We start from the raw sequence: 57,671 nt of genomic DNA, 5'->3' as shown, positions 1-57,671 counted from the left end.
CCATCAGCTGCCGGGGCTCCTCCTCCGCGCACTCACGGATGTTGGAGGGGACGAGGTGCGGCCAGATCACCTCGAACTCGGGCCACTTGGCGGGGTCGTCCACCGCGTCCTCGGAGGGCCGTATGGCGGCGAGGATGCGGTGCACCTCGTGGACGGTGTCGTCGGCCACCTGCGGGTCCATGCTGTCGCGCACCGCTGCCTGCACCAGCCGGTGCACCTGGATGGAGTTGTCGGTGGCGTCCACCTTGGCCAGCGCGAACCTGTTCAGCGCCTGGGTGACCTTGCCGAGCATGTACCTCGCGCGCAGGTCCTTGTCGTAGGGCAGCAGCGCCCTGATCATCGCGTCGCTGCCGACGAGGGCCATCGAGATCGGCTCGGCGGACAGAAAGCTGCACAGTTCGAGCAGCCGGGCCGCCGCGGGTGACTCGTGACGCAGCCGGGTGACGGAGATGTTCCAGGTGGCGCCCACGGAGGAGGGGTACTCCACGGCGTTGACGGCGGCCTGGACCGACAGCACCTGGGTGCTCTGCTCACGCAACTGCTCGATGTACTCCCCCACGGGCGTGGCCGTCGTGGCCAGCCAGGCCGCCGCGACCTCGATCGCCAGGGGCAGGTCGCCGACCGCGTCGGCCACCAGGGCCGCGTCCTCCTCGCGCAGTCCCGGCACCCGTCCGGTGAGGTGCTCGACGCTCTCCTCCCGGGTGAAGACCTCGACCTCCACCGTCCGGACCTGGGTCGTGGCCGGCTTGGTGCGGGTGGTGACCAGGAGATGGCCGTAGACGTCGTCGGGGATCGGGCCGGTCTGGTCGCTGAAGCGGTTCAGCACGTCGTCCAGGTCCTCGACGTTGTCGAAGACCAGCAGCCAGCGCTTGTACGGGTGGCCGGCCCGCAGCGCCTGGAGCGCGGCCACGGCGGCCTCGGACACGTCGTCGCCGATGCCCGGGGCGAGCCGTCGGCCGAGGTCGGCGAGTTTGGGCGCGACCAGGTCGGGCTGTTCGGCGTCCACCCACCACACCAGGTCGTAGTCGGGCTTGAAGCGGTTGGCGTACTCGCGTGCCAGCTGGGTCTTGCCGACCCCGCCGAGCCCGTGCAGCACCTGGGGCAGCCGCCCCCCGGACGCGCCGGTGACGAACTGGAGGCGCACCTGTTCCAGGATCGAGGAGCGGCCGGTGAAGAACGGATAGCGGGGCTGGACGTTGGACACGCTCGTGCTGCTGTTGGGAAAGCGCGCGCCGTGCGGGCGGGTGGCCGGCTGCGGCGAGCTGGGCCGGCCCAGACCGGTGAGCAGGGTGGTCGCCGCCGTCTCCTCGTCCAGCCGGGCCAGATCGATGGTGCTGCCCCGGTTCGCGTACGGAATCTGCTGCACGTCCCCGACCCGCAGGGCGACCGGCTGGTGCTGGTGCGGACCGCCCGAGTGCACCGTGGCCTCCCAGGCGGCCTGGGCCGTCCGGGAACCGAGGAAGGCGGGGGAGACCACGGCGAGCACCCGCTGCGAGCCGCCGGCCAGCGCCTCCGCGCCGACCTCCAGGGTGGTCATCGACCGCATGTCCTGGGAGGCCACCTCGAAGCGGGCCTCGCGCAGCACCGCCTCCAGCCAGTCCACCCACATCCGGTCCTCGGAGACGTACTGGAGCAGCAGTTTCGACGGCGGCAGGGGGCGGCGGCGGGTGTAGGCCGCGACGTACTGGTTGCGCTTGACCTCGTTGAGGGGCGGCAGGGAGGTCACCCGGCCCGCGGTGACGACGGAGGTCAGCCGCTCGCAGGCGGTCAGCATGGAACTGGCGACCTTGGGCGGGTCACCGAAGGGGGCGAGGATCTCCTCGTAGGCGTAGTAGGGGCGGTAGGGAATCTCCACCGACCCCCAGTAGGCGGTGAGTTCCTCGGGGTCCATGCCGCTGGGCAGGCCGTCGAAGCGCTCACGGGCCAGTGCGCGTCCGGCGTCGACCTTGTCCTTCTCGCCGTCGTCGATGCGCATGGCGACCGGCAGGATGCGGATCCCTTTGTCGCCGTAGCGCTCCTCGATGTCCTGGGCGACCGCGGCGGCGCCCTCGATGCTCTGGTCGCTGAGTGTGTAGCAGACCACCAGGGTGCTGGGCATCTGCACGGTGCAGATGTCGGCGAGGTCGCTGTGGCCGGTACGGCTGTCGATCAGGGTGAAGTCGTAGTACCGCTCCATGTCCGAGCGCATCGCGTCGAAGAACTGACCGCCGCCGTAGCTGCTGTAGAAGCTGTCCCAGTCCATGTTGCCGACGATCGGGTAGTCGCGGTGGCGCATGCCCGCCGACAGGAAGTCCAGGCTGCCGGGCTCCGGGAAGTTCCACTCCAGGGAGATGGCGTGGGGGCGCACCCGGGCGTAGCGGCGGTGCCAGTCCGGTTCGCGGTCGGGCAGGTCACGCAGTGCCTCGCGGCGGTAGTCGTCTATCAGGTTGACCAGGCCCGGAGTGGCCCGCAGTAAGGAGGGCTTCAGGAACGGGTGGAAGAACCTGTGCAGGCCCGGGGCTTCGAGGTCCCAGTCGACGGCGAGCACGCGATAGCCGTTGGCGGCCAGGATCCAGGCCACGTTGGCGAGGGCCATCGTCCGGCCGGTACCGCCCTTGTACGAGTAGAAGGTGATCACTGAACCCTTGCGGTCCTCGGTCATGGCGCCCTCCGCTGTGTCGGCCTTGCTCTTCCCTCGTGCCGTACGTGCCGGGTCCCGCGGATGGGTCCGCGCGGGTGCCCCGGCCTCGCGCTCAGACGTGGTGTCCCAGCCTGGGCAGCCGCGGGGGATCGATGGGTGGCCCCTTCGGCGGATAGGTCCTCGCATGGGACTCGTAGTAGTTGACCGCCTGCCGTACGGCCTTCTGGAGTTCGAGCTGGAAGGCTTCGAGGGTGCGTATGGCGCCGCCGGACGAGCGGTGGCCCGAACCGACCGACTGGCGTGCGGCCAGCACCCGGTCGGTGAGTTCCTGCAGTTGCCGGTCCCGCTCCGGGGAGATCGCGTCGTCCCTGTGCTGGGGGATCATCACGCTGATCCAGGGCCGCTGCTGCTCGGCCAGTTGCGCCATGAGTTCCCTCACCCGCGGGGAGTTGAGGGCCCACCGGTCGAGCAGCAGCAGGGCGGGCGCGGTGGGCGGGCCCATGGTGAGGAGGCGGTCGGCCTCGTTCTCGAAGTCGCTGACGGTGACCCGGTAGTTCATGGCCCTGACAAGGTCGGCGGCGTGTTCGGCGAGCGAGCGCGTCGACACCGGGTGGTAGGGGTTCCACTCGAGCGGGGTGTCCCCGTAGTAGTCGGGCACCCGGCCCGGCGGCAGGTCCGACCGGGAGTGGGCGATCACCGTGACGTCGAACTCGGGCGGGTGAGCGCCGTCGCCGAAGGCGCTGGGCAACGACTCGTACTGCCGGTAGACCTGCCCTTCCTCCAGGTCTATGGCCCTGCTGGCGCGGACGATCCGCTGTGCCAGCCGGTAGACGGCGAGTTCGTACTGGTCTCTGAGATAGCTGAGCTTGGTCAGGCCGTAGAACCCCTCCGAGGCGTAGTCGTCCCCGAAGTCCCCGTGCTGGAACTGCAGGTCCTTGGCCACCTGGGGAAGCTGGGCGAGTTCGACGGGAACCCATAACGCCGGGACGATGGCGCTCTCGCGCGAGTCCCCGCGAAGAGTACGGCGGTAGATCTCCCGCTGCGAGAAGGCCCACCACTCACGACCGCACTGTTCGCTGATGAAGTACCGGGGCGAGTACAGCGGCACGAACACCTGGCAGCGGGCGAGATTCTCCGACAACTCGTCCGTCCACCGCGTTCCCAGCGCGATCCCCTGGTCCAGAAAGCCGGCTCTGGCGCCCACCGGTAACGACGTCATCTCCAGGATGTGCGCGCACAGGCCGTCGTACAGCTTTTTCACCCATGCGTTGGGCCCGGCGATCTCGGAGTCGTTGCGCGGTGTGTGCGCGTAACTGAGGAAAAAGTACGGCCGCCCGTTCCTGGGGTCTTCTGAATCCCCTCGCACGAACACCCCCGATACGCCGCCGATGGAGCTTCAGTGTAGGAACCACCCCCTCATCAGCGGAACGGTACGGCGAAGTCGACTGTTCCGGCCTGGATATGAGGGGTCCTCAGCCGGCCTCCGGCGCGGTGCGTCCCTTGTGGTCCGCCGCTGTCCTGCGGGCATTGATCAGCGCGTCGGGCAGCACCGGGTCCGTCAGCCGGGACGACACCGTTTCCCCCATGGCAGCGACGAAGCGCCCGCCCAGTTCTGTCAGAGCTCCCGAGCCGACCAGGGTGTCCACCGCCTCCGCGGTCTGCTCGCGCCATCGGGCGAACCGGACCTCGGCCTCGTGCGCCTCGGCGCCGTCCGCGGTCCGGCGGCGGGCGCGCCAGTAGTCGACGACGGCGATGTGCGCGTACGTCCCCTGCAACAGCCCTTCCAGCGGGCGCGGATCCGGACGCCAGGGGGCGTAGAAGAGCTGCTCGCAGGTGGGGTCGTAGAGGTCCATGAGATCGAGTACGGCGCCGAGCTTGACGTGCTGGAACTCGTGGACCAGCAGACACGCCAGGGTCTGGGGCGTGTCCGGCCGGGCGATGCCGACCGCGCCGAAGGCGTCCCGGGCCGCCGAGCTGATGTCCGCGCCCGTGGGGGACTCCCGTAACGGGGTGACGACACTCAGGCCCGCGGCGAGTCCGGGTGCGTACGCGGGCAGTTCATGTTGGATCCACTCCCACGCGGCGGCGAGTTGGCCGCGCCAGTCCTCGGCCGCCGCGGGGGACAACCGCGCCCGCACGGGGTAGCCGTGGGCGTCCCGCCAGGGGTCCGTGTCCTCCAGGGCGACGGCCCAGCCCGGCAGTTCGAACCGGTGCCGGGCCCGCCATGCCGGATCCGCACCGGACTTGCGGCCCACGGTGTGCGTCCGCTCTCCGACCCGGACCGTGAAGCCCTCGTCCGCGCCCCCGGTGACCTGCGCCAAAGTCGCGTCCCCCACGACGAACGCGCCCAGGGTCGGCAGCCGCAGCACCCCGGCGCCGGTCGGCACGGTCACGGTGCCTTCGCGCCCGGCCCGCACCAGTGCCGCCGCGGCGAGTTCCGCGACCCCGCGCATCGCGATCCGGCCGGCTTCCCCGTCACCGCGCAGCGCGCGCTGTGCCCAGGGGCGCAGGTAGGGGTGGGCCAGTACGGCGTCCACCGATTCGGGAGCCTCGGCGTCGAGGACCGCGAGGGCTTCCCAGGCCGCCGTACCGGTCGCGCTGTGCGCGCTCTCGTGCCAGACGGCGGCGAGGAGTTCGCGGTTGACGGTGAGCTCATGACGGGCCAGCAGTTCCACGGCTTCGGCGCCGCCGAAGCCGGTGGCGAGCTCGTCGAGGTGCGTGTCGTCCAGGGGGAGTTGTGGCATCGGCGTCTTCTGGGCCTCCCTGTCGCGGATCCCGGTGATGAGCTGTTTCAGGTCGGCGCAGTACACGGACGGGTTCATGAACCCGCCCGCGTCGCTTCCGGAGCGGTAGCGGTGCGCGTACAGCCCTCCGCCGCAGGAGCGGACGACCGGACAGTCACGGCATGTCTCGCACAGTCCGTCCAGCCCTTGTTGCCGGGCCACGATGCCGGGATGTACGGCCATCTCGTCCAGGGAGTGGGTGGTCACGTGCATGCCGGTGCCGGGCGCCCCGTCGTACGCGGTCTTCAGCGAGTCCGCCTGTTCGAGCGCGCCGTCGGTCTCGATGACCGCCAGTTCCACCGGGGCCAGTCCGAGGGACTCGGTGAGGCTGCTCGCTCCGCGCAGGGTGCGCAGAACGGAGTCGAGAACCCGTACGCCCATGGGTCTGCCCGCTGCGGTCCAGCGGTCGTGGACGCGCAGGAGCCAGTCGCCGTACGGGGCGGTGGAGGTGCTGTCGGCGGGGCGGGCCGGGGGCTCGTCCCAGGTGGCGTGGGGGAGCAGGAAGTCGATGCGGGGCGGGGCGAGCCGGGCCAGGGCGTCGTAGACGGTGACCGGGTCGTTGCGCAGATCGACCGTGCAGAGCAGTCCGGCGAAGAGGTGCCGGTAGCGGGGGCTGTTGAGCAGGTCGATCGCGCGCAGGACCTGGGCGTGGCTGCTGCGGCCGTTGCGATAGCGGCGGTGCAGGTCGTTGGCGGCGCGGTCGCCGTCGAGCGAGACGCCGACCTTGATGTCGAACTCCGCGAACAGGTCGCAGAACTTCTCGTCGAGGGTGACGCCGTTGGTGTGGATGCGCAGGTCGAGGGCGCAGACGCCGGACAGGGCGGTATGTAAGCCCTGCGCCGCCAGCCGGAGCCTTTCCCGGCCGGCGAGGAGGGGCTCCCCGCCGTGCAGGACGACGTGCACGGTGTCGAGGCGGTGGGTGCGGGCGTGGTCGGCGATGCGCCGGGCGGCGATGTCCAGCACCGCACCGGAGATCACCGTGGGGCGGCCTCGCCAGCTCTGGTCCGCGTGTTCGAACACATAGCAGTGATCGCATGCGAGATCACAGCGGCTGTGCATCTTCAGCACGAACTGGCTCAATGGGTGCGGCGACGGGTCCATCAGCGCACTGCGCGTTCCCTGGCCGAGGGGGCGGAGGTCAGACGGCCGACTGGAACGCGGCGAACGAGAGCCGCGCGGGCCCGCGGTCGGGGGTGCCGTGCGACACGACACGGTGGAGGGCACCGGACCTGAGACCGTCCGGACGAGCGGCGAGCCGCACCAACGGGACCCGCTCCCCGGAGGTCGACTGCGTTCCCGGCTCGTCGACGGTGGTGGTGGGCATGTTCATGGACGAACCTCGATCTTCCGTGTGCCCGCTGGTCTGCGAATGGACAAGGAACGGTCCAAGCAAAGCGGATATTACGGACATCCGGAGCGTCCCGCGCGCGAACACGCTCATGGGGGTGAACGACCCCGGAGCAGGGGTCGCAGGGCAGATATGAAACCACAACACAGCCCAACTGCGTTCCCCCCCAATGTGAGTTGCGCATGTCAGTGCCTGCCTTCGGTCCTCCGCCTCGAATGGTCTGAGCGGTGACGATGAACCCAGGGTTGTTCCGGTAGGAGGACAAGGGAAACCCAGCCGGTTCCGCCCTCAAGATCTCTTTATGAAGATTTTACTCTATTCGAGGGTTTGGGGGACGGCGGAGCCCCGCGCGGAATTCGCCCGTCCGGGGCACGACTTCGCGCCCGCTTCAGCTCTGCCGGAAGTCAACAGCCCCCGCACAGCGTCCCCTCATGCTTCTGACGGCAAGAGTTCCTACGGTCCTGCCCATGACGGGAAACCACAGCAACTCCAGCGCCATCCGGCGCCGCGCCCTCGCGGTGACCGGCGGGACGGTCGCGGCGAGCGGCCTCGCCGTCACCGGGTACCAGTCGGCGTTCGCCGACACCACCACCGAGGCCACGGCCACCGCCTCGGCGACGAGCACCGGCGCGGACAGCGGCGGGTGCGGCACGCCTCCGAGCGGGGCCCCGGCGGGCGCACCACCGAGCGACGCTCCGTCCGAAAGTGCCAGTCCCTCGGCCTCCGCGTCCTCGTAAGGTACGGCCGTGAGCAGCCCCGAGGACGAGGCGCTGGCTCTGGCCGCCGTGGACGCGCTGACCGGTCAGCTGGCCCTGGCTCCCAAGCCGGGCCTGCCCGACCCGCGTGACCTCGGCGCCGGCGCCACGAGCCCGGACCACTGTTCCCTGCGCTGGTCGGCCAAGGCGCTCGCGCCCGGCCTCGCGGCGATGGCCGCCGCCGCCCGTCGCACCGGTGAGCCCAGTCCCCAGCTGCGTGCGGAGCTGGGCGCGATCGGCCGGTGCACCGAGCACTCGGTGGGCCTGGCCGGCGGCGGTCACCGCGGTGCCCTGTGGACCCTCGGTCTGCTGGTCGCCGCGGCCGCCCTCGACCCGGGGGCGCGGTCCACGGACGTGGCCGCGGCCGCCAAGAAGATCGCCGCGCACAGCGACAGACGGGCCCCGCGCCGGCCCTCCCGGGGCTCCTCGGTGTCCGCGAAGTACGGCGCGGCGGGTGCCCGGGGCGAGGCGCGGGCCGGATTCCCGCACGTACGGCGGGCGTTGGACGCGCTGGCCAGGTCCCGCACGGCGGGCGCCGACGAGTCCGAGGCCCGCCTGGACGCCCTGCTCACCGTGATGTCCACCCTCCAGGACACCGAACTCCTCTACGCGGCGGGCCCTTTGGGCCTGCGCCACGTCCAGGCGGGTGCCCGCGGGGTCCTGGAGGCGGGCGGTACGACGACGGACGCGGGCCGAGAGGCCCTGCTCGCCCTTGACACCGACCTCCACACACGCGCGTGGAGCCCCCGCGGCAGCGCGGGGCTGCTCGCGGGGGCGCTGTTCGTGGACGCGCTTGCCGTGACGGCCGGTCCGAGGAGGGCCTGAAACGGCGTCGCGCAGGCCCGTTCGAGCCCGACGCGACGCCCTTCGACAGAGACCGCTTCCGGATGGAGGTCACAGAACCCACCCGGGGGCGCGACCGGCCACGATCCACCCGCAGCCGAGACTCAACCCTTGAGCCGGGCCATCCACGCCTCGACCTCGTCGGACTGCCGCGGCAGCCCCGACGACAGATTCCGGTTCTCCTCCTCGGTCACCAGGATGTCGTCCTCGATCCGCACCCCGATTCCCCGGTACTCCTCGGGCACGGTCAGGTCGTCGGCCTGGAAGTACAGCCCGGGCTCGACGGTCAGCACCATGCCCGCCTCGAGAACCCCGTCCACATACGACTCCACCCGCGCGGCGGCGCAGTCGTGGACGTCCATGCCCAGCATGTGCCCGGTCCCGTGCAGCGTCCACCGCCGCTGGAGCCCCAGCTCCAGCACCCGCTCCACCGGCCCCTCGACCAGCCCCCACTCCACGAGCCGCGCGGCCAGCACCCGCTGGGCCGCGTCATGGAAGTCCCGGTACTTCGCACCGGGCTTCACGGCCGCGATCCCGGCCTCCTGGGCGTCGTACACCGCGTCGTAGATCTTCTTCTGGATCTCGCTGAACCGCCCGTTGATCGGCAGGGTCCGGGTCACGTCGGCGGTGTAGTACGTGTGCGTCTCGACACCGGCGTCGAGCAGCAGCAGCTCACCCGACCGCACGGCGCCGTCGTTGCGCACCCAGTGCAGCGTGCACGCGTGCGGCCCGGCCGCGGCGATCGTGCCGTAGCCGACGTCGTTGCCCTCGACACGCGCGCGGAGGAAGAACGTGCCCTCGATGTACCGCTCGGAGGTGGCCTCGGCCTTGTCGAGGACCTTCACCACGTCCTCGAAGCCGCGGACCGTCGAGTCGACCGCCTTCTGCAGCTCGCCGATCTCGAACGCGTCCTTGACGAGGCGCGCCTCGGACAGGAAGACCCGCAGCTCCTCGTCCCGCTCGGCGGTGACCTTGTCGGTCAGCGCGGCCTCGATGCCGGCGTCGTACCCGCGGACGACCCGCACCGGGCCGGTCGCCTCGCGCAGCGCCTCCGCGAGCTCGCGGACGTCGGACACGGGGATGCCGTACAGCTTCTCGGACTCGGTGAGGGAGTGCCGCCGTCCGACCCACAGCTCGCCCTGACCGGAGAGCCAGAACTCTCCGTTCTCGCGGTCGGAGCGCGGCAGGAGGTAGAGCGTGGCGGTGTGGCCGCCGGAAGCGGCCGGCTCCAGGACGAGCACGCCGTCCTCGGTCTGGTTGCCGGTGAGGTAGGCGTACTCGACGGACGCCCGGAACGGATACTCCGTGTCGTTCGAACGGGTCTTCAGGTTGCCGGACGGGATCACCAGCCGCTCGCCAGGGAACCGCGCGGAGAGCGCCGCACGGCGGGCCGCGGTCTCGGCGGCCTGCGCGATCGGCTCCAGGTCGTGCAGCTCCGTGTCCGCCCAGCCGGACTTCATGCTCTCGGCCAGCTCGTCGGAGACGCCCGGGTACAGGCCGTTCTTCCGCTTCTTGATCGGCTCTTCCGACTCTTCCGGGCTCTCCGTCGTGGGCTCGTCGGCCACGGTCATCCTCCTAGATACGGCACTGGACCCCCTCCATCGTACGGTCGTACGGAAGGGGGCCCAGGGCCGAAAGACCTGTTACCACCCGCTACTCGAAGTGAGCCGCGAGGAGTACGACGTCCTCCGCCGAGTCCGCCTCGTCCAGCCCGTCCGGCAGCACGGTCCGCAGCACGTGGTCGGCGACGGCGCCGGGGTCGCCGCGCAGCGCCCTCGGCACCCCGGCCGCCGCCGCGTGCAGGCGTGCGAAGGCCCGGTCGGTGGCATCGCCGGTGCGGTGCAGCAGTCCGTCGGTGTACAGCAGAACCGTCTCTCCCGGCTCGGCGCACAGCTCCACGCTCGGCGCCTCCCAGCAGGCGAGCATGCCGAGCGGCGCGGACACGGTGGTCTCCACGAAGTCGGTGCGCCGCTCGCCGATCAGCAGCGGCGGGCAGTGCCCGGCACCGGCCAGCGTGATCTTGCGCAGCGCGGGCTCGCAGTAGGCGAACAGGGCGGTGGCGGAGCGGGCCGGCTCGGTCAGCCTGAGCAGCAGCTCCAGGTCGGACAGGACCGCGACCGGGTCCTCGCCCTCCATGACGGCGTACGCCCGCAGGGAGGCTCTGAGGCGTCCCATCGCGGCGATCGCGCTCGCTCCGCTGCCGGTCACCGAACCGACCGCGAGGCCCAGCGCCGCGTCCGGCAGTGGCAGCGCGTCGTACCAGTCGCCGCCGCCGCGCGGACCGGTTCGGTGGCGGGCGGCGAGCCGCACACCGGCGACGCGGGGGAGCCGGGACGGCAGCAGTTCCTCCGCCATCGTCGCCATGCACGCGCGCGTGCGCTCGACCTCGAGGAGCCGGGCCAGGTGCTCGGTGGCGTGGCGGGTGTACAGACCGACGAGGTGGCGCCGGCGCTCGGACGGTTCGGCGGGCTCGTCGTAGAGCCACACGGCGGCGCCGAGGCGGCCGGCGCCGGTGGTGGACAGGGGAAGCGCGTAGCTGGCCGCGTAACCGAGGCGTGCGGCCACCTCGCGGTGGCGCGGGTCGAGGCCGTCCTCGGCGAGCAGGTCGGGCTCGGCGATCTCGCCGTCACCGCCCGGCAGCCCGTCGAGGATCCTGCCGTACGACATGGAGCTGCGCGGGACGGTCTCGATGTGCCCGAGGTCGGCGCGGGCGAGTCCGAGGCCGATGGTGGTCTCGGGGCCGAGGCCGTCGGCCGGTTCGAGGACGACCAGTCCGCGCCGGGCTCCCACGAGGGCGGCTCCGGCGCGCAGGAGTTCCTGGAGAGCGTCGGACAGGGCGTCCGTGCGGACGAGGCGTTCGGTGAGTTCGTGGAGGGTCGTGAGGTCGGAGACCCAGCCGGCGAGCCGGTCCTGGAGCAGGGCGCCGGGTGCGTTCGGCGGGGAGACCGCAGGGGTGGCCGGGGCGGCTGACGCGGGCGCGACAGTGTGTGCGGGTGCGGGAACCGTTGAATCGATTCCAGCCACTTTCGGAGGGTGAGGGGCGTTCATGGCGTCCGGCTTTCCGACCGGTGCGTATTGCTCAAAAGCATCGCAAACCCCCATGTCATTCTGCGCCGCTAGCAGTGTCTCCACATCTACACGCACTCGTAAGGGGATGTCCAGCATTGTCCTGCCGGGATTCCTGGTGTCCGTGGGTAACTGGTGGGGAGTGGGGAGAAGGCAAAGTTGGCTAAAAACTGCCTCGGGTTACGGTGTATTGAGGTCGACTGGCCTTGCTCCACAGAGCGTCACAGCGGTCGTGTTGGGTACGTACTCGGTAAGGACCAGGGGTGGTGTACAGCCGCCCGGAACCTGGTGACCGACCCGGGCGTCTTAGCCACCGACGATCGAGCCCCATCCTCCCGTGGCGGAGGCGGAGAGAAATACGCGGGACGGCAAAACGCCAGACTTCGCCACCCCCCGCCACGCCCAGGCTTTTGATAGACGCAGTATGGGGTTCCCCTTGTCTCGGACAAGGGTGTGATGCGCCAACAGGTACGCACAGTGAAGTGATCGACACATGGTGTGATGTGGTCCTCGGTGTTGCCAGCGGTGCAACGGAAAGGAACGAGCGCTCATGCGCGAGATCCTCGGAAGGCGACGCAGGCTCCTGTCCCAGCGCAGCGACGGAAGGCCTGAATTGCTCGGCGCGGCCCTGACCTTCGCGAAGGAATGGCAGTGGCCCGTACTCCCGGGCGTGGCACCGGACCCGGAGGGCCGGGCCCGCTGCGGATGCCCCGACCCGGAGTGCACGGTCCCCGGCGCCCACCCCTTCGACCCGGGCCTGCTCGCGGCCACCACCGACGACCGCATGGTGCGCTGGTGGTGGACCAACCGGCCGGCCGCGCCGATCATCCTGGCCACCGGCGGCAAGGCCCCCTGCGCCGTCAGCCTCCCGGCCCTCCCGGCCGCCCGCGCCCTGGCCGCGCTCGACGCCCAGGGCATGCGCCTCGGCCCGGTGGTCGCCTCGCCGACCCGCTGGGCGATCCTCGTCAAGCCGTACTCCCTGGAGCAGCTGGGTGAACTGCTGTACGCCCAGGACCACGTCCCCGGCTCCCTCCGCTTCCACGGCGAGGGCGGCTACCTCGCCCTGCCCCCGTCCGAGACCGGCCACGGCGACATCACCTGGGAGCGGGCTCCGCTCCCCGGCTCGGCCTCTCCGTGGGTCCCCGACGTCGAGGCCGTGGTGGACGCCGTGGTCGAGGCCCTCACCCGTACGGGTGTGAGCGCGCCCGAGTTGTAGGGGTGTCGGGCGCGGGCGGAACCGGATGCCCGCGCCAGGTCGTTATCGTCCGCTTCATGCTGCGTCATTCCGGGGCACGACCCCCAGACTCCCGATGGGTTCGCCTGCTCGCCCTGTCGGGCGTCGTGGCGTGCGCGGTGGCGCTGCCGCTGGCCGTGGCCTCCGCGGGACAGGTGGGCGACGGAGGCCGCAGGGTCGTACGCGATCTCGTGCGTCCTTCCGCGGAGCCTTCCTCCGTACGGCGTTCCGCTGCACGGGCTACCGCGGTGCCTTCCGCTGTACGGCCTTCCGCCGCCGACGACCACAAGGCGCCGCTCGTCGACGCCGGCCGCTCCCCGCTGCTGCTCGGCCTGGGTCTGGCCACCGCCGCGCGCTGCGGTCCCGAACTGATCTCCCCCGACGGCATCGAGGCGCAGACCTGTGTGCTCACGCAGGGCGAGGAGATCTGGGCGCGTACCTACTACCGCAACGCCACCGGCATGGTGCTGGACGCCGTGCTCAGCTTCATGGGACCCGGCGGACGCACCGTGCAGATGCACTGCCCGGTCGGCGCCGGGGACGAGCCGGACAGCTGTGAGACGCCCCGGGAGCGCACCCGGGGAACACCGGCCGACTACACGGCGGTCGCGGAGTTCGCCGCCCGGCGGGGCCGCGGACCACTGCTGCTGCGGGCCGGGAGCAACTCCGGGGAAACTACGGGCAGTTGACGCGCGGCGGCGTTCCGTAAAGCTGCCCGGACACAGAAAGACCCGGTTGCTGGCGACGGGGGATGCACCAGCAACCGGGCTATGGGAACCGTAACAAGAGATCGGCCGTTCGCAAATTCGACCGTGACGCTTCGTGGCTTATTCGGACACCGATTCGCCTTCTCCTGGGGGGAGTTGTGAGCGGAGCGGGTGGTTCCGTGAAGATGCGGTGCGGCTGACCGACCGGTCAGCCGCACCGGCTCTGTCAACTCAGTGTGACCTGGCGGTTGGTGAGGCCGCCACGGGCGCGGCGCTCGTCGGCGGTCAGCGGTGCGTCCGTGGCCAGAGCGCCTGCGAGCCGCTCGGCGAACTCGGCGGCCGGCTTCTCGACATCCTCCGCGGTGACCCCGCTCGGCAGGTCCCAGACCGGCACGGTGAGGCCGTGGGCGCGGAAGGAACCGACGAGCCGGGTGCCCTCGCCGAGGCTCGACTTCCCGGCCGCGTGCAGTCGCGCGAGCGCGTCCAGAAGTTGCTCCTCGGGATGCGGCATGACCCACCGCAGGTGGTTCTTGTCCGGCGTCTCGCACCAGTAGGCGGCGTCGACACCGGTCAGCCGGACGGTCAGGATGGCCGCGGCGTTGGCCCGCTCCAGCGAGGCGGTCACCTCGGGCGTGGCGTTCTCCGCGTCCGGCACCCAGAACTCGAAGCCCTCGTGCACAACTGGCTCGAACGCGCCTTCGGGATCGAGCAGGTCCTGCAGCCGCGGGCCGTCGGCGGGGGCGCGCCGGCCTTCCACCGGGGTGCCCGGAGCAGCGGTGAGCGCGCGCTGGAGGGTGTCGGCGAGATCGCGGCTGATGTCGCCGGACGCGGTGTCGTTCTGCAGGCCGAGCAGCACCGAGCCGTCGTCGCGTCGCAGGGCGGGCCAGGCCATCGGCAGGACCGTGGCCAGCGTGACCGACGGGACGCCTTCGGGGAGGCCGCTCTTGAGGGTCAGCTCGACCGTGGCGGCGGGGACCAGCTCGCGCAGGGCCACCCAGTCGCCCTCGCCCGCGAGGCCCTCGAACGGGCGGTGCACCAGCTCGGTCGCGGCCTGTGCGGCGGCCCGGCCGTGGCAGGCCTTGTAGCGGCGGCCGCTTCCGCACGGGCAGGGTTCGCGGGCGCCGACGACCGGGACCTCCCCATCCGTGAGCTGCGGGCGCTTGGCCTTCGTCTGGGGTCGCTTCTTGGCCATCGTGGCTGTCTCCCGGTTACGGCTCGTCTCGTACGGGCGCGAGCCTAGCCGCTTGCGACTTGGCCGACGGGAGCCTGTGGACAACCACCCGGGTGTCCTTCACGGACGCTCGGTGCGGGGCGCCTCAGCCGAGATCGTCGAACGCGTCCGAGAAGTCCAGGTCGGGTATCGCGACCGACGGGGCCACGACGCGCGTCGCGAAGTCGTCACGGCGGCAGCCGGCGTCCGGATCGCGAACGTCCGAGTGGACGATCACCCAGACCGTGACCTCGCCCCGGGCGTCGTCCCTGACGCCCCAGTCGTCGGCCAGCGCGGTGATGATGTTCAGCCCGCGGCCGCCGTGCGCGGTGACCGAGGGCGTGGCCGGAGCCGGGCGGGTGGGCCCGCCGCCGTCCGTCACCTCGACCGTGAGCCTGCCGCCCGTGTCCACCCGCCAGGCGGCGCGGACGTCACCGTCCCCGGCCAGGGCGTCGCCCAGCGGCCGGCCGTGTTTGCACGCGTTGCTCAAGAGTTCGGAAAGAATCAGAACGGCGTCGTCGATGACCGATTCCGCCACGCCACCCCTGCGCAGCTGCACGCGCATACGGTGTCTCGCTTTCCCCACGCCCGCAGGGCCATGGGGTACGGCCATGCTCGACGACGTGGGCACCTCCTGTGCCACCACAAACGCCACCCCCGAGACCTCCTTCGCCCCACGCCACGGTGTGGATGCCCCATTGGCCTGTACCGGAAACCGGCCAATCACGTTCCGCCGACGCATTCGCAACGATCGAACACGCACCGAACGCGCCGGGGCACACCCTGTGACGGAGGGGACGTCAGCGGCCCAGCCGGTCGAGCACCGCGCGCGGGCGGTTGGTGATGATGGCGTCGACGCCCAGCTCGACGCAGAGGTCCACGTCCTCGGGCTCGTTCACGGTCCACACATGCACCTGGTGGCCCGCCCGTTTCAGGCGCTCGATGTAGCCGGGGTGGTTGCGCACGATGCGGATCGAGGGACCCGCGATCCCCACCCCCGCGGGCAGCCGGCCGTCTCGCAGCCGAGGTGAGACGAACTGCAGCAGATAGACCGTCGGAAGGGTCGGCGAGGCGGCACGCACGCGATGCAGCGACCGGGCCGAGAAGCTCATGACCCTGATCGGCGACTCGGCGGCCGAGGCGGGGGCGTCCAGGCCGAACCGCTTCAGGAGCACCAGCAGCCGCTCCTCGACCTGGCCGGCCCAGCGCGTCGGGTGCTTGGTCTCGATGGCCATCTCCACCCGCCGCCCCGCGTCGGCGACGAGTTCGAGCAGCCGCTCCAGGGTGAGGACGGAGGTGTCCTCCCGGTCCTCGGGCCGGTACACCCAGTCCGGCTCCTCGTCGCGGGTGCGCCAGAACTCCCGGGTCTTGCGGGAACCGAAGTCCAGGGCGGCGAGGTCGGAGAGCTCGAGGGCCGAGACCGCTCCGCGGCCGTTGGACGTACGGTTGACCCGTCGGTCGTGGACGCACACGAGATGACCGTCGGCCGTGAGGCGTACATCGCATTCGAGGGCGTCCGCGCCGTCCTCGATCGCCTTCCGGTACGCGGCGAGAGTGTGCTCGGGAGCGTCTTCCGACGCTCCGCGGTGGGCGACGACTTGAGTCAGCTGCTGCCGTGCGTGGGTCACTGCGTCATGGTGCCACCGCTAAGGGGTACGCGTGCGAACGGAGGCATATGGATTGCGCCTCATTTGTCTTACATGGCCTATATAAAGAGCAGCCACGAACCCACAGGCACCGCTTATGGTGCCCTGACGGCCCGTGGGAAAAGCTGACGGCATACAAAAGGACATGCACAGCTGACGCACGCCGGACACCGAACGGCACTGGCCGAGCGTGACCGAGTGCGACCGACAACCGACAGCCGTGACCGAGGAGAGAAGCTGTGAGCACCGAGAACGAGGGCACCGCGGTACCCCCGGCCCCGTCCGCACCCCCCGTGCCGGTGGACGCTCCCGCGGCTTCGACGCCCCAGGCCTCCGAGGCGGGCGCCCCCACCACCCCGATCCCGCCGGTGCCGCCGCACGCCTCCGGCGGCGCACAGGGGCCGGAACTCGTCCATGCGGGACCGGCGCGGGCGTACGCCTCGGCGGAGAGTGGTGCTCAGCAGGGTGCGAGCGGCGCTCCGCAGCACCCAGGTCCCGGCCCCGAGGGAGCCTGGCCGCCGCCGCAGGCCCCGGGCACCCCGTTGTATGCCGACGGCGGCGCGGGCGGGGCGGGCGGAGCCTGGGGTTCGGGTTACCAGCAGCCCGCGCCGAAGCCGAAGAACGGCCGTGGTGGTCTCGTCGCCGCGGTCCTGGTGGCGGCGCTCGTCGCCGGCGGCGTGGGCGGCGGTCTCGGCTACACCCTCGCCAAGAACAACGACAACGGCTCCTCGACGACCCTCTCCGCCTCCGACAGCGGCGGCAGCGTCAAGCGGGACGCCGGCACCGTCGCGGGCGTGGCGCAGAGGGCCCTGCCCAGCACGGTCACCATCGAGGCCGAGTCCACCAGCGGCGAGGGCGGCACCGGCACCGGATTCGTCTTCGACACCGAGGGCCACATCGTCACCAACAACCACGTGGTGGCCGACGCGGTCGACGGCGGCAAACTGACCGCCACCTTCCCCAACGGCAAGAAGTACGACGCCGAGGTGGTCGGCCACGCGCAGGGCTACGACGTGGCCGTCATCAAGCTCAAGAACGCGCCGAGTGACCTCAAGCCGCTCACCCTGGGCAACTCCGACCAGGTGGCGGTCGGCGACTCCACGATCGCGATCGGCGCCCCCTTCGGCCTGTCGAACACCGTGACGACGGGCATCATCAGCGCGAAGGACCGCCCGGTGGCGTCGAGCGACGGCAGCGGCAGCAACGCCTCCTACATGAGCGCGTTGCAGACGGACGCGTCCATCAACCCGGGCAACTCGGGAGGCCCCCTCCTCGACGCGCAGGGCAACGTGATCGGCATCAACTCCGCGATCCAGTCCACCAGCGGCGGCGGTCTCGGCGGCACCAGCCAGTCCGGCTCGATCGGCCTCGGCTTCGCGATCCCGATCAACCAGGCCAAGTACGTCGCCCAGCAGCTGATCCAGACCGGCAAGCCGGTCTACGCCAAGATCGGCGCGTCCGTCTCCCTGGAGGACTCCACGGGCGGCGCGAAGATCACCACCGAGGGCGCCGGCGGCTCCGACCCGGTCGAGGCGGGCGGCCCCGCCGCCAAGGCCGGCCTCAAGCCCGGCGACGTCATCACCAAGCTGGACGACCACGTGATCGACTCCGGCCCCACCCTGATCGGCGAGATCTGGACCCACAAGCCCGGCGACAAGGTCAAGATCACCTACGAGCGCGGCGGCAAGACCCACACGGTGGATCTCACCCTGGGCGCCCGCACAGGGGACAGCTGACCGGCACGCGCCCGTCCTGACCCGTTACTCTGTTCCCCGCGCCACGGTCACCGGCGGCGCGGGGTGGGTTGCCCGAGCGGCCTAAGGGAACGGTCTTGAAAACCGTCGTGGCAGCGATGTCACCGTGGGTTCAAATCCCACACCCACCGCAGCAGGTCAGAGCGTTGCAGGTCAGAAGGGGTGCCACTCTCCGGAGCGGCACCCCTTCTGCGTACACCCTGTCTCACCCTGGCTCGCCCGTATCTCACCTTTGACCAGTGCGTATGGGCCATCTGTGGGCCAGGATCAGGCTCATGCCTGGCATGAAGAACTGTTTCCTGTGTTCAACGACGTGACGGGCTGACGGGCGGCCTCGTGCGGGGCCGTCGAACCCTCCGGTTTCCCGCTCCTCAGCCACTCGGCCTTTGGCGTCGGTGATCCGATCCCATGGCGCGCCCATCAGAAGTGGAACTGCGAGAGCCACGTCGTGACGCTGACGTTGCCCGTGTTGCCCTTGACCTGACCGTTGACGCAGGTCTGACCATGGGCCGGGTTACCGCTGCTGCCGATGTTCACGGAGTTGCCGCAGACGTTCGTGGCGGCTTCCGCAGTCCCGCCGGTCGCGGCGAGCCCGCCGAACGCCAGCAGACCGCTCACGCCCGCGACTGCGGCTATGCGCTTGAGCTTCATGTCAAGCTCCTTTTCTCCCCTTTGATTCGCCCTCCCATCTCAGGGAGAGACGAACCGCTCGCTTCGTGCGACCGAAGCGAACTCACCGCCACTTGGTTGGCGATGCCGCCCTTGGGGATGCAGGGCGGGAGGGTGGTTCAACCCCTACTTCGACGATACGACCCGATGAATCAGGATAAAAGGGGTCTACTCGACGATCGGCTCAGGGTTGTCAATCCGCCCGGCCGCGACGGGCTGGTCACCCCTCGTCCAGCGCGCGGGCAATCAGGCGATTGGACTGCTGCTGGCCGCCCTTGAGGATCTTCGCGTAGAACCGGTACAGCACGGCAATGCTGTGGCCGGCGCGTGCGGCGACCTCCGCGGGATCCACCCCCGATTTGATCCAGAGCGACACCCCGGCGTGCCGCAGGGAGTACGGCACCCCCGCGAGGTCGGACTTCACGAGGTGCTGACCGCGGGGGCCAGAGTCGCGGACTGCCCCGAGCAGGGCTCGCGCCAGCCGTGGGTCCGGCACATACCGGAAGTCGATTTCGTCGTCGCTCTCGGTCGGGGTCCAGTCCACTCGCGGGAGAGGGTTGGAGGCGAGAGAACACCGCCCGACGTAAGCGCATGGTCCTGAGCAACGTTCTTCGCTGCACAGTCGAGGAGAAGGGCCTACTACGAGGCTACGACGTGACGCTGGCAGACCCGGTGCCCCGCCATGTCGAGAGCGCGTCAAAGGTGTGCTCAGCGGTCGTGGGGGACGCCCGCGATCTGAGCGAGCCGGTCCCACACCCACCGCAGCGGATGAGAGCCCCTGACCGGCCAGATCGGTCAGGGGTTCTCATCGCTCGTGGTCCACGTCGAACACACTGGCAGGCTGTGTGGCTTCGGTGTCGGGACGGGGTAGGGAAGCAGGGCGTCCTGACCGGTTCTCACGGGGTGGCGGCGAGCGTGGAGCGTACGACTCGGATCGGGGTCACCGGTCACCGAGACATCCCCGAGCCGGTGCGGGAGTGCGTCAGCGCGGGAATTCTCGACGAGTTCAGGAACCAGGCCGCGCGTGGTCCCGTCGAGGCGTTCAGCGCCCTGGCCGCCGGCGCCGACCAGTTGTTCGCCGACCTCGCGATGCGCAGCGGGATTCCCGTCACTGCCGTGATCCCCGGCACGGACTACGAACGCCACCTGGGCGGACAGACGGTCCGTGTCGCGTTCCGCCGGCTGCTGCTGGCCTGCGCGGACCGGGTCGACCTGCCGGTCGAACGCACCCGGGAGGAGGCGTACGCGGCGGCCGGTCGCTGGATCGTGGACCACACGGACCGGCTGGTGGCCGTGTGGGACGGCGAGCCGGCACGCGGTCCGGGCGGCACCGGGGACATCGTTGCCTACGCCGGTCGTGTGGGCGTACCGGTGAACGTCCTGTGGCGTCCCGGCGCGCGGCGTCACTGAGTCTCACCCAGGGCCTGTTGCGAAAGTGGCCTCTGCCGCAAGACGAAAGCCCGAGCTCAGTACGGGAACCTCCGTGCGGCATGCCGAGAGCACGCACCGGACGCCGCGCGGCCGCCCTCCGGGCGACGAGGCCACTTTCGCAACAGGCCCTCGCCCCGGCCCGCCGCGCCTCACCCCCCGAACCGTGCGAGCCAGTCCGTGTGCTGGGGCAGCATCAGGTGTTCCGTGTCGGAGACGGCCCGGGGCCACTGGTGCTCGGCCACGCCCTGGGCGAGGACGGCCCGCTGGGTTTCCAGTCCCTCCCGGACCAGCGCGTGCGCGTACGAGAGCGGGTGGTGACGGCGGGTCTGCAGCCAGGCGACGCCGGTCGCGGCCGAGGCGGCGAGCAGGCCGCTGAGGTCCCAGCCGGAGGCGATGCCGGCGCTCCTGGCCACCGCGGCGGCCAGGGCCAGCAGGGTCAGCAGCGCGGTCAGCGCGGACCAGACGGCGGCGGACCGGCGCGCCTGGACGGCCCGACTGCCGTACCAGCTGAGTTGTTCGACGACCCGGTCGCGCAGGTAGATGTCCTTCCGGACGGCGAAGGACTTCTCGCGTACCGCCCGCATGCTGCGGGTGATCTGGGGATGGCGCGGATCGTCCGCCTCCTGACGGCTGGCCGGGTCCCACAAAGTGTTCCTGGCCCGGCCCGAGCCCGGTAACGCGCCCGCGACCGGCTCCTCGCCGGGGCCGTGGGCAGGTTCCTGCCAGCCTATGCGCCGTAACGCCCGCAGGTGTTCCTCGAGTTGCTGGTTGAACAGGCCGTCGGGATCGGGCACCTCGGAGTGGAACGGCCCGCCGTGCACCATGTACTGCCACGCCAGCGACTTGACGGTCTCGGCGGCGTCCCGGTGCGCCTGCCAGTGGGCGCGTGCCCGGCGGCGCTGGACGACGACACCGGTGACCACGGTGAGCCCGTACAGCACGGCGGACAGGGCCGTGAGGACATGGCTGTCGAAGTGGTCGGCGAGGGTGGCGCAGACGGTCGCCACCAACAGGAGCGACAGCTGGGTCGTGGTGGCCCGGAACGCCTCGGTCTGACGATTCAGCGCCCACTGGTCGTTGGAACGGAACAACGGCGGCAGATCGTCGTTTCCTATCGTCGCGCGCGGCCCAGGAACGTTTCGCCCAGGTGTGGTTGCCGCCATGGGGGTCACCTCGCCATGAAGAGGGGAAGACTCATGGTGACTTGGAGTCGTGCGGGTGCCAACACCGCGTTGTCGAGGGGGCCTTGGTGGGCATCATGGCGAGATCCGGCCGCTGGCCGAGGAGCGCGGCCACGGGTTCCTGGCCGCCGGGCGATCAGTGTGCTTCCCTGAAGTCAGAACCGCATGAATCCGCCCGCAACTCGGCATGCTCCGAACCGAGTTGCGGGTCGACGCACGCCCACAACGACCACATCCACACCGCCCTGCCCGGAGCAACCGCCGGGTGTGACGGTACGAGTGAGCACGGGGGGTTCGTGGAGAAGCCAGCGACCGATGTGGATCTGGGGATGCCGGACCTGGCCGGACAGTCGGAGCGGGATCTCGCTGCCCTGCCCGCCGGCCCACTCGGTCAGACCGTCAGGCGGATCGTGTACGAGCACGGGGATCCGAACGGCAGTGCATCCTCGTTCGATTCAGCGCTGCCGCCGGACACCGCATCGCGCCCGACACGGAGGGGCTCCGGGGCCCGGGAGGTGGCACATGCGGAAGGTACGGCCTTTTCGTGAATGGGTGGTCAAGGTCGCCCAGCAGTGCAACCTCGCCTGTGATCACTGCTATGTCTACGAACTCCAGGACACCAGTTGGCGGCGCAAACCCAGTGTGATCCCGGAGGAGTCGGTCCACAGGCTCGCCGAGAAGGTGGCGGAGCATGCCAGGGCCCATGCCCTGCCCGAGGTCCGCATCGTGTTGCACGGCGGGGAGCCGCTCCTTGCCGGAAAACAGCGGATCGAACACATCGTGTCGGTCTTGACATCCGCACTACGAGGCGTGTCCGACTGTGATATTTCACTACAGAGCAACGGGACACTCCTCGATTCCGACTGGTTGGATCTGTTCCACCGGTACGGGATGTCGGTGGGGATCAGCCTCGACGGCGACCGCACGGCGAACGACCGTCATCGGCGTTCCAGGAACGGCCGGAGCAGCCACACCGCCGTTCTGAAAGGGCTGGAACTGTTGAGGCGACCGGAGAACAGAGCGCGATACAGCGGTTTGCTCTGCACGGTGGACCTCGCCAACGATCCGGTCGCGGTGTACGAGGAACTGCTCTCGCACGAACCCCCGATGATCAACTTCCTTCTGCCGCACAGCACGTGGGAGCACCCGCCGCCCGGGCACGACTCCCTGGCGACGCCCTACGCCGACTGGCTGCTGGCCGTCTTCGAGCGCTGGTACACCGCACCGGTCCAGGAGACGCGGATCCCCCGCTTCGAGGACATCATGGACCGCGCGCTCAGCGGCCGGGCCCTGTCGGGGGCCGTGGGGGCGGTCTCCGATTTCATCGTGGTGGAGAGCGACCTGTCGGTGGAGCTCCCCGACAACCTGAAGGCCGCCTACGACGGCGCCGCGGCGACCGGACTGAACCTGCTCGACCACGACTTCGACACCGTGGCCCGTCATCCGGCGGTGGTGGCGGCCCGCGGCGCGGGACCGGCCCCGCTCGCCGCCGACTGCCTCGCCTGTCCCGTGGTCCGGTTGTGCGGTGGAGGACTGCGGGCGCACCGCTTCCACCCCCGTAACGGATTCGACAATCCCAGCGTGTACTGCGCCGATCTCCGCCTGCTCACCACGCGTATCCGGGACCGGGTGGTGGCCGATGTCAGGGAGTGGTTCGGGAGGGCCTCGTGACCGAACCCATGGCGTTACGCATGTCGGCCGAGGGCTTCGCGGCTCTGGCCCGTTGCCGTCCTGCCGCCCCGGCGCTGGCGGTGCTCCGCAAAGGACAGACGAGCCAACGCCTGCTGCTTCTGAAGGGCCTTGCCGATTCCGCCCGGGGCGCCGTTCCCCACCTGTGGGGGGAGGGCGCGTCCCTCGGCTGGGACCTGTGTGTCCAGGCCTACGCGGCGGATCCGCGGGCCTTTGACACGGTGTTGCTGCACCCGCACGCCGGCGTCTGGCTCAGGCGGTGCCTACGCGCCCTCCACGGCACCGGCGCGGACGACGACCTCGCTGTCGACCTCGCCCGGCTGGGGACCTTCGGGTATGCCGCCGCGTTACGCGTCGGCATGCGGCCGCGACTGGACCTCCAGGCCCGTGACGGGCTGCTCTGGCTTCCCACACTGGGCGGCGTCCGGCTGCCGGAGGGCGTGAGCACCGTCCGGCTGGACGGCTGGATCCTGGAGCTCCCGGACCGGGAGGTGAACCTTCGCGGCCGCGAGCGGAAGAACGGGCATCGGCCCGGCGCGGCGCGCCGGTTCGCGCCCCGCCGCCTGGTGGTTCCGTCACGCGCCGGCACCCACCGGTTGTCGCTGGTCGTGGAGGACACCGATCCCTACCGGAACGTCCACGGTTTTCCGGTCCAGCCCCGGCAGACCTCGGCGCAACTGGCCGCCTGGCATGTGGTGCTGGAGCAGGCCTGGAGTCTGCTGAACGACCTGATGCCCGCGCGGACCGCCGACTGTGCCGCCCTGTGGTCGGCACTGGTCCCGCTGCAGCCCGGCCCTCGCGGACGGGGCCGCAGCTCGTCCACCCGTGAGGCGTACGGGGCGGTGGCGGCCGCTCCCGAGCAGGACCCGGTGCGGCTGGCCGAGACCGTCCTCCACGAAACGAGTCACATAGCCCTGGCGGCTCTGACCGATCTGGTCGACCTGACCGATCCGCACGACCGGACGCACCACAAGGTGGGCTGGCGTCCTGATCCCCGCCCCCTCGGCGCCGTCCTCACAGGGGCGCACGCTCACCTCGGCCTGCTGGATTTCTGGTCGCGTGTCTCCCACACGCTCGACGGCGAGCCCGCCCGCGCGGCCGAGGCACGTCTGCACCGGTACGGCCGACAAGTGGTCGCGGCTCTGCGCGTGCTGCGGCGGAACAGGACCGCCCTGACGTCCTGGGGGACGTACTTCGTCGAATGCATGACCGATGAAGCGGAGCTCTTCGGCTTCCGGGTGGGCGGGCCACGTGCGATTCACCCTTCCGTGGGGTCGGACACCGGGGGATCGACGCCTGTTCGAGTGGTCCGGGCGGAGACGGAAGACGCCCCTCCGTCCGGTGCGGCCCGAGGCCGGCCGCCACCTCCGAGATCGACCAGCAGTGCGGTGAACGGCGGCTCCGCCGTTACGGCATACGGGGACGGAACGGTAGACCGAGCGGAGGAGGGGGCGTGGGCGGAACGGGTTGTGCGGCGTTGGGCCTGCGACGGGATGTCGAATGCCGCCTATTGTGCGCAAAAACCCTTTACTTTTCTTTCTCCTCTATTCGAATATCAAGCCGATTTGACGTGGCTGATGTCGGGGCAAAGCAATTGGAGTCACCGTGAGCCACTTCTACCTGAGTCACGTGCGCACCGTCGACGAGGAGTGGGTCGCGTCGTTCTTCCACGACCTCTGCCGGGCCGTGGCTGAGCGCACCGGTCGCTCCCCGGAGGCCGTGGGAGTCCGCGGCACCCCGCAGTCGTCGGACGTGTCGGTGGATCTGCTGGGCCGGTCCACGATCCTGGTCGTGCTGCACTCACCGCGCTACTTCACGCAGTCCTACTGCCGGGCCGAACTGTCCTATTTCCAGCGGCGGCTCAACATGCAGCGCTCCAGGACCGGCCGAAGCGCCGACGCGGTCGTCCCCGTCGTGTGGGAGCCCGACCCCGCGCACGCGCTGGACGCCGTCGTCCCGTACCAGCCCCTGAGCGTGCGGTCGGAGGCCTACCGGCTCGACGGACTGCTGCACCTGCTGCGGCTGAAGGCGCGTTACCGGTCCGAGTACGAGGAGGTGCTGAGGGCCGTCACCGACCGCATCGTCGCGGCCGCCGAACAACTTCCCGAGGTGCACGGATTCGACGCGACCGGCAGCCACTCGCCCCTCGGCGCGCCCGCGCCCGCCGGCAGTCAGGCGGTCAGTTTCGTCGTGGCGTCCACGGCGCAGAAGGACGTGCCGGGCGAACGGCACTCTCACCAGTACTACGGAAAGACGCCCCTGGACTGGTCCCCCTACGCGCCAGGGGAACACGAGGCGCTGATCTCCCTGGTGAAGAACACCGCCACCGCCCTGGACTTCACCGCGACCGTGCTGCCGCTGGACGAGGAGACCGTCGACCGGATCAGCCGGGAACAGGACCCCGAGCAACTCGTCGTGCTGCTGGTCGACGCGTGGGTGGCCCTGCGGCGGGAGAAGCACCGGCTGCTGGCAGCTGTCGACGAGCGGAATCCCGAGGCGACCACGGCGCTCGAACCAAGGGCCCGCGACGACACCGAGTCCGCCGAACAGGCCGTCGTCCTGGACGAACTCCTCAACCGCGCGCTCCCGCTGATGCGCGGACGCACCAGCGAATACGAACGCTGGGGACTGCCGGACGCGGAGAGCTTCACCTCTTCCCTGCGCAAGGTTCTCATCCGCCTCCAGAACGAGGCGCTCAAGTCCATGGAAGCCGTGCGGTCGCCGGCAACGCCGACCGAGGGTCTCCATACGTTTCCCCTGCTCGGAAGGTATTCGTCATGACGTTCGACCCGGGTGACGCCGGCACCCGCGACGCCGGCACGATCGTCACGTTCTACTCGTTCAAGGGTGGAACCGGTCGCACCATGGCCCTGGCCAACGTGGCCTGGATCCTGGCCAGCAACGGAAAACGTGTACTGGCCATGGACTGGGACCTGGAGGCGCCGGGGCTGCACCGCTACTTCGCTCCCTTCCTCGGTGACCCGGAGCTGCGCTCCACCCCCGGTGTCATCGACCTGATCCGCGAGTTCGACCTGGCCAGGCCGAGGCCGGCCGGGGGCGACTTCAGCCGGCAGGCCCGGGTGGAGCGCTTCGCCTCCGCACTGACGTGGACCTTCGACAGCGGGGGCTATGTCCTCTTCGTCTCCCCTGGACGCAGGACCCCGGAGTACTCCGAAAAGATCAACACATACGACTGGCAGGGGTTCTACGAACAGCGCGACGGCGCGGCCTTCCTGCGCGCCCTGCGCGAGGACATGCGGAGCAACTACGACTACGCCCTGATCGACAGCCGTACGGGCTGGAGCGACACCTCCGGCATCACCACGGTGCTGATGCCGGATGTCCTGGTCAACTGCTTCACGCTGAACACCCAGTCGGTGGACGGCAGCGCCAGCGTGGCCGCGGACGTACGGCGGGCTGCCCCGCACGTCAGGATCTTCCCCGTGCCCATGCGGGTGGAGGACGCCGAGCAGGAGAAGCTGGCCATCAGCCGGGGACATGCCCGCCACCGCTTCCAGGAGTTCCTCAAGGACACGCCGCGGGCGGCCGATCCCGACGGGTACTGGGGCTCGGTGGAGATCCCCTACAAGCCCTTCTACGCCTACGAAGAGGTCCTGGCCACCGTCGCGGACACGCCTCGCCAGCCCGCCTCCCTGCTGGGCGCCTACGAACGTCTCACCTCGGTGATCACGGACGGGGAGGTCACGGCCCTGCGTCCGGTCGAGGAGCCGTTGCGCAGGCAGCTGCTCGCGCGCTTCCAGCGGGCACCGGTACCCGGCGGCCGCATCGTGCCCCGGGTGCGGGTCGACTACGCGCTGCGTGACGGCGCCTGGGCGGAGTGGATCGAAGCCCAGCTCCAAGCCGCGGGGATCGCCGTGGCGCTGCGCGGAAGCAGTGCGTCCGTGCCCCTGACCAGCGGTTCGGAGGACGGGGCGGACGTGGTCATCGCGCTCCTTTCGCCCGACTTCGCCACCACTCCGGTTGCCGACGAGGTCCGGGCTCTGGTGGCGTCACCCGAAGGGGCCAGGATCATCGGCCTGCGCACCCGGGAACACCAACCGGAGACCGTACTGCGCGGGCTGCCCGGATTCACTCTGGTGGACGCGTCCGCCGAGCAGGTCCTCGGCAAGCTCTTCTCACTGCTCGAACTCCAGGCACTGCCCCCCGCAGTCACCGGGACCATCGCCTATCCGGGTCTGGTCCCCCGGATCTTCAACGTGCCGCGCCGCAACAACTCCTTCACCGGCCGCGACGTACACCTGGACCGGTTGCGGACCGGTCTGAGCGCCGAGTCGCTGCGCGCGGACACCCCCGTCGGCAAGGCTTTCCTCTATGGCCTGGGCGGAATCGGGAAGACTCAGATCGCGCAGGAGTACGTCCACCGCTACGGTTCCCAGTACGACCTGGTGCACTGGATCCCGGCGGAACAGCCCAACCGGATCCCGCAGCTCCTCGCGGACCTCGGCCTCGAGCTGGGAATTCCGGGCGACACGGTGGACGAACGCGCACAGGCGACCATGACCGCACTGAAGAATGGTGATCACGGTCGTTGGTTGCTGGTGTTCGACAACCTCACCGACAACCAGGACGCGAACGGCGAGACCTGGAACACGGACGAGGGAGGCACGACGGTGGAGCGGTACCTTCCCGACGAGGGACCGGGACACGTCATCCTCACTGCCCGGCGTTCTCCGCACGAGGAGAACGACACCGCCATGGAGGTCGACTCCTTCAACAGGTCCGAAAGCATCGCCCTGCTGCGCCGCAGGGTGGACGGGCTCTCGGTGCGGGACGCGAACCGGATCGCCGACACGCTCGGCGACTTCCCGATGGCGATGGAGCTCGCGGCGGCATGGCTGCGCCAGACAGCGATGCCCCTGGACACTTACCTCGATCAGGTCAACAGTCGGGTCTCCTCGGTCCTGAGCGGCACGGACGGCACCGGGGACAGCCAGCAGGAGTCCCTCCTGGCGGTCTGGCGGTTGACCGTCGACCGGCTCGGCAACGAGCGGCCCGCGGCGGTCCGGCTCCTGGAACTGTGTGCCTTCCTGTCCCCCGAGCCGATCGCGCACTACCTCCTCTACAGCGACGCCATGCGCAACCGGCTCGCCGAGGAGACCGGGGACGAATCGGTGCTGGACCCCATGGTGATGGGATACCTGATCCGTGACCTCGGACGGTACGCACTGGCCACGGTGGACCAGCAGAGCGGTTCCATCCAGGTGCACCGACTGGTCCAGGCCGCGGTGCGCGAGTGGCTGGGAGAGGATCCCGAACGACAGCGGCGAACTCAGCGCCAGGCACAACTCGTGCTGGCCGGAGCGTTGCCCTCGGCCGCCTCCCCGGAGGACAGCGCGACGGCCCGGCAGAGGTTCGCGGAGCTGCTGCCCCACCTGGAGCCGTCCAAAGCACTGTTCAACACCGATGCGCGGGTGTGCGAGTGGGTCATCCGCCAGGTCCGCAACCAGTGGCGGATCGGCGACCACCGGGCCGCTGCCGCGCTGGGGCAGAAAGCCCTCGACGTCTGGACGGAGTCCCTGGGCGCGGACCATCACCTCAGGCTGCGGCTGGCCGCGCAGGTGGCCAACCCGCTGCGCTCCCTGGGCCGTTACCGGGAAGCCCACGCACTGGACGCCGACACACTCCAGCGTCAGCGCGCGCAACTCGGCGAGGACGACGGCTACACGCTGGTGACCGCCCGCAACTACGGTGCCGACCTGCGTGGCCTCGGCCGCTACCAGGAGGCGTACGACGAGGACCGCAAGACCTATGAGCTCTACCTCAACAGCCCGGACTTCGGCCTGGACCACGAGGAGACTCTCCGGTCGGCGAACAGCCTCAGCGTCTCACTTCGCCTCGCGGGCCGCCCCGGTGATGCCCTGGAGCGGGCGACGGAGGCCTATCAGAGGTGCAGGCAGTCCCTGGGACTGCAGCACCGGCTCACCTGGATCGTGGCCAACGGAGTGGCGCTGGACCGCCGGGACACGGGCGACTACCAGGGCTCCCTCGATCTGCTCTACGAGGTTCGCAAACGCTTCGTCGGCCTGCTGAGCGAGAACGCCGACGACGTGCTGCGCACGGACGCGTCCCTCGCGGTGACCCAACGCCGCCTCGGCAAGTACGCCGAGGCGGAGGCCCTGACGCGCTCCACCCTGAACGTGTACCGGCAGCGCTACGGCGAGCCGCATCCCGACACCATGTCGTGCACGGCCAACCTGGCCTGCGACCTGCTCGCCCTCTCGCTGACGGATCCGGCCAGGGGGTTCGAGGCGATGGAGCTGGGACGGCAGAACTTCAGGCGCTACCGCGAGCGCCTCGGCCTCGAGCACCCGTTCGCCCTGGCGGCAGCGACCAACCTGGTGGCCATCCTCAGGAACCAGGGTGAGACCGAGGAGGCGATGGAACTCGCCGACCGGACGCTCCCGCTGCTCGTCGGACGACTGGGCGACACCCACCCCGGCACGGTGGCCTGCCGGGCCAACCGGGCCGGCGTGCTGTCCGCTCTGGGCCGGTACGAGGAGGCACTCGCCGAGGACGAGGTGGCCCGCGAGGCCTACCGCGTCCTCTACCGCGACCATCACCCCCGGGTGCTCTGCGCGGAGTTCAACGTCGCCCTGGACCGCAGCCTGATCGGTGACGACGCCGAGCAGAACCTCAGGAGCGCGACGCTCGCCGCCGAGCAGGAGTTCGGCCCTGACCATCCCACGGTCCGGTCGATGCGTGAGCGCAAGCGGATCGACTTCGACCTGGAGATGCCCCCGACCTGAGCCCGGCCGTACGACCCGACCGCCCGTGACCGGTGCCGCGGGCGGTCGGGTCGTCGCCCGGAGGCGTCAGTTGCTCGAGGGCGTCCCGTACCGGCGCACGAACCGTCGCACCGTGCGGTTCATCTCCTCCTCCCGCCAGGCGGGCAGGCCCTCCAGACGGGTGTGCGTCCCGGTGGCGCCGAGCAGTTCTCCGTCCACCACGAACAGGAACAGCAGCCCCTCCGGGTACGCCGTGTCGAGCGCCCTGACCAGGTCGGCGTCCGGGGGGTGCGGGACGATCACGACCACCGGGCCGAAGTCGTGCTCGTGCTCCCGCAGCGTCTCCTCGTCGTGGATGTCGAACTCCTCGAGGAGTTCCTCGCCGATCCGTACCACGAGATCCGTCAGGACACCGGTGCCCGCGGTGAGCGGGACGACGAAGTGGTCCCAGGGCAACGGCTGTTCGCTGGCCCGGTGGATGTAGCGGCGTGCCGTGTCCGTGGAGAGCGCGGGCAGCACCGCGACCCTGGGCGAGCCCGCGCCCAGCACCCCGCGCATCCGGGCCGCCTCGTCCACCGGCACCCGGGCATGGGTCACGCTCAGTTGGACGAGTTCCCTGGAGGCGTCAGGACCGGACAGGGGCAGCAGTTCGGTGAGGGCCGCGCGCAGCGGGTCGGACCCGGGCTCGCTCGGGCGCTCGGCCAGCAGGCCCGAGGCGAGCCGGTGACGCATCAGCGGGGAGAGCGTCTCCAGCGGGACCCCCAGCGTCGCACCGGCCCGGCTCAGGCTCTCCGCGTCCACCTCCCGCAGATGGTGGACCACCCGGTGGTGCACCTTGGCCCCGCCCGACTCGGCACGCATCAGGTCCAGTTGGGGTCTTATGTCATGCCGTACGGCGTCCAGGTCGTCCTTGCCCGGCCACTGCACCATCTGCCGTCTGTGCGGACTGAGCGACCCGAGTCCGCTCTTCTCCAGGGCGTCCAGGGTGACTTCCGGCAGCATCAGCAGGATCACCGGGAAACCGTCGTGCCGGTTGCGCAGTTCGGCCATGGCCAGTTCGTTCTGCACGTGCTCGGACCGCAGGGCGTGGCTCGACACGATCAGGAGCATGCCGTGCGCGCTGCCCATGCCGTCGGAGATGGCCGCCATCCAGTCCTGTCCCGGTACCAGGGACTCACGGTCCACGACGACCGGCTCGCAGCCCTCCTGGTGCAGCAGTTCCTCCATGGCACGACGGGCCGGCCAGCAGCTGCAGGTGCAGCCGAGCGGTTCGCTGCGGCTGAGGAAGACATGGGGACCGGGCATGGGACTCCTCGTAGGGGGCCGTGTCGTGTCAGCGGGCGGTCGGGGCGAAGGGATCCATGGGCTCGGGCTCGTCCGGGGGCGGGTGGGTGTCCGCGCGGACCCGGAACCAGCGGGTCCCGCCGACGTCGATCTCGACCGTGACCAGGCCGTCGGGGGTCGGCCGCAGGATCCGTGGTGGCGCGGTCGGCGGGTGGTCAGGGGGGCCGGAGGTGTCAGGGGGGTCATGGGCGATCTCGACCAGCTCGGTTCCGGCGGTCGCCTCGGGCAGGGCGACCCGGGCGGTGACCGGTACGCCGGCCGTACTCGTCAGACACAGGACGGTCTGCCCCGCGTGGTCCCTGCGGACGGCGGTCACTCCCGCGACTCCGGTGGGCACCCGCGCGACCCCTCCGTGGCGCAACGCGAGCTGTCCGGCGCGGGCCGCGAGCAGCGGCCGTGGCGTCGAGGCCGACCGGCTGTCCGGAGCCAGCACCGAGGCGGGGACCTCATGACACCCCGGGAGCGCCAGCAACAGGCCCACCTGCGGGCGCGAGAGTCCGTCCGGCAGGACCCAGCCGCGGTACGGCGGGAGCGGCGCGGCGGGGGTCGCGGACCCGGGGTGCGGCTCGGATTCCGGAGACGGTTCCGGGACGTTCGCGGGCTCCGGCGGCGGGCCCAGGGAGAGGTGCCCCGTGCCGAAGGGGGAGTCGGAGGGCGTCAGGTGCGTGGCCGTCGTGACGATCGCCGTCCGGGGATAGGCGTCCAGCAGGTGGCGCAGGCGGGTGAGCAGGGGCGCGGGCCACCGGTGCGTGTCGCTGAGCCGGAGGCCGTCGACCGGTTCCTCCAGCAGGTCGTAGGCCCGCCTGAGCAGTTCGCCGTACGGGGCGTCCTCGCCCGGGGGTGCCAGTTCCGCCAGCACCCGCAGCCCCAGCTCGCGGGCCCGCGTCAGCAGCGCGGCGAACTCCGCCGAGTCCGGCGGCAGGGCGGCCGGCAGGCAGACGTGTCCGATGCCCCAGCGCCGGATCCCGGTCGGCAGCACGGCGTTCCGCGCCGGCAGCACCACCCCGACACTGTCCCGGAGCCAGTCCGGTTCCGTCTCGTCCGGTGGGGAGGGCACGGGCCCCGGGGTGAGCAGCCGGCTCCGGCCGTCCTCCGCGCGGATCTCCACCTCGCCGCCGTACCCCGACACCAGCAGCAGCCCGCCCGCCGCGGCATGGACCTCGCGTACCCGGAACGGCATGGGCACCGCGCCGGGCGTCCCGCCCCCCGGCCAGGGCAGCCGCCGCAGCCGGTCACCCCCGTCCGCGGCCACCACAAGACCGGCCTCGGGAAGCAGCGCGAGAGAGGACGCCGGCGCCGGCAGCACGCCCAGCACCTCGACGGCACCGGCCGCGCTGCCGGAGCCAGAGCCAGAGCCAGAGCCAGAGCCGGAGGCGGAGGGGCCGGAGGGGGAGGCGGGATCAGAAGCAGAGACGGAGCCGGCGTCCGTTGGGGAGACCGCCCCGACCGCACCACCCCCCACCCCGTACACCCGCCCGTCCGCCGCCCCCCACACCACCGCTCCCGACCAGGGATCGCCGCACAGAGCGGTGACCCCCGCCCCCGGGCGCCACCGGCCGACCTCGCTGTCCGGATCCGAGGCCAGGCGGTGGACCGTCACGCCCCCGCTCGCGTCCGCCGCGGCCACCAGGCCCGCCCGGACCGAGCACCACAGCCGTACCACCGGGGCCGGATGCGGCAGTGCGCGCAGGATCCGGTCGGGATCGCCGTCGTCGACGAGCAGGACCTCGTCGCCCGCGGCCAGGCACAGCACGCCGCGTTCCGCCGTACGGGACCAGCCCACGGCCGTCGGCTGTACCGACAGCGGGTGCAGGACGGCGTCGGCTGTTCCGTCCACGGCCGTCGTCACCACGTGCAGCCCCTTGCCGCTCACCACCGCCGTGGCCGCGGGCCCGGCATCGGCGACCGCGAGCAGCCGCGGCTGGTCGGGCAGTTCGACCGGGAGCACGGACTCGCCGTCGTCGATCCGCAGCACGTTCCGGCCGTCCGCGGTCGTCGCGACCGCCGCCCGGTGGCCCGCCCGCGCGCACAGCAGGGTGCCGCCCAGCTCCGCCTGCGCGGCCAGCAGCGTGCCGTCCGTGCGCGCCTCGGCGGCCACGCTCACGTTCAGGGCGGTGTGCTCGCCTTCGTGCAGGTCCAGTTCGTGCCACCGCGCGCCGGGCAGCGCGCCGCGCAGCCGTAGCCGGACCCGGCCCGCCCCGCTCGCCCCGCAGACCAGCGCGCCCGGCTCCGGGGGCCGACTGAGGACCAGGCCGTCCGCCACGGCCCGCACTCCGATGTCCACCTCGGTGTGGACCATCGCCCGCACCGTCCGGATCTCGTCGGCGTCGGCCCGGGTGACCAGGGCGCGCGGCGGTTCCATGCCCAGCCGCTCCGCCGCCATCACCTGCAGCCGCCAGGCCGGCAGCGACTCCCGTACGGCTTCCGGCAGCCGGGGAAGGAACCGCAGGACCCAGCGGCCGGCCTCGGCCCCCGTGACCCCCTCGGCGAGCACCTGCCGGAAGAGCGGGGTCAGGATCCGCTCGATACCGGCCTCGGAGAGCGGCGGACCGACGGTCGCCGACCACAGCAGTTCCTCGAATCCGCGGACCAGGGGCGGCGCGCAGCGATGGGCGGCCCGGGTGAAGTCTCGGACCGAGCCGAGCAGGTGCGGATCGTGGTCGTACAGCTGTCGCCGCAGTTCCGCGCTCACCTCCGGGTTCAGCACCAGGGCGCGGCTGTCGGCAGCCTCCACCAGAGGTGAGAAGGACAGCCTGGCCTCCAGGCCGGTGCCGCTGTTGGGGGCGAACCGTAGCCGGGCGCCGCGCAGGAAGTACGGTTCGGCCTGGGCGGCCAGGCACAGCGACCGGGCCAGCCGCAGCACGTCGGGTTGGTGCCGGTGCTGTTCGGCGATCAGCCGGTACGCGGCACCGCGTTCGGGTGCCGCCGTCATCGCCGCTGTCCGGCCCGCCGCGGATCCCGGCGGGCGGCGGTCTGCGCGAGCCGTACGGACACCCGGCGGTCCAGCGGGACCAGCGTGACGGTCTGCCGTACGGCCGGCGGGTACTCCTCGGCGGGATACGGGGTGAGACAGACGACGGGGCTGCCCGCCTCGCGCAGCCGGCGCAGATACGGCAGCCAGCTCGCCGGCGAGGAGTGGTGGCGGCCGGGCAGCGGAGGCTGGAGGTGCCCGAGGTCGGACAGCAGGAGCACGGGCTGTCCGTGCGGCGGCACCGGGTGGGGCTCCCAGGTGCGCCCCCGGTCGCGGCTGGCCCCCTGCGCGATGCGCAGGTCCAGGACGCGCAGCCCGCCCGGCGGCAGGATGCGGGCGGCGAGCCGGACGATCCACTCCTGGTCGTGCCGGAAGGGCCGCATCGACTCGCCGCGGTCGAGCAGCAGCAGTGCTCCGGCCCGGGTGGTGGACCGCTGCCGGTAGGGCACCCGCGGCCGGGCGGCCCGGCCACCGGCGAGACCGCGCACGACCAGTTCCACCAGCCGGCGGTGGTCGACCGCGCGTCCGGTCGCGTACGTACTGGCCACCGCGAGGAAGACGGCCCGCTCGGTCCGCGGGTTCCACGGCGGGGCGGGCCTGGGCAGAGCGGTCGGCCACGGCACGTCGAACGCCTCGGCCCGGCCGAGGAGTTCCCCGGGGCCGTCGTCCCGGGAGCCGGCCGGAGCGACATCGCGCCACAGCGGAGGTTCCGCCTCCCGGCCCGCCGCCGGACGCGCGGCACGGACGAGGAGCAGGGAACCGCCGGTGGCCGTCCGGTGGACCGGGGCGGGGGCCTGCTCGCCCGGGCCGGTGGGGGCGGAGGCGGGGTCCTGGTGATGCTGCGCCGGGTCTTGGGGGTACGGCACCGAGCCCTGGTGGTACGGCGCTGAGTCGGCGCCTTCCGGACCGGGCCGCCGTGCGCTGTGGGGCGGTACGGCTGCGGCGTCGGCCCGGCCGGAGGATCCGGTGCCGGCCGGCGAGCGGTTCGCGCGGGCCGTCGTAGCCCCGTCTCGGGCGGGCCGCGCGGTGCCCGCGGCACGGCGGCCGGAACCAGGCGGCGCGTGCGTGGGTGCGGACGGGGCGGGGCCGCCGGAGGGGAGCGTGAGTCCCAGGGCCGCGGCCACCATGGTCAGGTCGGCCGGGTCGGACACCTGCAGCGCGCGGGCCGTCCGCAGCACGTCGCCGAGCCGGGCCGGGCTCCCCGGGTTCACGGGGAGGCGGCGGGGTCGGGGGAGCCCTTCACCATGGCGAGGTCGGCGACCGCCCGCCATTCCGGCGAGTCGGCCGTCAGGTTCATCTGGCGGCAGGCGCGCAGGGTGTCCAGGAACTCGGCGGTGCTCGCCGCGGGGCGGGTGGCCACCGACGACTCGTTCTCGAACATGTCGGCCAACTCCAGGGTGAGTGCCTCGTCGTAGTCGTCCCCCATGTGCAAGCGGGCGACCTCCAGGAGGTGTTCGCGGCCCGGTGGCCGCAGGCGCAGCAGGATGCAGCGGCGCAGGAAGGCGGTGGACAGCTCCCGCTCCTCGTTGCTCGTGATCACCACCAGGGGTGCGCCCGCGTCCTCGGCCGCCGTCACCGTCCGGCGGTCCGGGCCCACGAAACGGAGGTTGTTGAGCGGATCGAGCAGGGCGTCCGGGACATCGGGGTCGGCCTTGTCGATCTCGTCGATGAGCACCACCGCGGGCCGGTCGCGCAGGGCCGACGGGCCCTCCTCGTCCATGGCCGGATCGAGCGCCTTCCACAGGGGGCCCGGCCGGAAGTAGGCCCGCGAACCGGGGTCCTGGAGCGTGCCCTGCGTGGCGTCGTTGAGCTGGCGGAACGCCTCCTCGCGCCAGAGCAGGTCGTGCGGTTCGGTGCGGGCGGTGACCACCTCCGCGTAGTAGCGGAAGCGCATCAGCCGGGCCACGTTCGGCGCGAGCGCGGACTTCCCGGAGCCCGGCGGGCCGAGCACGAGCAGCGGACGGCCGGACGCCAGCGCGACGTTGACGGCCAGGACGGTCCGGTCGTCGAAGAGGTAGACCTGCTCGTCGAGGCGGGCCGTGCCGCCACCCGTGGCCGTGGCGCCACCCGTGGCCGTGCCGCCACCCGTTGCCGTGGCGCCGCTCGTGGGCGTGCGGCCCGTGGGTGCGCTGCCCGACCGCCCGGGCCGGTTCGTCTCCTCGGTCGGGTCGAAAAGCTTGATCAAGCCACTGTCCCCCCTCGTCGGCCCACGGCGTCGGCGACCGCATCCCGTTGCACTCTTCCCCATGGCGTCTACGGTCACTACTCCGTCGGCGAATCTGTCCGACGGCGCGGTTCTCCCGGGAGAACGGGCGCACCTGGCAGGCCGTCAGCCGTGCAGCCGGCGCCGTATCCGGATCTCCGGGAACACCGCGCCGAGCTGGGCCGGCACGGCGGCCGGGCGGGGTCGCGGGCCGCCGGTCACCAGGTCCACGCGGCTCAGCCAGCGCGTGCGGCGCAGGTCGTCCGGTACGGGCAGATTCGGCCACGGGTCGATGTCGAGGAACATGACCGCCGAGGACTCCAGCGCCGTCAGATCCCGCAGGTTCGGGCAGCGCAGCACCCGGACCGACCTCAGCGAGCGGCATCCGGCCAACTCGGGCAGGGCGACGAGCGAGGGGTCGTCCGAGAGGACCAGCGAGCGCAGCCCGGGCAGTAGCGGCAGCGCCTCGGCCAGCCCGTCCACCGTTCCGGAGCAGCGCAGTTCGGGTACGGCGGTACCGGCCCGGAGCAGGGCCCGCAGCTCGTCGGAGGACCGTACGTCCGTGCGCCGTACGGCGGGACGCGGCGGCGGGCTGCCGGCCGACAGCCGGCGCGGCGGGCCTCCCGGCGCCGCCAGGACGCTGCGGACGGTGTCGGTGCCGGTCTCGACGGCCCGCAACTGGCGCAGCAGCTCGCCGAGTTCGGCGGACGGGTGAGCGCGGAGCAGCTCGTCGGTGTCCGTGCCGGGCGTGTGCGCCAGGTGGTGTGCCGCCAGGAAAGTCCTGACCTCGGGGTTCGGGAAGGCCACGGTGTCGGGTCCGGGTCGGAACACCACGCCCGCGCGGTCCGCGAGCGCGGCCAGGAGCCGCTCGGACGAGGCGGAGTGGGAGAGGCCGGGCTCCCTCAGGGCGCTCAGTGCGGTCCGCAGCGGGATGCGGGAGCAGTCCAGTGCGAGGGTGGCGACGGCCAGCCGACCGGAGGCCGCCCGCAGCACGCTGTCGGGTACCTGGTTCGCGGCGAGGCCGGGCACGGGAGGGGCGGTTGTCTCCTCGCGCGGTCTGCGCCACGCCACGGAGACGGCGGCGCGCAACAGCCGGTGCCGGGAGATCCGTTCCGGCCGGCCGGCGGAGCCGACCGCCCGCAGCAGCGCCGCGGCGGCGGCCGGGCGGTCGGCGACACCGACGAGCAGGGGATCGGTGTCGAACCTCCGCAGCAGCACGTCGAGGGAGTGCCGATCCCCGGGGGACGCCGCCGCGCGGGCGTTCAGGAGAGTCCGGGTGTCATCCGGGGCCAGGGGCCTGAGGCCCACGACCCGGAAGTCGTCCCCGAGTCGGGACCACGGCACGCCGGTGCCGTTCGTGGCGATGACGCAGGGCGCCCGGGGGTGGGTCTCCAGCAGACGCAGCAGCCACTCCCATACGGCGGCCCGGTTGCCCTCGGGTACCGCGTCCAGGTCGTCGACGGCCAGGAAGGCCCGCCCGGACCGCAGTTGGCGGGCGGCCCAGCCGGCCGGCTCCTGCGCGGCCGCGAGCGGAGCGAGCGTCGGCACCATCCCGTCCAGCCGGGGCAACGCCCCCGACCGTGCCGACAGCACGAACGGTATCCGGCACCCCCAGGGCGCCCGCCCCACCCCGGCCGACCCCGGCACCGCACGGGAGCGCCCGGTCGCGGCATCGCCGTCCCACGGCCGGGGTGCGCTGGGCTGCCCGGGTGCGAGGTCCGCCCTCGGGTGTCCCGGCGTCCTGTCGTCGGGCGGCCCCGCCGCGTCGGGCTGCCCGGGTATGCCGTCGTGCGATGTGCGGTCCGCCCTCGGGTGTCCCGGCGTCCCACCGTCGAGCCACTGCCCGGCCGCCGGTTGCCCGGGTGTCGTGTCGTCCGGGGCGCGCCCGGTCCCCGGTTGTCCGGGTGTCGTGTCGTCCGGGGCGCGCCCGGCCGCCGGTTGTCCGGGTGTCGTGTCGTCCCAGGCGCGCTCGGCCGCCGGTTGCCCGGGTGTCGCGTTGTCCGAGCCGCGCCCGGCCGCCGGTTGTCCGGGTGTCGTGTCGTCCGAGCCGCGCCCGGCCCCCGGTTGCCCGGGTGTCGCGTTGTCCGAGGGGCGCCCGGCCCCCGGTTGCCCGGGTGTCGCGTCGTCTGGGGCGCGCACGGGCCCCGGGCGCCCAGGCGTCCCGTCGTGGCGCACGGCCCCCGTGAGCCCCGGCGTCCCGTCGTCCAGTGCCCGGCCGACCAGGCGTGCGAGTTCGGTGGTGTGGCCGGCTCCAGGAGGGCCGACGAGGAGGAGCCGTCGGCCCAGCTCCGGCAGCAGTTCGGCGGCCAGTGCCACGGCCGGGGCCTGGTCCGGGGGCGGGTCGTCCCTGTCCGGCGCCGTACCGGGGGCGCTCCCGGAGCCGCGGAGGACGCTCACGGTGCGGGCGACCGGCAGGGCGGGCAGGACCGGGGTCACCTCCTTGCGGAACCGCTCGGTGAAGGCCGCGTCGTCGGCCGACAGCGCGTCGGGGGCCTCCGCGGCCAACCGGTCGTCCAGCTCGGGTGCCGCCGCGCCGGCCGTGGCCATCGCGGTCATGCGGGCCACGATCGCATCGAGCACCCGGTCCCACGCCGCGCGGTGCCGCGCGGCCTGCATGGTCAGCAGCGCCAGCCCCAGCGCGCGGTACTCGGCCGGCCCGCCCGCCGAGAGGACGTCGGCCGTCGCGACCGGCTCCGGCAGCCGCCGGTCGACCGGCTCCCAGACCAGGGGCAGGGCGAGCTGTGGGGCCACACCGGTCCGGGCCTGCCCCAGACTCCGGCGCAGCGCCAGGACCGCCCAGTCCCGCTGGGCCGGACCCTCGTTGAAGTACGCCGGACTGCACAGGGCCAGCACGATGTCCGCCGTCCCGACGCCGTACGACCCCTCGTCCCGTCCGCCGGTCGGGGCGGCCGGTGGCACGAGGCGACGGAACCGCGGCCCGTCCGCCGCGTCCAGACGCCGTCTCATCTCGTCCAGGAATCTCGCGACCCAGGCCTCGTCCCTGCCGTGCGCATAGCTGACGGCATAGCGGTACACCGGCACCATCTCATCCCCCGGTATGTGGCTTGCGTACCTGGTTTCCAGTTTCGCACGGGCCCACGCGACCGGACGTGGCACAATCCAGGCCATCAACTCGTAACTATTCAGGCTTTATTGGCGAATTGTCAGGTACAATGCCCAACGTGTCCGACGGGGCGCCGCCCCTGGGAAAGAAGCAGGCGAATCTGCTCACTGCCATCATGCGGGGGGTGCCTGTCCTGGGACCTGGCAAGGAACCCCGGCTCCTGACCGACACCGACGTCCGCGGCCTGCTGGACACCCTTCCGCCGTGCACCGACGCACAGCAGACCGGTGAGGTCAACCGGCTGCGCCCCCGCCTGCTGAACGCGGTCATCGGTGCCGAGGCCAGACGCTCGGGCTACATCCAGGGCCTGCCCCGCCACGGCGCCGCCCCCCTGCTGCGGGCCGTCGGCGAGGCCGTCCGTGCCCCGCTGGTGCTGCGGGTCGTGTACGGCGCCAGCACCACGACCCCGCTCCGGGCGCTCAGCTATGTCCTCCCGGCCGTACGCATGGCGTCCCGGCTGACCGAGGCGGGGCGCCGCGCCCCGCACCTCCAGATCGTGCTGGCCGGTTCCCTCGGCTGCCGGGTCAACGGTCTGTCCGGGCCCGCCGTGGCCGAGGAGACGGACCTGCTGGCCCGCTGTCTCGGCCGGCTCCTGTCGTCCCTGGTGCCGGGCGGTTTCGGGGTCTACGACACCCTTCCGTCGCCCGGTGTCGTCACCGCGCTGGACGATCTGGTGCGGACGCTGACCCCTGCCCGCCGCGCCCACGTCCTGGAGCGGCTCGGCGGCAAGGGCGGCGCCACCGCCCACGAGCAGACCCTGCGGTACGCGGCCGCCCATGTCCTGGTGCACGACCGCGCCACGGTCCCGCTCGGTCTCCGGCAGGGCGGCCCGGCCCCCGAGAACGCCACGGTGATCGACATCGGCAGTCTCCAGGAGCGCCACTTCCACGACGTACGACGTCTGTTCGCGTCCGGGACCGCGGGGGACGCCGGTCCCGGGGCGCTGGTGCTGTCCCGGCACTCGGTACCGCCGTACACCATGGCTCGGGGCGGGGACATCGGACTGCGTGAGTTCCGGGACGGCAGGAGCACCGAGGGCAGGACCCTGGCCTCCGCCGCCCGCCACGACCTGCGGCTGCTGTGGACCGCGCTGCCGCCGGAGGAACTGCGCCGGATCACCGATGTGCCGCACGAGCGGCCGCGCAGGGTCACCGGCGTCTCGGGTGCCGAGCCGTACAGAGCCGCCGGCGTCTTCGAGGGAGCGCTGCGTTGACCGTCCGTGCCGCCCCTCCCGTCGGCCCGTCCGGCTCCCTCGGTCCCGAGGAACTGGCCTTCCAGCTACGGGCGTTGGGCATCCGGCCCGGCGACACCGTGCTGGTGCACGCGTCCCTGAGGGCTGTCGGGTGGGTGCGCGGTGGTGCCGGGGCGGTCGTCGACGCGCTCCTGGACGCGCTCGGTGCGGACGGCACGCTCGTGGTCTACACCCAGACCCCCGACAACTCCGACCCGTCCCGCTGGCCGGTCATACGGGGGTGCGCCGTGCCGCCGTCGCAGTGGCCGCGGCTGCGGGCCACCCTGCCCGCGTTCGATCCGGTGCGGACCCCGAGCTACGGGGTCGGCGTCCTGCCGGAGGAGGTCCGCACCCGGCCCGGCGCACTGCGCAGCAGCCATCCGCAGAGTTCGTTCGCCGCCCTGGGGCCGGGCGCCGCGCGGATCACCGCCGGACACGACCTGAACTGCCATCTCGGCGAGGAATCCCCCCTCGCCCGGCTGGAGGAAGCCGGCGCCCGCGTTCTGCTGCTGGGCGTCGGCTACTCCGTCTGTACGGCCTTCCACCTGGCCGAGTACCGCGTGCCGGGCCGGCGAAGCCGGGAGTACGGCTGTGCGGTTGCCGACGGTTCGCGAAGGCGCTGGCACCGTTACCGCGACGTGGACTTCGACGCGTCGGACTTCCCGGCGCTGGGCGACGCCTACGAGTCACTGCCCGAACGTCCGGTGTCCCGGGGCCCGGTGGGCGCGGCCGACTGCCGCCTGTTCGACCTGGCTGCGGCGGTGGCGTACGCCTCGAAGTGGTTGGTCGAACACCGGTCGAGGTGGAGTCCGGGCGAGTAGCGGGCGGTGTGAGGCAGGGTCGCACCGGACGAGTAGCGGGCGGTATGAGGCAGGGGCGCGACGCTCACGGCGACGTCTGCGGTGGTCGGAGGGGAGTCGGCGGGGCTGCGCGGAACCCGCTGCGCGGATCCCAGCGCTCGTCAAGGGCGATGCCCCGTCATCCGTGCCGCCGACGCGATCGTCGCCCGTGCTTCGCGTTCCGTGAGTCCCGCGTTGAGGGCCGCGTCGACCAGGGGCGCGACCAGCGCGGGGCCGATGCCGTTCTCGTAGGCGCGGCAGGCGGCCCAGAAGAGGCGGGTGTTGCGCTGGCCCTCGTGGGCGGCGAGGACGAACTGGACCAGACCCTGGCCCTGGTCGCCGGCCGAGGGATGGGTCGCGGGGTGGGTGGGGCGCGGTGGTGGCAGGAGCAGGCGGAGCAGGGCCGGTGGGCAGGCCGCGGGGGCGAGGTGGGCGGTGCCGGGGGCGGTGGTGTAGACGCCGTGGTCGGTGCGGGAGCCGGGGCCGACGAGGTAGCCGCCGGCGCCCCGGATGTCGATGCCGGGGGCGAGGCGGCCGGCCGAGTTGGGGACGGCGGCGTCGGGCGGGCCGGTCAGCCACAGGTGGCGGCCGCCGCTCGGGGTCAGGACGACGACCGTGTCGGGGATCGTGAAGAGGTGGCGCAGCGCCAGTTCGCGCAGGGCCGCCGAGGAGTCCGTGCCCGACTTGGTGTCCAGGTCCAGGCCGATCAGATGGTGGGGCGGGAGACCGCACGCGATGCCGTAGCCGGTCGCCCAGGGGGCCGCCGCGAAGAGTTCGCGGATGCGGACGGGGTCGGTCGAGGCGTCGTAGACCCCGTGGCCGCACGCGCCGCACTCGCCGTGGCAGGGCGCGGTCGGGGAGCCGTCGTCGCGGTGGGGGGAGCGCAGGGCCGGGAGCTTGGTGCGGGACAGGGGGATGACGGCCAGCCCGCGTTCGGCGGCTGACAGGGCGTGTGCGAGGGCCAGCGTCGTGGCCTGCCGGTCTGTGGTGGCCATGACTCCATGTTCGTACGTACGTTCGAAAAAGGGAAGGGGTGGCGGGTGCGACGCGCCGGGGTCGGGAGATTGGCTGGAAACGTGCCGGAACGCTTCCCCTGTTGTCCCACTTGGCGACTGAGCGTCCTTATCGTCATGATCTGCCTACTGAAGTCGCGAAAGGGGTTTATCGACTTGTCCTCACGCTTCAGGGGGAATAACCGCTTCCGCTCTGGTTCGCCGGGGATTCGGTGGGCAACTCTGATCTCGCGACGTCGTGCACAGCACCGGGGTGGTCGGCCAACTTCCCCGGGAAAAGCCTCACTTGACGTACTACCGGCAACAGGCCGGGTTCTGGAGGAAACACCATGGCAAGCATCCGTACCGCCCGCGTCATCGCCGCCGTCTCCGCCCTCCCGCTCGCCGCCGCACTCTTCACCGGCGTCGCGGCGGCGGACAACGGCGGCTTCGCGGACAACGGATCGAACGCGGGTGTCGCGAGCATCGTGGGCAGCGGTGTCGGGCGCGACAACAACGGCAACTCGTCCACCACGCAGCAGAACGCCGTCGGCTCCGGCGCCTCGGCCCAGAGCAACACGGCCCAGGTCAAGGGCTCCGCGTTCACGACCGTCAACCAGGGGAACAACAACACAACCGTCAACTTCACCCCGCTGTGGTGGTGATGGGCGAGGGCTGACCGGCCCTCGACGGGGTGCTTCACGGGGTGGGCTTGATGGTGGGCTTCATGGGGTGGGACACGTCCGCGCGGCGGTGCTTCGGCGCCGCCGCGCAGGCGTGTTCGCGTGCGCGGCGACGGCCTTGACACCGCACTGGATCTGACGGACAGTCAGGAGATCTTGCGGACAAGGAGGTTGCCGTCATGGGCGACGATCCGGACACCCCGCCGCCCCGGCCGGAGGCCTACGACCCGGACGACTCGGCGGGCCGGCCGAACCCTGATGGTGCGAACGACTCGGCGGCCCCGCCGGGTCCCCACCCGGATGCCCCGGGGGCACAGCCGCAGTCCGGCGACACGGACGGCCCGGCACCCGGGTCGGAGACCCGCGATCCGGATGCCACGGCAGCCTGGCCGCAGGCCGCTGACGGGGACCGTCTGACACCCCGGTCGGAGACCCACCCCCCGGACACCTCCGCAGCCCAGCCGGAGGTCCACGGCACGGACGCGCCCCGGCCCGCGCCCCGCTCCCCGGACGCCTCCGCGGCCCTGCCCCCAGCCGGCGGCACGGTTCATCCGGTGCCCCGGCCCGCGCCCCGCCGCGCGGACACCTCCGCAGCCCAGCCGGAGGTCCACGGCACGGACGCGCCCCGGCCCGCGCCCCGCTCCCCGGACGCCTCCGCGGCTCTGCCCCCAGCCGGCGGCACGGTCCACCCGGTCCCCCGGCCCGGCCCCCACCCCCCGGCAGACGACCTGCTGACCCGGCTCAAGGCCTACGAAGGGCAACCCGCCGCCGTCGCCGGGGTCGGCAAGGACCCCGTCAACCTCCCCATGATCCGGCACTGGTGCGAAGCCCTGGGCGACGCCAACCCGGCCTACACCGGCCCCGATGCCGTCGCCCCGCCCACCATGCTCCAGGCCTGGACGATGGGCGGGCTGACCGGGCACACGGGCAGGTCATCGGCGTACGACGAACTCCTCGCGCTCCTCGACGAGTCGGGCTGCACGTCGGTCGTCGCCACCGACTGCGAGCAGGAGTACCTCCAGCCCCTGCGCCCCGGCGACCGGATCACCTTCGACACCGTCATCGAGTCGGTCTCGGGCCGCAAGGCCACCAAGCTCGGCACCGGCCACTTCGTCACGACACGCACCGACGTCCGCGTGGGCGAGAACCTCGTCGGCACCCACCGCTTCCGCATCCTCAAGTACGCGCCGGCACAGGGGAAGAAGACCCCTCCCCGGCCCCGGCGCCCCCGCCCCGTCGTCAACCGTGACAACGCGGGCTTCTGGGAAGGCGTCGAACAGCACCGACTCCTCATCCAGCGCTGCACCTCCTGCGCGACCCTCCGCTTCCCCTGGCTCCCGGGCTGCGCCCACTGCGGCGGCCCCGACTGGGACACGGTCGAGGCGAGCGGCGAGGGGACCGTCCACTCGTACGTCGTCATGCACCACCCGCCTTTCCCGGCCTTCGACCCTCCCTACGCCGTCGTGCTCGTGGAACTCGCGGAGGGCGTGCGGATGATCAGCAACGTGGTCGGGACGCCGTACGACAAGGTGCGGATCGGGATGCCGGTGCGGCTCGTCTTCCGGACGTACGACGGTGACCTCACCCTTCCCGTCTTCCGCGCCGGCGAGGAGGCCGCCGTCGCCGCCGAGGAGGCCGCTGAATGAGAAAGGGCGACGAACTGCCACCCCTCGAGATCCCGATCACCCGCACGCTGATCGTCGCGGGCGCGATCGCCTCCCGGGACTACCAGGACGTGCACCACGACCCGGAACTGGCCCGGCAGAAGGGCTCCCCGGACATCTTCATGAACATCCTCACGACGAACGGCCTGGTGGGGCGCTACATCACCGACCACTTCGGACCACGGACCGTGCTCAGGAAGGTGGCCATCAGGCTGGGAGCGCCCAACTACCCGGGGGACACGATGGTGTTGACCGGAACAATAGAAGCTCTCGAAGACGCCACCGTCACCGTCCGGATCGTGGGGACCAACGGCATCGGCAACCATGTGACCGGGACGGTCACCTTCTCGATGAGGGACGCCGAATGAGCGCACGCGCGCGTGACGCGCTCGGAGGCCGGGCCGCGATCGTCGGCATCGGGGCCACCGAGTTCTCCAAGGACTCCGGCCGCAGCGAACTGCGCCTGGCCGCCGAGGCGGTCCGCGCGGCGCTCGACGACGCGGGGCTCACGGCGGCCGACGTGGACGGCATGGTCACGTTCACGATGGACACCAGCCCGGAGATCACCGTGGCCCAGGCCTGCGGGATCGGCGAGCTGTCCTTCTTCTCGCGCGTCCACTACGGCGGCGGCGCGGCCTGCGCGACCGTCCAGCAGGCGGCGCTCGCGATCGCCGCGGGCGTGGCCGAGGTCGTGGTCTGCTACCGCGCCTTCAACGAACGCTCCGGCCGCCGCTTCGGCTCCGGCGTCCAGCACCGCGAACCCTCCGCCGAGGGGGTCGCCCTCGGCTGGTCCCTCCCCTTCGGCCTGCTCACCCCGGCCTCCTGGGTGGCGATGGCGGCCCAGCGCTATCTGTACACCTACGGCCTCGGCCCGGAGGCCTTCGGCCAGGTGGCGGTGACCGACCGCGCGTACGCGGCCACGAACCCGGCCGCCTGGTTCCACGGCCGCCCCATCACCCTCGCCGACCACGCGGCCTCCCGCTGGATCGTCGAGCCGCTCAAACTCCTGGACTGCTGCCAGGAGACCGACGGCGGCCAGGCGATCGTCGTCACGTCCCTGGCACGCGCGCGTGCCCTCCCCCACCGGCCCGCCGTCATCACGGCCGCCGCCCAGGGTGCGGGCCGCGCCCAGGAACAGATGACCAGCTTCTACCGCGACGACCTCACCGGCCTCCCCGAGATGAACGTCGTCGCCCGCCAGCTCTGGCGCACCTCCGGCCTGACCCCCCAGGACATCGACGTGGCGATCCTGTACGACCATTTCACCCCGTTCGTCCTGATGCAGCTGGAGGAGTTCGGCTTCTGCGCCCCGGGCGAGGCCGCGGACTTCGTACACCGGGCCGAGCTCCCCCTCAACACCCACGGCGGCCAACTGGGCGAGGCCTACCTCCACGGAATGAACGGCATCGCGGAAGCCGTACGCCAACTGCGGGGGACGGCCGTGAACCAGGTGCCGGAGGCGGAGCGCGCGCTGGTGACGGCAGGGACAGGGGTGCCCACGTCCGGGCTGGTGCTCGCCGGGGACGGGTAGCCCCCAGGGGTGATCCCGCAGTAGACGCGCCCCCCTCGTCCACCTTCAGGAGGTGGAGGCAGCCCCACCTCTACAACCTGAGGGGGAGTCTTCTTCGGCACCTGTGGCCGATGAGCGGGGGCGGGTGGCGAATCTAGCGTGGAGCCATGACCACACCCGTCTGCACCAGCGCTTCGAAGGCCGCCGTACCGGCGACGCAGACCCTCGCGTACCCCTCGTTCGCCTCGTACGTGAAGGCACGCCAGCCGGTGCTGCTGCGTACCGCCCGGTCGCTGACAGCGAACCCGAGCGACGCGGAGGACCTGCTGCAGACCGCCCTGACCAAGACCTACGTCGCCTGGGAGCGCATCGAGGACCACCGTGCCCTCGACGGCTATGTCCGCCGCGCCCTGCTGAACACGCGCACCTCGCAGTGGCGCAAGCGCAAGGTCGACGAGTTCGCGACCGACGAGATCCCCGAGCCCGACCCCGTGCCCGGCGACGACGACCCCGCCGAGCAGCAGGCGCTGCACGACGCGATGTGGCGGGCGATCATGAAACTGCCGGCGCGGCAGCGGGCCATGGTCGTCCTCAGGTACTACGAGGACCTCAGCGAGGTGCAGACGGCCGAGGTGCTCGGGGTCTCGGTCGGGACCGTGAAGTCGGCGGTGTCGCGTGCCCTGGGCAAGCTCCGCGAGGACCCCGAGCTGGTGCTCGCCCGCTAGGGAACGCCAGGGAACCGTTGGTGACGCTCGGCCGTTGTGAGGGCATCACGATCGACTGTCGTGAGGGCATCGTGACGTGATCGATCGCCCGGCTCTAGTGACATACCGCGCGGTATGTGCGCAGAATCGGCGCAACCCTTACTACCGCGTAGGCAATGTCGCCCCGGGAGGACGCCGTGCTGAGCACGATGCAGGACGTACCGCTGCTGATCTCCAGGATCCTGACCCACGGGTCGTCGATCCACGGCACCTCACAGGTGACCACCTGGACCGGCGAGCCGGAGCCGCACCGCCGCTCCTTCGCCGAGGTCGGCGCCCGCGCCGCCCAGCTGGCGCACGCCCTGCGCGAGGACCTCCAGGTCGCCGGGGACGAGCGGGTGGCGACCCTCATGTGGAACAACGCCGAGCATGTCGAGGCCTACTTCGCGATCCCCTCCATGGGCGCGGTGCTCCACACCCTCAACCTCCGCCTGCCGGCCGACCAGCTGGCCTTCATCGTGGGCCACGCGGCCGACCGGGTCGTCATCGCCAACGGCTCGCTGCTCCCCCTGCTCGCCCCGCTCCTCCCGCACCTCAAGACGGTCGAGCACGTGGTGGTCTCCGGCCCCGGCGACCGCACGGCCCTGGAGGGCTCCCACGCGCGCGTGCACGAGTACGAGGACCTGATCGCCGGCAAGCCCACCACCTACGACTGGCCCGAGCTGGACGAGCGCCAGGCCGCCTCCATGTGCTACACCTCCGGCACCACGGGCGACCCCAAGGGCGTGCTCTACAGCCACCGTTCGATCTATCTGCACTCCATGCAGGTCAACATGGCCCAGTCGATGGGCCTGACCGACCAGGACACCTCGCTCGTGGTCGTCCCCCAGTTCCACGTCAACGCCTGGGGCCTGCCGCACGCCACCTTCATGACCGGCGTCAACATGCTGATGCCGGACCGCTTCCTGCAGCCCGCGCCCCTCGCCGAGATGATCGAACGCGAGCGGCCGACCCACGCGGCCGCGGTCCCCACCATCTGGCAGGGCCTGCTCGGCGAACTCACCGCCAAGCCCCGTGACGTCTCCTCCCTCACCCAGGTCACCATCGGCGGCTCGGCCTGTCCGCCCTCCCTGATGGAGGCCTTCGACAAGCTGGGCATGCGGGTCTGCCACGCCTGGGGCATGACGGAGACCTCCCCGCTCGGCACCGTCGCGCGCCCGCCGGCCCACGTGGCCGGCACACCCGAGGAGTTCGCCTACCGCCTCACCCAGGGCCGCTTCCCGGCCGGCGTCGAGGCCCGCCTCAGCGGCCCCGGCGGCGAGCGCCTCCCCTGGGACGGCGAGTCCGCGGGCGAGCTGGAGGTCCGCGGCCCCTGGATCGCGGGCGCCTACTACAACGGCCCGGACACCGAACCCCTGCGCCCCGCCGACAAGTTCAGCGAGGACGGCTGGCTGAAGACCGGCGACGTCGGCACCATCTCCGCCGACGGCTTCCTCACCCTCACCGACCGCGCCAAGGACGTCATCAAGTCCGGCGGCGAGTGGATCTCCTCGGTCGAGCTGGAGAACGCCCTGATGTCCCACCCGGACGTCACCGAGGCCGCCGTCGTCGCCGTCCCCGACGACAAGTGGGGCGAGCGCCCGCTGGCCACGGTCGTCCTCAAGGAGGGCTCCACCGCCGACTTCGAGTCCCTGCGCGCCTTCCTCGCGAGCGACGTCTGCAAGATCGCCAAGTGGCAGCTCCCGGAGCGCTGGTCGATCATCGAGGCGGTCCCGAAGACGAGTGTCGGAAAGTTCGACAAAAAGGTGATCCGCAAGCGGTACGCGGAGGGGGAGCTGGACGTCACCCAGCTCTGAGACGGCGAGGGGCACGGGAGCAGGGCACCGCGGCCTGACCAGGGGTCCTGCTCCCCGTACAACAACCGTCACCGGGCAACTGTTGTGCAACAACCCTCACCGCCGTACCGACGTGGCGAGCCACCCCAACCCCAGCCACACTCCCGCCACGGCGCACACCCCGCCCCAGCCCCACCATCCGAAGGCCGACCCGGCGAGCGCGGACGCCGTCGCGCCGCCGGCGAAACCCGCCCCGACATACGCCGTGTTGGCGGTGGCCGGGGTCGAGGTCGTCGTCAGGGCGACGGCTGGTTGGCGACGTGGGAGGCGACCAGGGCCGCGTGGACGGCGATCGCCGCGACGAACAGGGCCCAACCGCAACGACCACCGGGCCATGTCCTCGGTCCGTACGCAGGCCCCGCGGGCTACGCCGCGAGGGCGGCCGGGGCCGGCCGGCTGGGACGCGCGGAGCGGGACGGGGCGGAGCGGGACGGGGCGGAGCGGAGCGGGACGGGACGGGACGGGGCGGAGCGGGACGGGACGGGGCGGGATCAACGGGGTCGGTCGTCAAAGAGCTAGAGCTCCCGATGACGGCCGAGATCGCGAAGCCCCGCGCCGAACCGCCGCCCGACCGGGTCACCGCGACCGGGCTGACGACCGGGCCGACGACCGGTCCTAGTTGGTGCCGATCCGCGCCAGCAGGTCCACGATGCGCGACTGCACCTCGGCGCTGGTCGACCGTTCGGCGAGGAACAGGACCGTCTCACCGGAGGCCAGCCGAGGCAGATCGGCCTGATCCACCGCCGCGGTGTACACGACCAACGGAGTGCGATTCAGCTGCCCGTTCGCCCGCAGCCAGTCCACGATCCCGGCCCGCCGACGGTGCACCTGCATGAGGTCCATCACCACGAGGTTCGGCCTGAGCTGCCCCGCGAGCGTCACGGCATCCGTGTCACTCGCGGCCCGCGCCACCTGCATCCCCCGCCGCTCCAGCGTCGCGGTCAGCGCCAGCGCGATCTCCGCGTGCTCCTCGATCAGCAGCACGCGCGGCGGGTGCTGCTCGCTGTCCCGCGGCGCCAGCGCCTTCAGCAGTACGGCGGGATCGGCGCCGTACGCCGCCTCCCGCGAGGCCTGCCCGAGTCCGGCGGTCACCATGATCGGCACCTCGGACGCCACCGCCGCCTGCCGCAGCGACTGGAGCGCGGTCCGCGTGATCGGCCCGGTCAGCGGGTCCACGAACAGGGCGGCGGGGAAGGCCGCGATCTGCGCGTCGACCTCCTCGCGGGACTGCACGATGACCGGCCGGTACCCACGGTCGCTGAGCGCCTGCTGGGTCGTCACGTCCGGCGCGGGCCACACCAGCAGCCGCCGCGGGTTGTCCAGCGGCTCCGGGGGCAGTTCGTCGTCCATCGGCTGCGGCCGGGGGGTGTGCGGGATCTCGACGGCCCCGCCGGGACCGTCCAGCGGCTCGGGCCCCTCGGCGGCGTTCTCGTCCGGCGCCCCTATGGCGTACGACCGTCCGGCCGCCTCCGTGGCGTGCGTGAGCCGCGACTGCCCGGCCGGCGACGGCTGCGGGGTCTGCGCCGGTGTCGCTACGGCCTGCTCGGCCGCCGGATGCGGACGTGCCCCCGGCTCCGGGGCCGCGGTGGCAGCGGGGTCCGGCCGGGTGCCGAGCTTGCGCCGCCGCCCCGAACCACCGGACTGCTGCGGGGCAGGCGTGGCCGTCCCCGGCTGCTGCACCTGGGCCGCCTGCCGGGTGAACGGGACCCCCTGACCGAGGGTGCGCACGCTGATCGCCCGGCCCTGGGTGGAGTTCGGGTCGACGGGTGCGGCCGCGGCTTCGGCCGGCAGCGGCTGCGCGACCCGCGCCTGCAGGGGCGTGCCGGGCGGCGGAGTGGGCTGACCGGCTTCGGGGGCCTGCGCCGGCTGGGGGGCGGGCTGGTTCGGGGGTACGGCGGTGGCGGCGCCGTTCGCCGGTACGGGCGTGGCGGCGCCGGAAGTGTCGTGGCTGGGCCACGGTTGGGGAGCGGGCGTGGCCTGCGACTGGGCCGGTGCCGGTACCGATGCCTGCGGCTGGGGCGTCTCGGTGGGGAGGGGCTGGTTGGGGGTGAGGCCGGGCTGGGCCGGGGCCGCCTGGAGGGGCGAGGCCGGGGAGGGTGCGGTCTGCGGAGCCAGGCCGACCCGTCCGGTCGCGTTCTGGACGGGGACACCCGGGAACTGGGCCGACGGCACCGCGCCGGATGCGGCTGCTTCGCCACCCTGTCCGGGCGCCTCGGCGGGCTGGGCCACGGCCCGTCGGCGGCGGCCCGTCGGCGCGTTGGTGGGGTGCGGCTGCGGAGGGGTGTGGTCGTCGGCCTGGTCGTGCGGCACGGCGTCGTGCCGACCGTCGTCACCGTGACCGTCGCCGGGGACTTGGGCGAGACCGTTGGCCGGAACGGGGGCCGGGGCCTGGCCGGTGGGCTGCACCTGACCCGGGACCTGCGCCTGTCCCGGTGCCAGTGCCTGTCCTGGTGCCTGTGCCTGCCCGGCCACCTGTACCTCACCCGGGAGTTGCGCCGAGCTCGGATGACCTTGGCCGGGGGCCTGAGTGTGACCCGGGGCCTGACCTTGCGCGGGGACCTGCGCCTGCCCCGGGGCATGGATCTGGCCGGGTACCTGGCCTTGCCCAGGTACCTGCATCTGACCCGGGAGCTGTCCCAAGCCCTGGCCCGGGACGCGAGCCGGATCGGCGACCTGAGTCGGCCCTGTGACCTGGTTCGGCACCTGGCCTTGGCTCGGGGCCTGTGGCTGGCCCGGCGCCTGGATCTGTCCGGGTACCTGCATCTGTCCGGGGAGCTGTTCCATGCCCTGGCCCGGGACCTGAGCCGGGCCTGTGACCTGGTTCGGCACCTGGCCCTGGCTCTGAACCCGAGCTTGCCCCGGAACCGGGACCGGGACCTGAGCCTGCCCCGGAACCTGCGACCCCGTTGTCTGCCCCTGCCCCTGGCTCTGCCTCTGTCCCTGGGCCTGGGCGGCCGGCGTCAGTCCCGACGCGGACGCGTCGTCGGACGGTCGGTCCGCATCGGCGGGCGGGAGCGCGAACACCGCGCGGGGGGCCGCCTCCTGCGCGGCCGCGCGCTCCGACGCGGCGGCGAGGGCGCGCCGTCGGCGCCCGTCCTGCTGCGGTACGCCCGTGCCGGACGAACCCTGCCCGGCGACCGCGAGCTCCCCCTGCGCCTGGCCCGGTTCGGCGGAGCCGCCTGCGGGCAACGCCGCCGGCAGCGCGTGCTGTTCGCCGCCGTCGTTCAGGGCCCGACGGCCGGCCGGCACGGGCACGCCCTGCGGCGGCACGGTCCCGCCGAGACCGGTACCCGCGGCGGCGGATCCGGCGCCATGCTCGGCGGCCATCACCACGGCACCCTCGGACACATCGGCTTCGGCGGGCCGAGCGCGGCGCCGCCCCGTACCGCCGGAGCCGTCCCCGTCGTCGCCGGAGGCCTGCGCCGGTACGGACACGGGCTGTTCCCGCTCAGCCGCCGCCCGCCGCCTGCGCCGCCCGGTGGGCGCCACGGATTCGTCGGTCTCGGCCGGGACGTCGGCGTCCAGGAAGGAGTCGGTGGAGGAGCGCCGGGCCCGCCGCCGCCCGCCACCCTCGGCAGAGGCGGTCCCCGCGGGGCCGGTCTCCACGGGGGCGGCTTCCTGGGGCGCGGCCTCCAGCGCGGCCGGACCGGGAACCGCGACGGCCCCCGCCCCACCGCCGATGGGCACTTCGAGGACGTACGCGCTGCCGCTCATGCCCGGCACCTCGTGCGTCTGCAGCACACCGCCGTGGGCGCGCACGATCCCGCGCACGATCGGCTCGTGGACCGGGTCTCCCCCGGCGTACGGCCCGCGCACCTCGATCCGTACGCCTTCACCGCGCTGTGCGGCCGCCACCACGACCGTGTTGTCCATGTAACCGCCCGCGGACACGGGAGAGTTCCCGGTCGCGTCGACCCCGGCCACGTCGGCGATGAGATGCGCGAGCGCGGTCGCGAGGCGCTGGGCGTCGACCTCGGCCTCGATGGGCGGCGCGTGCACGGCGAACTGGACGCGCCCCGGCCCGATGAGTTCGACCGCACCGTCCACACCGGCGGCGACGACCGCGTCGAGCATGACGTTCGTACGGACGATGTCGTCGGTGCCGGCGTCGAGTCGCTGGTAGCCGAGGACGTTGTCGATGAGGTTGGTGATGCGGGAGTAGCCGGCTGAGAGGTGGTGCAGGACCTGGTTGGCCTCGGGCCACAGCTGTCCGGCGTCGTCGGCGGCGAGAGCGGACAGTTCGCGGCGCAGTTCGTCGAGGGGCCCGCGCAGGGAGCGGCCGAGCAGGGTGAGGAGCTGGTCGTGTCGCCCGGCGAGGGCTTCGTAGCGGTCCTTCTCCCGCTCACCGAGCGCGGCGTACCGCTCCTCACCTGAGGCGATTTCCTCGTCGTGCCGCTCCTGGAGCTCCTCCAGTTCGGTGATGTGCTTCTGCCGCAGCGCGGTGAGTTCGGAGGCGTGCTCCTCCTCGAGCCGCTCCAGCTCCGCCGCGTGGGCCTTCTCGGCAGCGGTCTTCTCGTCGGCGAGCGAGTCGTAGGGCCGCCGGTCGGTGAAGGTGAGCACGGCGCCGACGAGCTGGTCGCCGTCGCGCACCGGCGCGGTCGTCAGGTCCACCGGGACCTTCTCGTCCTTCTTCGACCACAGCACCTGTCCGCGCACCCGGTGCTTGCGCCCGGAGCGCAGCGTGTCGGCGAGGGGGGACTCCTCGTACGGGAAGGGGGTGCCGTCGGCGCGGGAGTGCAGGATGAGGTCGTGGAGCTCGCGGCCACCGAGGTCACTGGCCCGGTAACCCAGTATCTGGGCGGCGGCCGGGTTGACGAGCACGATCCGCCCGTCGGTGTCGGTCCCTACGACCCCCTCCGAGGCGGCCCGCAGGATCATCTCGGTCTGCCGCTGCGACCGTGCCAGCTCGGCCTCGGTGTCCACGGTCCCGGTGAGGTCGCGTACGACGAGCATGAGCAGCTCGTCACCGCTGTAGCCGTAACCGTCGTAGGCCTGCTGGCCGTTCTCCAGATTGGCGCTGGTGACCTCGACGGGGAACTCGGTGCCGTCGGTCCGCCGGGCGACCATCCGGGTCGGCTTGGTGCGCCCGCGCGGGTCCATGTGGTCGGGCCGCCGCATGGAGCCCGGGATGAGCCGCGAGTCGAAGTGCGGCAGCAGATCCAGCAGCCCGCGCCCGACCAGCGCGGTGCCCGGCGCCTCGAACGCCTCGAGCGCGATGGTGTTGGCGTTGACGACGGTCCCATTGGCGTTGACCAGCACCAACGCATCGGGAAGCGCGTCGAGTATGGCTGCGAGGCGAGCAGCGCCTCGGGATGGCCTGCTGCTCACGAGACGCTTCCTCCCTGTTACCGCATCTTGCCGACCGTTCGGGCCATCTTGCCAAGGGGCCCGCGACGTGTCACGCGAGGGAGTCTAAGCGCAGCCGTTGTGCGGAGGGTGCTGGATGAGAGGGAGGTCGCACGACGAAGTGAAGTAGAACGTGTGACCGCCTCTCGGTGACTAGGTGTCCATGCTGGGGAGGAGCGGCACGAACCGGTCCCAGCGCGCGATGTCGCACCCGTCGCTCCGGTCGAACCAGGTGTCCACGGGGCGCCCGGCCCAGATGCCCGTGACGTGGGCGGTGGCGGGGCCGCCGTAGAGCATGGTGCAGAAGCTGCCCTCGGGGACGGGGGCGAAGGTGTCCTTCCCCCACCGGGTGTTCCGCTCCAGGGCGGCGCAGGCGCCGGCGAGGTCGGGGTGGGTGCCGCGGATGGGGTGGCAGTCGACCTCGAACGTCCCGTCGGCGCCGACGCCCGCGTCCCGGACGGTGACGGTGAGATGGTCGCCGCCGTCGGTGTACGCCGACGCGTGGGTGGGGGCGAGGGCGGCGACGAACAGGGGGAGGGGGCTCAACCGTGCGAGCCGGCCGAGCCGGGTGACGTATGACATGCCCTGACTAACGCCGGACGGCGCCGTACGTTGCGCGGGAGTACTTTGCCCTGTGCCCCGCCCGCCTAGTACCGTGGGAACCGATTGGTGGCACGACCTTCGACTGTGTCATCATCTGCACGCACCACTCGCGCTCGCGCGGGCGGCTGTGCTGGAGGCGTCGCCTAGTCCGGTCTATGGCGCCGCACTGCTAATGCGGTTTGGGACTTCAATCCCATCGAGGGTTCAAATCCCTCCGCCTCCGCGCAAGATCACCGAAGCCCCGGTCCGAGCGACCGGGGCTTCGTCGTTGTCCCCCACCCGGATGGGTGTTTCCGCAGCTCACAAGGGCTACGGCAAACGGATTTCACATGCGACCGGCAGTCATGTAATGTTCTTCCTGTCGCCGCGAGCGGCCCGGAGGGGCAAGGAACGGCGAGAAAACAGAACAAGCACTCGTAGCTTAACGGATAGAGCATCTGACTACGGATCAGAAGGTTGCAGGTTCGAATCCTGCCGAGTGCACAGCAGTTCAAAGCCCCCTCGGGATCATTTCTGAGGGGGCTTTGTCATGCTGTACTCCAGCGAAGAACCGGCAACCAGCAACCGGCAGCACCCCACAGCCGGCTCTCATCGCCCTCCCAGGAGCCAGAACCCCAGTCCCTCCAGAGTTGGGCAGCCGGGACCGTGCCGGCTGCATCTGGCGATTCCGGTCTGCGCGGAGTGGCGTTTCCCTACGCTTGGTTTGCGGTACAAGCAAAGCCGCAGCCCGAGGAGTTGTGGATGAGTGCGGAGATCGTTCAGTTCGTGGGCCAGGCAGGCCCGTACCTGACGGCAGCCCTGGGGGCCTACGGCGCGGGAGTGTTGACCCGGACCGAGAACGCTGCGGTCGAGGCGACGGCGAATGTGGGGCGGCGGATGCTGCAGGCGGTATGGCGTCGTCGGGACGAGCCGGGGCGTGCCGCACTGGAGGCGGCTGTGCAGGACGCGGCTGAGGCGACCGACGATGAGGACGCGGCTGCAGCACTGCGGCAACAGCTCAGGCGTGCGGTACGCGAGGACGCGGAGTTGTTGCGGGAACTGGTCGAGCTGCTGCCCGCCACCAGTGGGCCGGTGACGGTGACCGCGTCGGGTGAGCGGGCCATCGCCGCCCAGACGATCGGTACTGCGATCACCGGTGACAACACCACGCTCAGGCCGTGAGCAGTGATCAGCTGTCCACGTCGAGTGGGCCACAGGCCTCCGGTCCCCGATCGGTCGCTGCCGCCGGCAGCATCGCGGTAGCGATCACTGGCGATGGCGCCCGGGTGGTGATGCTGCCGCCGGAGGCGGTGCGGTGGGCACGGGAGGTGAGCGCGCCGCCGGGGGCAGCGAATCTGCCGGGGTCCGCGTCGGGCGTGTTCGTCGGCCGGGACCAGGAACTGAAGCGGCTGCGGGAGCTGCTGGCCCGGGAGGGCGAGGCCGCGGTGACTCAAGCACCGTCCCGGACACGGGCCATCCACGGGCTGGGCGGGATCGGGAAGAGTTCGCTCGCGCTGCACTATGCCCATGCGTACCGGCGGGACTACACGCTGGTGTGGTGGATCACCGCCGACTCCACCGAACAGATCGTCACGGGTCTGGCCACGCTGGCAGTGAGGCTGTGCCCGCAATGGGCGGCAGCAGTGGGCGTGGAAGAGCGTGCGGCATGGGCGATCGTGTGGCTGCAGTGGCATCCGGGCTGGCTTCTGGTCTTCGACAACGTCGAGGAACCGACGGACCTGCGCCACTACCTTGGCGCCCTGGCGGACGGCCATCACCTGGCCACCAGCCGGAAGGCAACCGGCTGGCACACCATCGCCCCGACGATGGCCCTGGGCCTGATGGACCCGGACGCGTCCGCCGACCTGCTGTGCACACTCGCCCTCGGCCAGGGACAGCCGACCCCGGAACAGCGACGCCAGGCCAATGATCTGGCCGCCGAGCTCGGGTATCTGCCGTTGGCGCTTGAGCAGGTGGGGGCCTACCTCTACCAGACCGGTACCGCTCTGGGCGTGTACCGGCACTTGCTGGGACGGGGCCTCGACAGGGCGGCGGACGGCACCGACCCGGAACGCACGATCGCGCGCATCTGGCTCCACACCCTGACCGCGATCGAAGGCCGTGATCCGCTCGCCGTCAAACTCCTGTACACGATCGCATGGCTGGCCCCCGATGACATCCCCCGGACTCTCCTTGCCACGCCGGCCACCGACCCGATCGCGCTGGGCGATGCGCTGGGCGTGCTCCACGCCTACAACATGATCGCCTTCACCGCCGACCGCCAGGGCGTCACGGTGCACCGCCTGGTGCAGATGGTGGTACGCGCCCGCGCCACTTCTGACCCCAGCGCCGTCCCCCTGGGCCGGCAGGAGGCCGAGCAGGCTCTGAAGCAGGCCGTCCCCGACGGGAACGCCGCTGCCACGGAGGCGAACACGCGGTGGGAACGTCTGCTCCCCCATGTCTTCGCCCTGGCCGAATCCGCACCACCGAGCCGCCCCGCCTCAACCGAGACCACCGGCATCTACCGCGCTGCCGCCCTGTACCTGTTCCGGCAGGGCCGCGATGCCCACTCCATCCCCCTGCGCACCGCTGTCCTTACGCAGTCTGAGCGGGTGCTGGGTGACACCCATCCCGACACCCTGATCACGCGCAGCAACCTGGCCCGGGCCTACGGGGAGGTGGGGGATCTGGAGCGGGCCATCCCGTTGTTCGAGTCCACCCTCGCCCAGCAGGAGCGGGTGCTGGGTGACGCCCACCCCGACACCCTGATCACGCGCAGCAACCTGGCCGGTGCCTACGGGGACGTGGGGGATCTGGAGCGGGCCATCCCGTTGTTCGAGTCCACCCTCGCCCAGCAGGAGCGGGTGCTGGGTGACGCCCACCCCGACACCCTGATCACGC

Annotated in this window: 40 protein-coding genes, 3 tRNA genes and 1 pseudogene (1 of these 44 cut by a window edge); 23 read left to right on the top strand and 21 right to left on the bottom strand. The window is 71.9% G+C overall.

Features of this window, described 5'->3' with window-relative positions:
• The 4 genes from fxsT (ACIBJB_RS16880) to ACIBJB_RS16865 form a co-directional block, all read right to left on the bottom strand.
• Positions 1 to 2,641 carry the 5' portion of an FxSxx-COOH system tetratricopeptide repeat protein gene (fxsT, locus tag ACIBJB_RS16880; protein ID WP_398931149.1) on the bottom strand. It extends 1,325 nt beyond the left edge of the window, so 2,641 of the gene's 3,966 nt are visible here — the first part of the coding sequence; it begins with the start codon at positions 2,639 to 2,641; its stop codon lies beyond the left edge, outside the window.
• 91 nt (positions 2,642 to 2,732) lie between these two features.
• Positions 2,733 to 3,986, bottom strand: coding sequence for a TIR-like protein FxsC (locus ACIBJB_RS16875; protein WP_398931147.1), 1,254 nt, complete (start codon positions 3,984 to 3,986; stop codon positions 2,733 to 2,735).
• Between the two features lie 106 nt (positions 3,987 to 4,092).
• Positions 4,093 to 6,504: an FxsB family cyclophane-forming radical SAM/SPASM peptide maturase gene (locus ACIBJB_RS16870; protein ID WP_398931146.1), complete on the bottom strand. Its 2,412-nt coding sequence runs from the start codon at positions 6,502 to 6,504 to the stop codon at positions 4,093 to 4,095.
• Between the two features lie 37 nt (positions 6,505 to 6,541).
• Positions 6,542 to 6,733 carry an FXSXX-COOH protein gene (locus ACIBJB_RS16865; protein WP_398931144.1) on the bottom strand — a complete coding sequence of 64 codons (192 nt, stop codon included), beginning with the start codon at positions 6,731 to 6,733 and terminating at the stop codon, positions 6,542 to 6,544.
• A gap of 485 nt (positions 6,734 to 7,218) precedes the next feature.
• Between ACIBJB_RS16865 and ACIBJB_RS16860 the strand changes: the two genes are divergently transcribed.
• Together ACIBJB_RS16860 and ACIBJB_RS16855 are read left to right on the top strand one after the other, a co-directional pair.
• Positions 7,219 to 7,488, top strand: coding sequence for a hypothetical protein (locus ACIBJB_RS16860; RefSeq protein ID WP_398931142.1), 270 nt, complete (start codon positions 7,219 to 7,221; stop codon positions 7,486 to 7,488).
• A 9-nt stretch (positions 7,489 to 7,497) separates the two neighbouring features.
• A complete protein-coding gene (locus tag ACIBJB_RS16855; protein ID WP_398931140.1) occupies positions 7,498 to 8,331 on the top strand; it encodes a triphosphoribosyl-dephospho-CoA synthase in 834 nt (277 codons plus the stop codon).
• 122 nt (positions 8,332 to 8,453) lie between these two features.
• On the opposite strand, the gene ACIBJB_RS16850 is transcribed toward ACIBJB_RS16855, so the two are convergent.
• On the bottom strand, positions 8,454 to 9,920 hold the full coding sequence (locus ACIBJB_RS16850) for an aminopeptidase P family protein (RefSeq protein ID WP_398931138.1): 1,467 nt from the start codon (positions 9,918 to 9,920) through the stop codon (positions 8,454 to 8,456).
• 82 nt (positions 9,921 to 10,002) lie between these two features.
• Complete coding sequence (locus ACIBJB_RS16845; protein ID WP_398931136.1) at positions 10,003 to 11,514, bottom strand: PP2C family protein-serine/threonine phosphatase; 1,512 nt, start codon at positions 11,512 to 11,514, stop codon at positions 10,003 to 10,005.
• 451 nt (positions 11,515 to 11,965) lie between these two features.
• Between ACIBJB_RS16845 and ACIBJB_RS16840 the strand changes: the two genes are divergently transcribed.
• Complete coding sequence (locus ACIBJB_RS16840; RefSeq protein ID WP_398931134.1) at positions 11,966 to 12,631, top strand: bifunctional DNA primase/polymerase; 666 nt, start codon at positions 11,966 to 11,968, stop codon at positions 12,629 to 12,631.
• 56 nt (positions 12,632 to 12,687) lie between these two features.
• Positions 12,688 to 13,338 (top strand): hypothetical protein, encoded by a 651-nt coding sequence (locus tag ACIBJB_RS16835; protein WP_398931132.1) that lies wholly within the window; start codon positions 12,688 to 12,690, stop codon positions 13,336 to 13,338.
• 244 nt (positions 13,339 to 13,582) lie between these two features.
• Here ACIBJB_RS16835 and ACIBJB_RS16830 read toward each other — a convergent pair whose 3' ends face one another.
• From ACIBJB_RS16830 to ACIBJB_RS16820, 3 genes are all read right to left on the bottom strand, one after another.
• A complete protein-coding gene (locus ACIBJB_RS16830) occupies positions 13,583 to 14,548 on the bottom strand; it encodes a DUF5926 family protein (protein WP_398931130.1) in 966 nt (321 codons plus the stop codon).
• Positions 14,549 to 14,672: 124 nt separating this feature from the next.
• A complete protein-coding gene (locus tag ACIBJB_RS16825; protein WP_398931128.1) occupies positions 14,673 to 15,308 on the bottom strand; it encodes an ATP-binding protein in 636 nt (211 codons plus the stop codon).
• 58 nt (positions 15,309 to 15,366) lie between these two features.
• Positions 15,367 to 16,194 carry a glycerophosphodiester phosphodiesterase gene (locus ACIBJB_RS16820; protein ID WP_328639618.1) on the bottom strand — a complete coding sequence of 276 codons (828 nt, stop codon included), beginning with the start codon at positions 16,192 to 16,194 and terminating at the stop codon, positions 15,367 to 15,369.
• Between the two features lie 257 nt (positions 16,195 to 16,451).
• Between ACIBJB_RS16820 and ACIBJB_RS16815 the strand changes: the two genes are divergently transcribed.
• Together ACIBJB_RS16815 and ACIBJB_RS16810 are read left to right on the top strand one after the other, a co-directional pair.
• Complete coding sequence (locus ACIBJB_RS16815; RefSeq protein WP_398931125.1) at positions 16,452 to 17,948, top strand: S1C family serine protease; 1,497 nt, start codon at positions 16,452 to 16,454, stop codon at positions 17,946 to 17,948.
• A gap of 62 nt (positions 17,949 to 18,010) precedes the next feature.
• Positions 18,011 to 18,097 (top strand) — tRNA-Ser (locus ACIBJB_RS16810).
• A gap of 289 nt (positions 18,098 to 18,386) precedes the next feature.
• On the opposite strand, the gene ACIBJB_RS16805 is transcribed toward ACIBJB_RS16810, so the two are convergent.
• The gene (locus ACIBJB_RS16805) at positions 18,387 to 18,617 is read right to left on the bottom strand and encodes a chaplin family protein (protein ID WP_398931123.1); all 231 of its coding nucleotides are present in this window, start codon (positions 18,615 to 18,617) and stop codon (positions 18,387 to 18,389) included.
• A gap of 238 nt (positions 18,618 to 18,855) precedes the next feature.
• Complete coding sequence (locus ACIBJB_RS16800) at positions 18,856 to 19,179, bottom strand: hypothetical protein (RefSeq protein WP_398931121.1); 324 nt, start codon at positions 19,177 to 19,179, stop codon at positions 18,856 to 18,858.
• A gap of 371 nt (positions 19,180 to 19,550) precedes the next feature.
• Between ACIBJB_RS16800 and ACIBJB_RS16795 the strand changes: the two genes are divergently transcribed.
• Positions 19,551 to 20,045, top strand: coding sequence for a hypothetical protein (locus ACIBJB_RS16795; RefSeq protein ID WP_398931119.1), 495 nt, complete (start codon positions 19,551 to 19,553; stop codon positions 20,043 to 20,045).
• A gap of 170 nt (positions 20,046 to 20,215) precedes the next feature.
• On the opposite strand, the gene ACIBJB_RS16790 is transcribed toward ACIBJB_RS16795, so the two are convergent.
• A complete protein-coding gene (locus ACIBJB_RS16790) occupies positions 20,216 to 21,157 on the bottom strand; it encodes a DUF4231 domain-containing protein (protein WP_398931117.1) in 942 nt (313 codons plus the stop codon).
• 612 nt (positions 21,158 to 21,769) lie between these two features.
• Here ACIBJB_RS16790 and ACIBJB_RS16785 point away from each other — a divergent pair.
• From ACIBJB_RS16785 to fxsT (ACIBJB_RS16770), 4 genes are read left to right on the top strand one after another with little or no spacing between them, the layout of a single operon-like run.
• Positions 21,770 to 22,918, top strand: a complete 1,149-nt coding sequence (locus ACIBJB_RS16785) for an FxsB family cyclophane-forming radical SAM/SPASM peptide maturase (RefSeq protein WP_398931115.1) — start codon at positions 21,770 to 21,772, stop codon at positions 22,916 to 22,918.
• Positions 22,915 to 24,630 carry an HEXXH motif domain-containing protein gene (locus ACIBJB_RS16780; RefSeq protein WP_398931113.1) on the top strand — a complete coding sequence of 572 codons (1,716 nt, stop codon included), beginning with the start codon at positions 22,915 to 22,917 and terminating at the stop codon, positions 24,628 to 24,630. Before ACIBJB_RS16785 ends, ACIBJB_RS16780 begins: the two co-directional genes overlap by 4 nt.
• The gene (gene fsxC / locus ACIBJB_RS16775) at positions 24,542 to 25,717 is read left to right on the top strand and encodes an FxsC protein (RefSeq protein ID WP_398931111.1); all 1,176 of its coding nucleotides are present in this window, start codon (positions 24,542 to 24,544) and stop codon (positions 25,715 to 25,717) included. The genes ACIBJB_RS16780 and fsxC overlap by 89 nt, the downstream gene beginning before the upstream one ends.
• The gene (fxsT, locus tag ACIBJB_RS16770; RefSeq protein WP_398931109.1) at positions 25,714 to 29,703 is read left to right on the top strand and encodes an FxSxx-COOH system tetratricopeptide repeat protein; all 3,990 of its coding nucleotides are present in this window, start codon (positions 25,714 to 25,716) and stop codon (positions 29,701 to 29,703) included. The genes fsxC and fxsT (ACIBJB_RS16770) overlap by 4 nt, the downstream gene beginning before the upstream one ends.
• A gap of 66 nt (positions 29,704 to 29,769) precedes the next feature.
• On the opposite strand, the gene ACIBJB_RS16765 is transcribed toward fxsT (ACIBJB_RS16770), so the two are convergent.
• The 5 genes from ACIBJB_RS16765 to ACIBJB_RS16745 all read right to left on the bottom strand — a co-directional run bounded on the left by ACIBJB_RS16765 (position 29,770) and on the right by ACIBJB_RS16745 (position 39,245).
• Positions 29,770 to 30,987, bottom strand: a complete 1,218-nt coding sequence (locus tag ACIBJB_RS16765; RefSeq protein WP_398931105.1) for a toll/interleukin-1 receptor domain-containing protein — start codon at positions 30,985 to 30,987, stop codon at positions 29,770 to 29,772.
• Between the two features lie 28 nt (positions 30,988 to 31,015).
• Positions 31,016 to 33,958, bottom strand: coding sequence for a hypothetical protein (locus tag ACIBJB_RS16760; RefSeq protein WP_398931103.1), 2,943 nt, complete (start codon positions 33,956 to 33,958; stop codon positions 31,016 to 31,018).
• Entirely contained in the window at positions 33,955 to 35,208 is a 1,254-nt protein-coding gene (locus ACIBJB_RS16755; RefSeq protein ID WP_398931101.1) for a hypothetical protein, read from the bottom strand. Before ACIBJB_RS16755 ends, ACIBJB_RS16760 begins: the two co-directional genes overlap by 4 nt.
• Complete coding sequence (locus ACIBJB_RS16750; protein ID WP_398931099.1) at positions 35,205 to 36,182, bottom strand: AAA family ATPase; 978 nt, start codon at positions 36,180 to 36,182, stop codon at positions 35,205 to 35,207. The genes ACIBJB_RS16755 and ACIBJB_RS16750 overlap by 4 nt, the downstream gene beginning before the upstream one ends.
• Positions 36,183 to 36,326: 144 nt before the next feature.
• Entirely contained in the window at positions 36,327 to 39,245 is a 2,919-nt protein-coding gene (locus ACIBJB_RS16745; protein ID WP_398931097.1) for a large ATP-binding protein, read from the bottom strand.
• Between the two features lie 128 nt (positions 39,246 to 39,373).
• Here ACIBJB_RS16745 and ACIBJB_RS16740 point away from each other — a divergent pair, with 128 nt between their 5' ends.
• Together ACIBJB_RS16740 and ACIBJB_RS16735 are read left to right on the top strand one after the other, a co-directional pair.
• Positions 39,374 to 40,537 carry a hypothetical protein gene (locus ACIBJB_RS16740; RefSeq protein WP_398931095.1) on the top strand — a complete coding sequence of 388 codons (1,164 nt, stop codon included), beginning with the start codon at positions 39,374 to 39,376 and terminating at the stop codon, positions 40,535 to 40,537.
• Positions 40,534 to 41,376: an aminoglycoside N(3)-acetyltransferase gene (locus ACIBJB_RS16735; protein WP_398931093.1), complete on the top strand. Its 843-nt coding sequence runs from the start codon at positions 40,534 to 40,536 to the stop codon at positions 41,374 to 41,376. The genes ACIBJB_RS16740 and ACIBJB_RS16735 overlap by 4 nt, the downstream gene beginning before the upstream one ends.
• A gap of 140 nt (positions 41,377 to 41,516) precedes the next feature.
• Here the strand turns inward: ACIBJB_RS16735 and ACIBJB_RS16730 are convergent, their stop codons facing one another.
• Positions 41,517 to 42,389 (bottom strand): bifunctional DNA primase/polymerase, encoded by an 873-nt coding sequence (locus ACIBJB_RS16730; protein WP_398931091.1) that lies wholly within the window; start codon positions 42,387 to 42,389, stop codon positions 41,517 to 41,519.
• Positions 42,390 to 42,736: 347 nt separating this feature from the next.
• Between ACIBJB_RS16730 and ACIBJB_RS16725 the strand changes: the two genes are divergently transcribed.
• From ACIBJB_RS16725 to ACIBJB_RS16700, 6 genes are all read left to right on the top strand, one after another.
• Positions 42,737 to 43,051, top strand: a complete 315-nt coding sequence (locus ACIBJB_RS16725) for a hypothetical protein (protein ID WP_398931089.1) — start codon at positions 42,737 to 42,739, stop codon at positions 43,049 to 43,051.
• 680 nt (positions 43,052 to 43,731) lie between these two features.
• Entirely contained in the window at positions 43,732 to 44,715 is a 984-nt protein-coding gene (locus ACIBJB_RS16720) for a bifunctional MaoC family dehydratase N-terminal/OB-fold nucleic acid binding domain-containing protein (protein ID WP_398931987.1), read from the top strand.
• Positions 44,712 to 45,101, top strand: coding sequence for a MaoC family dehydratase (locus ACIBJB_RS16715; RefSeq protein WP_398931087.1), 390 nt, complete (start codon positions 44,712 to 44,714; stop codon positions 45,099 to 45,101). The genes ACIBJB_RS16720 and ACIBJB_RS16715 overlap by 4 nt, the downstream gene beginning before the upstream one ends.
• Positions 45,098 to 46,264 carry a lipid-transfer protein gene (locus ACIBJB_RS16710; protein WP_398931085.1) on the top strand — a complete coding sequence of 389 codons (1,167 nt, stop codon included), beginning with the start codon at positions 45,098 to 45,100 and terminating at the stop codon, positions 46,262 to 46,264. Before ACIBJB_RS16715 ends, ACIBJB_RS16710 begins: the two co-directional genes overlap by 4 nt.
• A gap of 146 nt (positions 46,265 to 46,410) precedes the next feature.
• Positions 46,411 to 46,968: a SigE family RNA polymerase sigma factor gene (locus ACIBJB_RS16705; RefSeq protein WP_057609235.1), complete on the top strand. Its 558-nt coding sequence runs from the start codon at positions 46,411 to 46,413 to the stop codon at positions 46,966 to 46,968.
• Positions 46,969 to 47,123: 155 nt separating this feature from the next.
• Positions 47,124 to 48,803, top strand: a complete 1,680-nt coding sequence (locus ACIBJB_RS16700) for a long-chain fatty acid--CoA ligase (protein WP_398931082.1) — start codon at positions 47,124 to 47,126, stop codon at positions 48,801 to 48,803.
• A gap of 96 nt (positions 48,804 to 48,899) precedes the next feature.
• Here ACIBJB_RS16700 and ACIBJB_RS16695 read toward each other — a convergent pair.
• The 3 genes and pseudogenes from ACIBJB_RS16695 to ACIBJB_RS16685 form a co-directional block, all read right to left on the bottom strand.
• A pseudogene (locus ACIBJB_RS16695) lies at positions 48,900 to 49,186 on the bottom strand (hypothetical protein); the annotation flags it as partial.
• Between the two features lie 271 nt (positions 49,187 to 49,457).
• Positions 49,458 to 54,170, bottom strand: a complete 4,713-nt coding sequence (locus ACIBJB_RS16690) for a PAS domain-containing protein (RefSeq protein ID WP_398931080.1) — start codon at positions 54,168 to 54,170, stop codon at positions 49,458 to 49,460.
• Between the two features lie 171 nt (positions 54,171 to 54,341).
• Positions 54,342 to 54,770, bottom strand: a complete 429-nt coding sequence (locus ACIBJB_RS16685; protein ID WP_398931078.1) for an SSI family serine proteinase inhibitor — start codon at positions 54,768 to 54,770, stop codon at positions 54,342 to 54,344.
• Positions 54,771 to 54,923: 153 nt separating this feature from the next.
• Here ACIBJB_RS16685 and ACIBJB_RS16680 point away from each other — a divergent pair.
• The 4 genes from ACIBJB_RS16680 to ACIBJB_RS16665 all read left to right on the top strand — a co-directional run.
• Positions 54,924 to 55,014: transfer RNA gene (locus ACIBJB_RS16680), tRNA-Ser, on the top strand.
• Between the two features lie 187 nt (positions 55,015 to 55,201).
• Positions 55,202 to 55,274: transfer RNA gene (locus tag ACIBJB_RS16675), tRNA-Arg, on the top strand.
• A 258-nt stretch (positions 55,275 to 55,532) separates the two neighbouring features.
• The gene (locus ACIBJB_RS16670; protein ID WP_398931076.1) at positions 55,533 to 55,952 is read left to right on the top strand and encodes a hypothetical protein; all 420 of its coding nucleotides are present in this window, start codon (positions 55,533 to 55,535) and stop codon (positions 55,950 to 55,952) included.
• Positions 55,949 to 57,671, top strand: a 1,723-nt coding sequence (locus ACIBJB_RS16665; protein WP_398931074.1) for a tetratricopeptide repeat protein, incomplete at its 3' end; no start/stop codon positions are given. The genes ACIBJB_RS16670 and ACIBJB_RS16665, both read left to right, overlap by 4 nt.

This window comes from Streptomyces sp. NPDC050759 (assembly GCF_044456945.1).
GTDB lineage: Bacteria > Actinomycetota > Actinomycetes > Streptomycetales > Streptomycetaceae > Streptomyces.
This window is presented reverse-complemented; position numbering and strand designations above follow the sequence as displayed.

Coding starts and splice junctions, on each gene's coding strand:
- ACIBJB_RS16870 (WP_398931146.1), bottom strand. CDS start 6,504: ATGGACCCGTCGCCGCACCCATTGAGCCAGTTCGTGCTGAAGATGCAC.
- ACIBJB_RS16865 (WP_398931144.1), bottom strand. CDS start 6,733: ATGAACATGCCCACCACCACCGTCGACGAGCCGGGAACGCAGTCGACC.
- ACIBJB_RS16860 (WP_398931142.1), top strand. CDS start 7,219: ATGACGGGAAACCACAGCAACTCCAGCGCCATCCGGCGCCGCGCCCTC.
- ACIBJB_RS16850 (WP_398931138.1), bottom strand. CDS start 9,920: ATGACCGTGGCCGACGAGCCCACGACGGAGAGCCCGGAAGAGTCGGAA.
- ACIBJB_RS16845 (WP_398931136.1), bottom strand. CDS start 11,514: ATGCTGGACATCCCCTTACGAGTGCGTGTAGATGTGGAGACACTGCTA.
- ACIBJB_RS16840 (WP_398931134.1), top strand. CDS start 11,966: ATGCGCGAGATCCTCGGAAGGCGACGCAGGCTCCTGTCCCAGCGCAGC.
- ACIBJB_RS16835 (WP_398931132.1), top strand. CDS start 12,688: ATGCTGCGTCATTCCGGGGCACGACCCCCAGACTCCCGATGGGTTCGC.
- ACIBJB_RS16830 (WP_398931130.1), bottom strand. CDS start 14,548: ATGGCCAAGAAGCGACCCCAGACGAAGGCCAAGCGCCCGCAGCTCACG.
- ACIBJB_RS16825 (WP_398931128.1), bottom strand. CDS start 15,308: ATGCGTCGGCGGAACGTGATTGGCCGGTTTCCGGTACAGGCCAATGGG.
- ACIBJB_RS16805 (WP_398931123.1), bottom strand. CDS start 18,617: ATGAAGCTCAAGCGCATAGCCGCAGTCGCGGGCGTGAGCGGTCTGCTG.
- ACIBJB_RS16785 (WP_398931115.1), top strand. CDS start 21,770: ATGCGGAAGGTACGGCCTTTTCGTGAATGGGTGGTCAAGGTCGCCCAG.
- fxsT (WP_398931109.1), top strand. CDS start 25,714: ATGACGTTCGACCCGGGTGACGCCGGCACCCGCGACGCCGGCACGATC.
- ACIBJB_RS16765 (WP_398931105.1), bottom strand. CDS start 30,987: ATGCCCGGTCCCCATGTCTTCCTCAGCCGCAGCGAACCGCTCGGCTGC.
- ACIBJB_RS16760 (WP_398931103.1), bottom strand. CDS start 33,958: ATGACGGCGGCACCCGAACGCGGTGCCGCGTACCGGCTGATCGCCGAA.
- ACIBJB_RS16745 (WP_398931097.1), bottom strand. CDS start 39,245: ATGGTGCCGGTGTACCGCTATGCCGTCAGCTATGCGCACGGCAGGGAC.
- ACIBJB_RS16740 (WP_398931095.1), top strand. CDS start 39,374: ATGCCCAACGTGTCCGACGGGGCGCCGCCCCTGGGAAAGAAGCAGGCG.
- ACIBJB_RS16730 (WP_398931091.1), bottom strand. CDS start 42,389: ATGGCCACCACAGACCGGCAGGCCACGACGCTGGCCCTCGCACACGCC.
- ACIBJB_RS16725 (WP_398931089.1), top strand. CDS start 42,737: ATGGCAAGCATCCGTACCGCCCGCGTCATCGCCGCCGTCTCCGCCCTC.
- ACIBJB_RS16715 (WP_398931087.1), top strand. CDS start 44,712: ATGAGAAAGGGCGACGAACTGCCACCCCTCGAGATCCCGATCACCCGC.
- ACIBJB_RS16710 (WP_398931085.1), top strand. CDS start 45,098: ATGAGCGCACGCGCGCGTGACGCGCTCGGAGGCCGGGCCGCGATCGTC.
- ACIBJB_RS16705 (WP_057609235.1), top strand. CDS start 46,411: ATGACCACACCCGTCTGCACCAGCGCTTCGAAGGCCGCCGTACCGGCG.
- ACIBJB_RS16700 (WP_398931082.1), top strand. CDS start 47,124: ATGTCGCCCCGGGAGGACGCCGTGCTGAGCACGATGCAGGACGTACCG.
- ACIBJB_RS16685 (WP_398931078.1), bottom strand. CDS start 54,770: ATGTCATACGTCACCCGGCTCGGCCGGCTCGCACGGTTGAGCCCCCTC.
- ACIBJB_RS16670 (WP_398931076.1), top strand. CDS start 55,533: ATGAGTGCGGAGATCGTTCAGTTCGTGGGCCAGGCAGGCCCGTACCTG.